Consider the following 53427-nt stretch of genomic DNA (forward strand, 5'->3'; position numbering starts at 1 on the left):
ACCGGAACGCCCGGAACCGGGAAGACCACGGCGACAGACCTCGTCGCCGACGACCTCGACCTCGACGTAATCCATCTCAACCAACTCGTCAAAGACGAAGGACTCTGGTCCGAACGCGACGAGGACCGCGACACGCTCGTCGTCGACCTCGACGCCGTCCGCGACCACCTCGGCGACTGGGATGGAATCGTCGACAGCCATCTCGCACACCACCTCGACGCCGACCGCGTCGTCGTCCTTCGGTGCCGCCCGGACATCCTCGAATCTCGCCTGCTCGACCGCGACGAACCCGAAGCCAAGGCGCGTGAGAACCGCGAGTCGGAGGCGCTGGACGTAATCCTCGGCGAAGCGGTCGAGTTCCACGGCGAGGACGCCGTCTACGAGATAGATACGACCGACCGCGACCCCGACGCCGTCGCAGACGAGATTGCGGCGGTCGTCGCGGGTGAGCGCGAACCGTCCGCAGGAACCGTCGACTTCATCGACTATCTATGACGCTCGACCAATACCGCGACACCGCAGACAAGCTTCTCGTCCCGTTCGTCTCGGCCGCCGACACCGCCGGACTCTCGCCAAACGGCGTGAGCGTCATCGCCTTCGGCTTCGCTATCGCGGCGGGGGCCGCCTTCGGACTCGCCGACCCGCTTTGGTACGGACTCGGCGCGGTGTTCGTCTTCCTCAACGGCTGGCTCGACCTCGTCGACGGCGCACTCGCCCGCGAACAGGGCGTCTCCTCGAAAGCCGGCGACCTGCTCGACCACGTGCTGGACCGCTACGCCGACATCGTCGTTCTCGTCGGTCTCGCGGCCGGTATCGACTCGTTCGCACTCGGTCTCGCAGCCGTCACGGGCGTTCTCATGACTTCCTATCTCGGCACGCAGATTCAGGCGGTCGGCCTCGGCCGCGCCTACGGTGGACTCGTCGGGCGTGCCGACCGACTGGCGCTCATGGGCATTGCCGGTCTCGCATCCGCCGTCTACACCGACCCACTCGGTGGATTCACGCTCGTCGGCTGGCTGCTCGTGTTCTTCGCAATCGTCGGCCACCTCACCGCTCTCCAGCGATTCTGGGGCGCGTGGAGCGACCTCTCATAGAAAAGACTAATTTTTGACACGGCGGGCGTCGATGTGTGCCTTCCGCCCTCCCATCACCGTCCGATGCAGTGTTCATGTTCGTTCCGTTCGTCGTCCTCGTGGCGACATCGCTCTGGATTTCGCGGAACGCCGCTGCTCGCGGACACAACTTTCTGAACGTCCTCGGGGCGATTACCGCGTTCGTTCCCATCGGGTTGGTTGCCTACCTTCTCCTCTTTGCCAGTAACAATCCGCGACGGCATCCGCCAACGAGAACCGAACGGGGTGCGCTTACGGTTCTCCTCGCAGGTGCCGCGTCGTATCTCGTCGGCGCGACTACGCTCCCACCGGACCCGTACACGCAGGGCATCTGGCTCATCGGCGCGTTCTTCGGGCTGCTTCCCGTCTCGTATCTCGTGGTCTACCGACGCGGCTACCAACTCGTGACGCGCCCGGTGACTCGTCGCGTGAACACTCTTCTCGGACGCGAATGAGCCGAACGCTGGCACACGTTCTTTCGCGGGGCCGGTGGCCGGTGGCGTGCCTTTTATACGCAGCGGGCCGGTACGTGAGGGTATGCCTCAGTGCGAGATGTGCGGCTCCGACCGAGCCTCGTTGAAGACGGTGAAGGTCGAAGGCGCAGAACTGCAGCTATGTGACGACTGCGCCGAGTTCGGCACGGAGGTCCGCACCGAATCGACTTCCAGCGCGAGCACGAAATACTCTACCTCCTCGTCGAGTTCGAAGGCGTCCCGTTCCTCTGGGTCGTCTTCGTCTTCGTCCTCGTCGTCGACGCGCCGACGCCGCGACATGTTCGACGACATGGACGAGATTGCGACCGACTACGACGCCCGAATCCGCGAGGCGCGCGAATCGCGCGGCCAGAGCCGAGAAGAGCTTGCGAAGTCGCTCAACGAGAAGGCGAGTCTCATCCGCAAACTCGAACGCGGCGACATCCTCCCGCCGGACGGCGTCCGGAAGAAGCTCGAACGCAAACTCGACATTACGCTCGTCGAGGGCGCAAGCGACGAGGACTCCGACTGGTCCAGCGATGGGAGCACCACGACGACCCTCGGCGACGTCGTCAAGCGAAAAGACTGACACCGCACGGACGACCACTCGGCGTCCGACTCATCCAACGTTTATCACGATTTTCTACCCGAGAGACGCCGTCTCGTGGCAATCACGGCCCGGAAAACCAATTTATTAGTCTCGCCGGACGCGACTTCGATTGTGTTCATCCTAGTCAATCTCAAGGCGTACCCGTGTGACCCCATCGAAGTAGCGACTGCTGCACGCGATGTCGCCGAAGAATCCGGTGTTCGAATCGCGGTCTCGCCGCAGGCGGCCGATATCTCCCGCGTCGCCGACACCGGCGTCGAAACGTGGGCACAGCACGTCGACCCGAACGGTCACGGCAGTCACACCGGCAGCACCCTCGCCGAAGCGGTCGCAGAGGCCGGTGCCGAGGGGACGCTCATCAACCACTCCGAAAAGCGTCTGAAACTCGCCGACATCGACGGCTCCGTACAGGCCGCAGAGCGCGCCGGACTGGAGACGTGCGTCTGTGCGAACAATCCCGCCCAGATTGGCGCGGTCTCCGCACTCGGCCCGGACTCGGTCGCAGTCGAACCGCCGGAACTCATCGGCGGCGACGTCTCCGTCGCAACCGCTGACCCCGGCATCGTCACCGACGCCGTCGACGCCGCGGCCAACGTTGACGACGCTGTTGACGTGTACTGCGGTGCCGGTATCTCGACCGGTGACGACGTGGTGACTGCTGAAGAACTCGGCGCGTCCGGTATCCTCCTCGCATCCGGTGTCGCCAAGGCGGACGACCCGCGTGCGGCCCTCGAAGACCTCGTCTCCGGGCTGTAAGCGACGGCGAATCAAACCCCGTTTTCGACGTTTTGGCGGCGATTCGAATGATACGCTGACGTCAGCTACGTGTCTACCGACGCGTACCGTCGCCTACGCCTCGTCGCCCGCTTCGTCGTGTTCGTCCGCGTACGCTTCCGCCCCTTCGTCGTCGCCGACGAACGCCGCTTCGATAGCCGCCACCGTCTCCGCGAGTTCTTCGGCGTCCAAGAGGTCCGCGTACTCGTCGCTCACGAGGTCGGGAAGCGCGTACTCGTACTTGCCGCGCCCGGCGTGGCGGATGAGCCCTGCTCGTCGGAGCGAGCGATTGCGACCGTACGCAAGATGCTGGTCGCCGGTCTCGCCCGCTGCGACGTGTGCCGCCAGCGGGTCGGAGATTCCTTGCTCGCGGTAGTGTGCGAGCATCCCGTGGTGTGCGTCTCCGAGCGCATTCACGATAGCCGTCATCCGGTCGACCACGTCGCGTCGGTTTTCGGCACCCGGTGCCGGTTGCAGGTCCGCTGGTTCGAAGTCACCCATCTCGGTCGTCTCTGTCCACGACTCGTCGGGATTAGACTCCGTATTTGCGTCGGACTCTTCCGGCACCTCGTAGCCGTGTGTGGGCCACGGCGGCCCGTCGGGCGCTTCGAGTGATGCCCGAGGGGCGCGCTCGGCGCGCCGCTTCTCGTTCGTGTCAGTGCCAGCGTCGCCAGCGGCGGCTTGCTCGTCCACCGCCTCGGCGTCGGCCTCTCCATACTCTGCGAGCGCCGCCTGTTTCTCCGTGGGTCGGTTGAGATTTCGACCGCCACCGCCGCGGTAGGGCGCTTCGGCCTTCTGGAACATCGCCTGCGCGAACTGGTCGGCCATCCGCGAGAGGTCCTGTGCCTCCTCCAACTCGCGTTCGAGTTGCCGAATCTTCGCCTCTTTCTTGTCTAACTCCTGTCTGAGGTCGGCGATTCGGCTCTCTTGGCGGGCCTTCTCGTCGGATATCTCCTTGAGGTCCGAAACGAGGTCGCCGTCGACGGACTTCAGGTCGGGACGCTCGAAGTCGTCGAGTCCGGGGGTCGCCCCCGCGTCGAACGTCTGTTTCTTGTGGAACTGCACGCGCCGAATCGACTCGGACCAGTCGGTGACGAGAAAGCCCTCACCGTTGCCCATGTCCTCGATGGCATCGGCGTACTCCGAGCCGAGGATTCGACCGACGACTTTCGTGTCGTTCCGCCAAGTGAGCCGATGCCAGACGAGCCAGTCACACTGCGTAATGAAGTCTTTTTTCACGTCGGCGGGTCGCTGCGAGATGCCGACGACGCCGAGGCCGTGTTTCCGGCCTCGCTTCCCGATTTTGATGAGCATCTTGCCCGCTTCGTCCATCCCGCCCTTCTCCGGGATGTACTCGTGGCACTCCTCGATGAGCATCAAGAACGGTTTTTTGAGCTTCTTTTCTTTCGCAAAAAGGTGCTTTGCAACCTCCGTCACCAGTTCGTCAGCGGCCGCGTCGTCGAGGTATCCGGACACGTCGAGGATGATGGGGACGTTCTGTTCGAGCGCGAGCGTCGCGAGTCGCTCGGCGTGTTCCGGACTCACTTGAATGTCACACTCGTCGTCCGCCCCGGCGTGCAGGAGTTCGAACTCCTGTTTGAGTCCGTAGTACTCGCCGTCGGTGTCGACGATGAGTACCGGGAAATTCGACGACAGCAGGTTTTCGATGATAACCGACGCCGTGTTCGACTTGCCCGACCCGGATTTCCCCGTGACGAACCCTCGTCCCGTGAGAATATCGACCACCGGAAGGTCGACAGTCGTTCCCGGGTCTTCCGTGCCCTCTCCCCCTGGACCGTCGCTGATCTCGGCAACCGAGATGGTTTCCGTGTCCGAATCCGTCATCCGATTTGGTGGACTGTCTCGGGGGTCATAGTTCCTCCCCCTCTGCCACAACGAAGATTTATCCGGGATAAGCGTTAGTTCCGGTCGATGACGCACGGGGAAACCGACCACGTCACTATCCTGCACGTGGATGACGACCCGGCGTTCGCCCAACTCGTGGCCATCAATCTCGAACGTCGAATCGAGGGGGCCAACGTTGAGACGTACGAGCGAGGTACTGCGGTGCTCGACCAACTGGCGACCGGCGGCGTCGATTGCATCGTCTCGGACTACCAGATGCCGGAAATGACCGGCGTCGAACTGCTCGAAACGGTTCGCGAGCAGTACGATGTCCCATTCGTGTTGTTCACCGGTCACGGCTCGGAAGAAGTCGCAAGCGACGCGATTTCCGCCGGCGTCACCGACTACGTCCAGAAAAACACGGGTGACGACCAGTGGCTCTTGCTCGCAAATCGCGTCGAGCGGGCGGTCCGTGAGCACCGAGCACTCGCCGCCCGCGAGGAAGCCGACCGACGCTTCTCGACGCTCATCGAAGCGATGCCGGGCGTGGCGTACCGGTCACCGCTCGACCCGGGGTGGCCGATTTCGTTCGTCTCCGAGGGGTGTTTGGAATTGACTGGATACGAGCGTGAGGCACTCGAATCCGGCGACATCTCGTGGGGAGGTGATGTCGTCCATCCGAACGACCGTGGTGGCGGGTGGGACGAGATTGTCGACGCCGTCGAGGCTGGCGAACGGTACAAACGCACCTATCGAATTCAAACACGGACTGGAGAGACGAAGTGGGTCCGCGAGCACGGATTGGGCGTGACGGAGGATGGGGAAGTCGCCGCAGTCGAGGGGTACGTCTACGATGTGACCGAAAAACACCATCGCAGAATGGAGTTACGCGAGAAAGAGTCGCTTCTCGACTCGCTTTTCGAAAGCGTTCCAATCCACCTGTTCGTGAAAGACGAAGCGGCCCGACACGTGCGCGTGAGTTCGGCACTCGTCGACGACCCCGACGCCCTCGTTGGAAAGACCGACCTCGAACTGAGCACGCTCCCCGAATTCGAACACCACAAGCAGGCGTTCGCGGATGATTGTCGGGTGCTCGAAACCAACGAGGCCATCATCGACAAAGAGGAGTACCTTCCGGACCTCGACCGATGGAACCTCACTTCGAAAGTCCCGTGGACCGACGACGACGGGAACGTGGTCGGTATCATCGGGACAACCTTGGACATCACCGAACGAAAACGGCAGGAACAGGAGATAATTCGGCAGAACAAGCGACTCGGTGAGTTCGCGAGTATCGTCTCACACGACCTCAAAGGACCCCTAAACGTCGCACAGGGGAATCTCGAACTCGTCCGCGAGGAGACGGAGACAGAAAACGAGCGACTCGACACGGTTGCGGACGCGCTAGAACGAATCGGTGATATCGTCGACGACGTGCTCTCGATGGCCCGCGGCGGGGCCAACGACCTCGAACGGGATAACGTGGACCTCGAAGAAGCGGTCGTCGAAGCGTGGCGGAGTATCGATGCGACCGAAACCGACGCGACACTGGAGACGCCGGACCGACTTGGAACCATACACTGCGACCGAGTCCGACTCGTCCGATTGCTGGAGAATCTGTTTTGGAATGCTGTCGAACACGGTTCAACTGGCCCGACGATTACCGTCCGACGACTCCAAGATGACGTCGGGTTCGCCGTTATCGACGACGGACCGGGAATCCCCGAAGAATCGCGAGAACACGTGTTCGAGCGAGGCTACAGCACAGACGAGGACGGAACCGGCTACGGACTATCAATCGTCGCGGACATCGCCGAAGCACACGGCTGGAACCCGAGGGTTCGAACTGCCAACGGCGGCGGAGCACGCATCGAAATCGTGACCAGAGACGGTCTTGCACAGGCCGAAACGGCTCAGTCGAACTCGACGAGCGACGACTGACCACGTCGCGTCTGTGACTGCTTCGTCTCCCTTTCTGTCTCCGTTTTCCCGCCACCGTCTGAAGGAGCGTGTTCGTCGGACTCCTTCGAGTCCGGGTCACCGCCACGACTATCCGACTGAGTCGGCTGACTCGACTCCCACCCGTCGAGACTCGACTGGTCGGCGTCCGAAAACGAGAGGTTCGAGACGCGAACGCCGAGCTTTCGTACTCGCGTCTCGCGGAACTCGGCGTCGAGCAGGTCGAGTGCGACGGATTCGACGAGGTCCGGGTCGTCGACGGGCCCGGAGAGTGAGCGTGCGCGGGTGCTGATGTCGAACGGCGGGACGACTACTTTGATGCCGATGGTTCGGTACATCGCGCCGCGCGACTGGGCACGGTCCGCCACGTCGGCCGCGAGAGCACGGACGACCTCTCGTTTGTCGGACGGGTCGGCAGTCGGGTCGGTAAACGCGGATTCGCGGGAGAGACTCTTCGGCCGTCCCGTCGGCGTGACTTCCCTGTCGTCGTAGCCCCGCGCCCGCTCGTGGAGTTCGCGCCCCCGAGACCCGAAGTTGGATTCGAGCACCGATGCATCGGCCGCCGCGAGGTCACCCGCGGTTTCGATACCGAATGACCCGAGTTCACGGGCCGTAACCGGACCGACGCCGTGGACTTCCTCGACCGGGAGCGGTTCGAGAAACGACCGAACGTCGCCGGGGCGGACGACCACCAGGCCGTCCGGTTTGTCGAAATCGGAGGCGATTTTCGCGGTGGACATGTTGGGTGCGACGCCGATAGAGGCCGGAACACCGACCTCGCGGGCGATTCGCTGTTTTACGTATCGGGCGTATCCCTCCGCCAGCGTCCGGTCGTCCGAGGGTGCGAGGTCCCACGCGGTTCGGTCTGTCACATCCAGATATGCCTCGTCGATGCTCACCTCGCGGACCACGTCGGCGCAGTCGTGAAGAATCTCTTTGACCTCCGCGGCGACCGACTTGTAGAACTCGATGTCGACGGTGCGGTAGTAGCCCGCTTCTGCCGGGTCGTCGTCCGGGGCGATATCTTCGAGTCGGGGAAGCCGGTCGAGTGCCGTGGAAATCGGTTGGGCGCTTTCGACGCCGAATTTCCGGGCTTCGTAACTCGCCGTGGCGACAGCCCCGTGGCCCTCGCCCGGTTCGTACCCCATCCCGACGACCACCGGTTCACCAACGAGAGCAGGTTCGCGGAGGCGCTCACAGGAGGCGTAAAAACAGTCCATGTCCACGTGGAGGACGATTCTGTCGGGACGCTCGTCGGTCGTCGTACCCGGCAGTGTTTCCTCCGCCATTATCGGGCGTACGTGAGCGACGTACCTGAAGCTTCAGATAGCGGGGTGAAAGTAAATTCAGATAGCACGGTGAAAGTAGAGTAGACGTACGACTGGTGAACAGATGTTCGGTGAGTGAACGTATAGCAAGTAAATCGCAGGAGGGACGGAGAGTCGACTCGTTGTTCGGCGCTTATTTCAGTCGTTCCTGCAGGAACGACGGGTGTGCGGCTTCGACGCCGTTGATAGAGAGGATTCCATCGGAGATGACGTCACCGAGGGAGTCGCCGTCGACGGCGCGAACCTCGGCCATCAGCATGTGGTCTCCAGAGGAGGTGTACAGCGCTTCGACAGCGTCGAGTTCCTTCAATGTCCGTGTTGCTTCGACGTATCGTTCGCTCGCAACGTCGATGCCGACCATCGCAATCGACTGTCCTGCGAGTTTCTTCGGGTCGATATCGGCGGAGTATCCGATGATGACACCGTCGTCTTCGAGTTTGCGGATGTATTTCCGGACCGTCGGCTTCGACACGCCCGCCCGCTCGGCAATCTCAGCGTACGACGCCTTCGCGTCTTCCTCCAAGACTGCCAAGATGCGTCCCTCCGTGGACGTGGTTTCCATGCCCGTTGGTTTTACTACGGGAGAAAAATATCTTGCGAATCAGAAAACGGTTCTCTTTCACGTCGAACCTGGTAGTAAACCAAGTCAAAAAACGGTTGCCGACGAATCGGCTGTCGGCGTTATTTGTGCTTGTCGAGGAAGTTGTCGAAGGAGCGCTCCCACTCGTAGGAGTCGTCGAAGTACCGCTCTGCGAGCGGTTCTTCGGGCATCTCGCCGATGCGCTTTTTCTCCTGCTGGTAGGACGGACGGTCTTCGTCGACGTAGTACCGGCCGGTGAGGACGGTACCCTCGTGCAGTGCGTTCTCCGTCTCGAACATCATCTCGGAGGCTTCCGAGCGGTTCGTCTTGTCGAACTCGTAGTCGTCAGAGTCGTTGATGTCGATGTACGGGACGTACTGGCGTGCGTCCTTGTTCCACGTCGGACACTGCGTCAGGAAGTCGACGTGGGAGAAGCCGTCGTGCTGGATGGCTTCGACGATGATGTCCTTCGCCTGGTTCGGGTTGACTGCGGCCGTACGGGCGACGTACGACGCACCCGCGTTCAGGGACATCGAGAGCGGTCGAAGCGGCGTCTTGGCCGAACCGTGCGGCTGAGTCTTCGACTTGTGGCCCATCGGCGACGTCGGGGACGTCTGTCCCTTCGTGAGGCCGAAAATCTCGTTGTTGAACACGATGTACGTGATGTCGTGGTTCTCACGAGCGGTGTGCATGAAGTGGTTGCCACCGATACCGTAGCCGTCACCGTCACCGCCAGCAGCGACCACGGTCAGACCGGGGTTCGCCAGCTTTGCGGCGCGGGCGATAGGCAGCGAACGACCGTGGATGGTGTGGAAGCCGTAGCTGTTGAAGTAGCTGTTGAGCTTCCCGGAACATCCGATACCGGTCGTGACCATCATCTCTTCGGGCGAGAGGCCGAGTTCGGCCGCCGCACCCTTCAGAGCCTTCAGGACACCGAAGTCACCACAGCCAGGACACCACGTCGGCTGGGGTTCGAGTCCAGGGGTGAACTCGTTTTGGTCCTCTTCCGTTTCTTCACCGATTGCGCTGAATGCACTCATGATTTATTCACCCACCTTGGGGACGAACTTCGTGCGGTTGTCTGGGAGCTCCTCGCCTTCGAGGAGCGCCGTCTCGAAGCCCTCGACGATGTCGGCGGGCTCGAACGGGTTGCCGTTGTACTTGAGGAGACTCGACATCTTGTCGCCGTAACCGCCGAGTTCCTTCTGGATGAGACCGCGGAACTGCGCGGAGGCCGTCATCTCGACGACGAGCGCTTCCTCGACGCTGTCGAGGAATTCCGAGACCTGCTGTTTCGGGAACGGCATCATTTCGGAGACGCCGAAGACTTTCACCGAGTGGCCGTTCTCGTTGAGAACGTCGGCGGCCTCTTCGACGGTACCCTGCTGGCTACCGAAGGTTATGAGACCGATTTCGGCGTCTTCGTCGCCGTAGACCGTGTTGAACTCGTTGTCGTCGTTGAGTTCGGCACGGATGGAGTCGACCTTCTGCATGCGGCGATTCATCTGGGCGACGCGGTTCTCGGGAGATTCCGAGATGTGACCCGCGGGCATGTGTTCGTTACCCGTGGCGAGGTAGCGACCGCCCTTCTGTCCGGGCAGCGAGCGCGGCGAGACACCGTTTTCGGTGTCGTGCTGGAAGCGCTGGTACTTGCCGGCGTCGTCGTGCGGTGCCTCTTCGAGTTCCGCTTCCGTCAGGACCGAGCCGAGGTCGGCGTTCGGTTCCTCGTCGAAGACCGAAGCCGGGACGTTCGATAGTTCGCCGCCGAGCTTCTGGTCGTAGAGGACGATAGACGGAATCTGGTACTCGTAGGCGAGCTTGAACGCCTTGCGCGTCTGGTAGTACGCCTCGGCTGCGTTGCCGGGGGCGAAGACGACACGGTGGGAGTCACCCTGCGACGTGTACAGGACGTGTTCAAGGTCGGACTGCTCGGGCTTGGTTGGCATCCCGGTCGACGGACCGGCACGCATGGCCTCGACGAGAACGAGCGGCGTCTCGGTGATTTCTGCGAGACCGAGCGGCTCGGACATAAGCGAGAAGCCACCACCGGACGAACCGGACATGGCCTTTGCACCGGCGTGCGAGGCACCGATTGCCAGCGCAGCGGCGGCGATTTCGTCCTCCACCTGCTCGGAGATACCGCCGAGTTCGGGGAGGTTCTGGGTCATGATAGTGAAGACTTCCGTCCACGGAGTCATCGGGTAACCCGCGATGAAGCGGCAGCCTTCGTCGATGGCACCGTACGCGATTGCGTCGGAACCGGAGAGAAGAACCTGCTCTTCGTCGTGTTCGCCGGTCGGCGCCTGAATGTCCGGCGCTTCGACGTCGAACTCCTCTTGGACCATCTCGTACGCGTCGTCGAAGACGGTGAGGTTGGGTTCGAGAATCTTGTCCGGCATCGCATCCGACATCAGACTCTTGATGACGTCGGGTTCGATGTCTGCGATGGCGCACGTGACGGCGACACCGGCGGTGTTGCGCATGACCTCACGACCGTGTTCGCGGGCGATGGTGCGCAGGTCGATATCGTAGACGTGCCAGTCGTTCTCTTCGACGCGCTCGTCGAAGTCCTCAATCTCGGAGGCGTCGAGAAGACCAGAGTCGTAGACGATGACACCACCCTCGACGAGTTCGTCGAGGTTCTCCGAGAGCGGCTTGATTTCCTCGTTGCCGTAGTAGGCACCCTCGCTCGGGTTGCGTGCGAAGGAGTCACCGAGGGCGAGGAGGAAGTTGTACCCGTCACCACGCGATTTGACGGGGTCGGCACTCACACGAACTTCCGTGTACGTGTGACCACCGCGGATGCGCGACGGGTAGTGGCGATGCGTGAAAACGTGTAGCCCCGCTCGCATCAGGGCTTTAGCGAAGTTCTGGCTGGTCGAGGCGATACCGTCCCCGGAACCCCCTGCGATACGCCAGATAAGTTCGTGGTCAGTCATATTTTGAGCTCACGGCCCCGCTGGGGCGCTATCTGAAAAGTTGGGGTGGGTTTGATTAAAGACTTTGCTATGGATTAACAAGAAAAGATAATGAAGGACTTAATATTGTTAAATTGGGCATGTTACCCATAACCAAAAATGGACGAACGGATAGTCAGAATCAGTGTATACGGTGAACGATAACTCGGGATAGAGTGATTTACTCGTTGTCGGGACTCGATGGATGATACGGCGTGTCGTACTCACCGACCTGTCCGTCGAGGCGGTCGGGGTTGATACGACCCGACAGGAGCATGAAGTCGAGGATTGTGGCGTACAGCATCGCCTCGACGACCGGTACACCGCGTGGGGGTAACACCGGGTCGTGGCGGCCGACAACCTGAATCTCCTTTTCCTCGCCCGTTTCCCAGTCGACGGTCCGCTGTTTCTTCGGAATCGAGGTTGGCGCGTGGAGCGTCATCTCGCCGTAGATGGGTTGGCCGGTGGTGATACCACCCTGAATGCCGCCGTGTTTGTTGCCGACGGGGCGCGGGTCGTCGTTCTCGTCGAACTCCCAGTCTTCGTTGCGGTCCGAGCCGGTCCACTCACGGGCCTCGCGGCCGAGACCGAATTCGAACGCTGTCGCCGCCGGGACGGCCATCATCGCCTGTCCGAGTCGGGCGGAGAACGAGTCGAACCGGGGTGCGCCCAGTCCGCGAGGGACGCCCTGCGCCTCGAAGTAGATTGACCCGCCGATTGAGTCGCCTTCCGTCTGGTACTGTTCGATGACCTCCATCATCTTCTCGGCCGTCTCGGGATGGGCGCAGCGAACGTCGTTTTCCTCCGAGTGTTCGAGCATCTCCTCGAACGTGACCGGCGGCGCTTCCACGTCGCCGATCTGGTTCACGTGCGCCTTGACCTCGATATCGTACTCGCTCTGTTCGAGGACCTGCTTCGCCACGGCACCCGCGGCGACCCAGTTCACAGTCTCGCGCGCGGACGAGCGCCCGCCACCGCCCCAGTTACGCGTCCCGAACTTCGCCGAGTAAGTGAAGTCGCCGTGCGAGGGCCGCGGGGCCGTCACGTAGGGTTCGTATTTGCCGGAACGGGCGTCCTTGTTCTGTACGACCATTCCGATGGGCGTGCCCGTCGTGTAGCCGTCTAGCGTCCCCGAGTTGATGACCACGGCGTCCGGTTCGCCGCGACTCGTGGTAATCATCGACTGGCCCGGCTTTCGTCGGTCCAGTTCCGCCTGTACGTCGTCGACGGAGAGTTCCACGCCCGCGGGGCACCCCGAGATGGTGACGCCCATGGCGTCGCCGTGACTCTCGCCGTAGGTGGTCACCCGAAAGAGGCGACCGAATTCATTTCCGTTCATTACCCGACCCTCGGGGGGCCGCGCATTTAGTGTTTGTAGAAAGGTGCAATCGTAGGCGGGATTTCGCCTCGCGGAGGTTCATAACCGATGGCGTCGAACGAACGGTATGGGGTCGACAACCCGCGGAAGTCTCCGTAGTCGCCTCGAAGCGACGTTCTGGGAGCGACACGCCAACCCGTGGAGCGGCGGGACGCGAATCCTCGTGTATCCGGTGTTGATGTACGCCATCTACAAGCGAAACCGCCGACTCTTCGCGGCGACCGTGGCGTTCATCGCGGTCAACCCTGTGTTGTTTCCGCGACCCGAGCGCACAGACAACTACCTGAGTCGCATCGTTCTCGCCGAGCGCGAGTGGTTGGACGAGGGAAACGGAACGATGAGTCTCGACTACCCGAACGTTCTCAACGTCCTCAACATCCCAGTTACCGTCTACGCGTTCGCCTCAGCGATTCGCCGTAAGCCGGTCGGAACCGTGCTCGGAACACTCGGTGTGATGGTGCTCAAACTCTGGTGGACCGACGCAATCGTGAAGGAGACGGGCGTGACCGGACGCGGACCCGACGAGGAACCGAACTCAGCGGAGTGAATCGAGCGTCGCCGTGGCGAACGGAACCAGCATCTCGTCGGGGTGCAGGCCGCCGTGCATGGCGACGAGACCGAGTTCGGCTTCCTCCTCGTCGCCGAACCAGACGCCGAGGTCTTGGTGGACGACGACGAGGTCGCCGAGTCGGCGCTCGAAGGTCGCAGAGGGATTCGGGCCGAAGAGGTCGGAGTCTAACACCTCCTGTTTCCGGAACACCCTCGCATCGAGTTCCGCTGTGAGCGTGTCGTGCACCTCGTCGATTCGCTCCGGTTCGAGGTGCAGGTGGACGTTTCGCGGACTGCCAGCGAACCGAATCGGCGTCCCGTCGGTCAGGGTCTTCAGGTCCGAAACGAGGTCGAACGGGGGTGCCGAGAGATCGACGTTTCGGTCCGGGTCGGTGTCGATGAGACCGTGGTCCGCGGTGATGCAGACGAGCGTTTCTCCGTCGTCGTCGGTTGTCTCCGCGAGCATGTCGATGGCCCCGGAGACACGGGCGAACGTCTCGTCCGCCGTCTCTCGATAGGCGTCGGAATCGACGCCTTCGGCGTGCCCGATGGCGTCGGTCTGCGGGAGGTACGCGAAGATGTACGACGGGTCCGTCGCACCCTCGGCAGCCTCCGCAAAGGCGTCGAGAAACGTCGAGAGGTCTTCGGGGTCGTAGGTGTGCGGAACCGTGGACTCGGAGGGGAACGGCGTCACGTGGTGCGTTTCGACGCCCGCCGCCGAGAGTTCCGGATAAATGGACTCTGCGTTGGCCACGTCCTCGAAGTCGATTCGTTCTGGTTCCGACCCGTCCTTCCGGATGAACGGAAGCGCCTCGAACATCTCGTCCGCATCAGGGTCGTAGACGTTCCACCCGATGACGCCGTGCTCTGCGGGGAGGGTCGCGGAGTGGAACGTGTTCAACGCGGCGGCCGTCTCCGACGGGTAGACGGACGTGAGCGGCGTCACCGTTCCGGCACGCTCGAACCGGCGTAAGAAGGGGACTCGCTCGCGCTCGCCGTCCCACTGGGCGAGGCCAAACCCATCGACGAGAAAGACGACGACGCGAGATACGTCACCGTACCCGTCGGTGGCCGCGTCGGGGAGTCGTGGCCCGATGTCGGCTCCAAGCAAGTCGGCGATAGTACCCGGAACCCGGGAGAAACACCAGTCCTCATACGCGGGGAGGAGGTAGTCCCCATCTTGCTGGCGCTTCCGCAGTGCCGACAGGTCGGATAACTGCATGGCACAGTCACCGGACGGCGGTAGGAAAAATATTCTGCTCGGTTGGGTTTTCTTCAGGTCTGGTTCGGCTCAGTTCTCGAGTACGTCGACGCCGAGGTCGCGCATCGTCTCGAAGAAGTTCGGGAACGACACGTCGACGTGTTCCGACCCGGCGATGGTTGTCTCGCCTTTGGCGACGAGGGCCGCAATGGTAAGCGACATCACGATACGGTGGTCACCACGGCCATCAACTGCCGCGCCGACGAGGTCCGTCTCGCCGCCGTGAATCGTGAGACGGTCCTGTTGTTCGGTGACATTCGCGCCCATCTTGGCGAGTTCTTCGGCCATCGCGGTCACGCGGTCGGTCTCCTTGTAGCGGACGTGTTCGCAGTTCTCGATGACCGTGTCGCCGTCGGCGATAGCACCGAGTACCGCGATAGTCGGCAGCAGGTCGGGCGTATCGCCCACGTCGACTGTCGTTCCCGTGAGGTCGGCCGGCGAGACAGTAAGTTCGCCTGCGTCTTCGTCCCACTCGACTTCGGCACCCATGTCGCGGACGATGTCCACGATGGCGCTGTCACCCTGTGCCGACGGGCGCGCGCCTTCGATGGTGACCGATGTACCCTCCGCGCCCGCGACTGCGCCGGCGGCGAGGAGATACGAGATAGACGAGAAGTCGCCGGGGACGCTGTACTCGCCGTCGACCGGGTGGTACGATTGCCCGCCGGGGACCGAAAAGCCGTCCTCGGTTCGCGTGGCTTCGACGCCGAAGTCGGAGAGCAGTTCGAGCGTGATATCGACGTACGGCGAGGATTTGAGTTCCGTCGTGAGGTCGATGTCGATTCCCACGTCGGTGACTGCGCCGGCCATGAGAAGCGCCGTGATGAACTGCGACGACACGTCGCCGGGGATTTCGACCGTGCCGCCGGTCATCCCGTCGCCGACGACGAGCGGTGCTTGTCCGTTTCGTCGCGTGCTCTCCGCGCGGCCGTCGAGGTCGAAAACGGCGGTGAGAAGCGGACCGTGGGGGCGCGACCGAAGCGACTCGTCGCCGGTAAGGACGGTCAGGTCGGCTCCGAGGGCGGCACAACCGGTGACGAGGCGCATTGTCGTTCCCGAGTTCGCGCAGTCGATCACGTCGTCCGGCGTTCCGGGGCGGCCGTCGAATCCGACGACATCGACCGTCTGGCCGTCGCGGTCGACGGTTCCGCCGAACGCTCGAACTGCGCGCATGGTGGCTTTCGTGTCGGCGCTGACGAGTGCGTCGCGGACGACGGCCTCGTCGCTGTAGCCTGCTGCGAGGATGGCTCTGTGTGTGTAACTCTTCGACGGCGGCGCTCGGATTCGGCCGCTGACCCGAGACGGGGAAACGTGGGCGTCCATATCGGGGGGTTGTCTGGGTGCGGTATCAGCGTACCGGACGCGGCGACGCTCTCCCCGGCTTGCAGTGCTGTCTATCTTTCTTCGAGGAGAGAATCCCGCCGTTTACGGCGGGAGTGAATCCGACAACTCCTACCCAATCCACCGTCGATGGCAGACCGGATATTCCACGCTAATCCACACTCTTGAGTAAGTTTGTCTACATAGGCTATGTCTGGCGATTCAGGTCACTCGTACCTACGTTGGTTCCATCCAGAACCACCGACAGGTCTGCGATGGCCTTGACTCGCTCGGAGACTCCGCCTCGAAAATCTGGAACGTTATCAGACTGCGTCTGATAGCCCGTGAGACGTAGTCTCACGACGTCGCACGATGGACAGCCGACCGCATCTGGAATGCAACCGGCGAAATCCCAGACGAGGGCGTGCTGAAATCGTATATGAAGAACCAGTCGTGCTGGAAAGACTTGAACGCACAATCTAGTCAGAAAGTCATCGAAGAACTTTCCGACGCTTTCCAGTCATGGTTCGACCTGCGACACAAGTTTGACGAGGCGAATCCGCCCGGCTACCGCAAACACGGCGACACTCGACCGCGTTCCACGGTCACGTTCAAAGAAGACGGATTCAAACACGACCCTGAGAACAACCGCGTTCGACTCAGCAAGGGGAAGAATCTCAAGGAGTACTGGTCGGACTTCCTGCTCTGCGAGTATCAGACTCGCCCGGACGTTGACCTCTCAGAGGTTGAGTCGGTACAGAACGTTCGCGCCGTCTGGAACGGCGACGAGTGGGAACTGCACTTCGTCTGCAAAGTCAGACTCGAAACCACCGATTCCGCAGGTGACGAAGTAGCAGGAATCGACCTCGGTATCAAGAACATCGCCACGGTCGCATTCCCCAATGAATATGTTCTCTACCCCGGCAACTCGCTCAGAGAAGACAAACACTACTTCAAACGTGCTGAATACGACACGGAGGGTGAGAACGGACCGTCCGAGAGGTCGATGTGGGCACGTCGGAAACTCGCTGACCGAGAGACGCACTTCTACCACACACTGACGAACGCCATCATCACAGAGTGTGTCGAACGCGGTGTTGGCACGCTCGCGGTGAGTTGGCCCGAAGACGTGCGCGAATCTGATTGGGGCAAGACCGGCAACAAGAAACTCCACACATGGGCCTTCGACCGCATCTACCAGTACCTCGAATATAAAGGAGAGATACGTGGCATCGAGGTACTGAAAGAGAACGAGTGGGATACGTCGAAAACCTGCTCGAAGTGTGGTGATGACACGAAGTCGAACCGTGTCGAACGTGGCCTGTACGTCTGCTCGTCGTGCGGGTTAGTCGGGAATGCGGATTGCAACGGGGCGGAGAATATGCGTCAGAAGATAACTCCAAGTCCTCATGGAGAGGATAGGAGTAACGGCTGTGTGGCACAGCCATCGACATACTTGTTCGACCGCGAGAGCGGGACGTTTCGCACGAGAGAACAGGTCGTGTCGTAGACCGGCAAATATCCTACCTGCGGTACGGGAAGCCCCGTCGTTTACGACGGGGAGGATGTCACCGTTGCTTGGAGCGGCGGTTGCTGCTTGTTGCTTACGGCGTCGTTTCCGCTCGCCACTCGGAGCGTCAGTTTCCGCTCGCCACTCGGAGCGTCAGTTTCCGCTCGCCACTCGGAGTGTCAGTTTCCGCTCGCCGCGTGGGTTAGCAGCGGCCCCGCAGCAACCCGTTCTCGAAGTAGTAGTCGAATCCCATTCCCGACGTGTTAGAATTACAACCCTGCCTTTCCCTGTAGACGACGATACTATGGTATGCTCGTCAAAGGCATCGCCCAGTCCGACGTGGTGACAGTCGGTATCGAAGCCACACTCGAAGACGTTGCTCGAACGATGCGTGACGAACGTGTCGGCAGCGTCGTCGTGGTCGATGGGAAGGGCGTCGTCTCCGGCCTGTTGACCGACCGCGACCTCGTCGTCTACGGTATCGCTGGCGACCGTGCCGTGTCCGACCTCGTTGCCAACGATATCTTCTCGACGAACGTATTCTGTGTCGACCCCGAAGACGAGGTTGCCGACGTCGTCGACCGGATGCACGACGAAGGAGTTCGCCGCGTCCCCGTCGTCTCCGATGGTTCTCTCGTCGGAATCGTCACACTCGACGACCTGCTGTGTCACCTGTCGGCGCAAATCGAATCGCTTGCGGACGTGGTTCGCGGTGAGTTCCCAGAGTGATTCCGGGGGGCGATACGCGCCCGTCACACCCATCTCGTGGCGTGCCCCGGCGGCAAATCCACGGAGTGTCACCCCGCCCGAGGTGTCGCTCTGTGGAGCCGATACCGGAAACCGCCGCCCGCGACGCAAGGGCTTTACTACCAACCGGGCGAAGCCCGGATTATGGAACCCGATTTCTCACCACTGGACGAGTTCCTCGGCGACGACTTCGACGGCTACCTCATTTCTGCCGACGGAACTGACTCCAACCAGTTGTACCTCTCTGGGTTCGATGCCCCCGACCCGTACACGACGCTCTACACGCCCGATGGAATTCACCTTCTCGTCTCGGGACTGGAGTACGGCCGCGCGAAAAAGGAAAGTCGCGCCGACACCGTCTCCCGACTCTCAGACTACAACTACCGAGAGAAGTACACCGAGCACGGCCCTGTCGTCGGAAAGGCGAAAGCCATTGCCGGATTCTTGGCGGACCACGATATCGAGGCGGTCGCTACCCCCGCGGACTTCCCGCTCGCAACCGGCGACGCGCTCCGCGAGGAGGGCCTCTCGGTCGAAGCGGAAACCGAGAACGTGCTGTCCAACATCCGCGCGGTGAAGACCAGCGAGGAAGTCGACCACATCCGCGACGCGCAGGAAGCAAACGAGGCCGCGATGCGGGCCGCAGAAGACCTCATCCGCGCCGCCGACGTGGCCGACAACGGAGTCCTCCACTACGAGGGCGAACCGCTGACGAGCGAGCGCGTCAAAGAGGAAATCGAGATTACGCTCCTCCGCCACGGCTGTGCACTGGACGAGACAATCGTTGCCTGCGGTGCCGACGCAGCCGACCCGCACGACCGCGGCAGCGGCCCGCTCCACGCCGACGAGGCCATCATTATCGACATCTTCCCGCGCGACAAGGAGACGAAGTACAACGGCGACATGACCCGAACCTTCGTCAAGGGAGAACCGACGCCGGAGATTCGCGAGTGGTTCGACCTCACCGAAGCGGCGTTCCACGCCGCTCTTGACGCTATCGAAGCGGGAGCAACCGGAAAAGACGTTCACGACGCCGTCTGCGACGTGTACGAGAACGCTGGCGAAAACACGCTTCGCGCCGACCCCTCCGCCGAAACCGGCTTCATTCACAGTACGGGCCACGGCGTCGGCCTCGACGTGCACGAACTCCCGTCTCTGAGCCAAGCCGGTGAGGAACTGAAACCCGGCCACGTCATCACCATCGAACCGGGCCTGTACGACCCGGATATTGGCGGCGTCAGAATCGAAGACCTCGTGGTCGTCACGGAAGACGGCTACGAGAACCTGACCGACTACCCGGTCGAACTCGTCGTCGAATAGGCACCGACAGTACCTACCGAGTCCAGTTTTTGCCGGTAGACAATTGGACGGGTTTCGAGCACAGAATTAGCTGTCGAGCGCGTTGTCGCCGGTGGCACCACTCGTTCCCGGTGCGTCAGTCCAACCGGAATTGGCTTCGCGCCACTGTTGCAACAAGTCCTCCAATGCGTCGGCGGTCTCGGGGGTGAGGACGCCGGCAGCCTGCCGGACAACTGTGCCATCCTCGATGAAGAGTGCATAGATGTTACCTTCACCGAGGAGACCGAGTCGGCGCTGGAGAGCGGTCTTGTTGACGCGGGTGACCAGCGCGTTGTCGTGCGGACGACTCCGGGCAGCACCCGGCGACATGCCGCCTCCACCGGGAAGCGAGGGCATCATGCCGCTTCGACTGCCGAGGACCAGCAGTTCGTAGTACTCGAAATGACCGTAGGTCTCACACAGCTCCTTTGCGAACCCTCGCCACGACCCGACCAGCGACTGCTGACGACGGTCGAAACTGATGAGTACGAGCGTCTGGTCCCCTTCGAGGTCGTCGGGAAGGACGACCTTCTGACCACTCGTATCTCGAGACGGGAGGCGAGGGAACTCCATGGATTAGGCGAACCCCCATTGGTAGTTAAGTCTAATTGCCGATTCGAAAATATATCGCGCCATCAAGAATGTATCCACAGCGGTGATGACGCGGAAACACATTGCCAGTTAATTGGCGTTCATACAGCATAAATCTCCGGGACTGAGTCTCAGCCCCGATAATTAGGTTAGTGTTCGTAGCCGGTGTCGAACAGTTGGGCCGACGTCGGACCCGGTTCGCTCCCTTCGACGACCGCGTACGACGAGAGGTCGTCGATGCCCGCCTCGGACAGGATTTCCTCGTCGTAGTAGCTGTTCCCCGTACACGAGGTCGGGTCGCGCGAGAACAGTTCGACGAGCGCGTCGCACATAATCTGCGGCGTCCGCCAGTCTTCGGGCGTTCCCATGCCGAAGTGGCGAGTCGCCTCGGATTCGATGGCCGCCACGGGCCAAAGGGCGTTCACGCCGATGTCGTCGGCGGCGAGTTCCTGTGCGAGCGACTGCGCGATGAACGTCATCCCGTATTTCGACAGTGCATAGGCGACTTTTCCGGGTGCGGGTTCCGCCGGTAGCGGCGGTGAGAACGTGACGACGTGCGCGTGGTCGCTCTCGCGGAGATGCGGAAGCGCGGCGTGAGTGGTCGCGTAGGAACCGCGGGCGTTCACGTCCATGAGGAGGTCGAAGCGCTTCGGCGGCGTGTTCTCGAAGTTCGCGATGTGAATCGCGCCGGCGTTGTTGACGACGAAGTCGATGCCGCCGAAGGCGTCGACCGTCTCGTCGATGGCGGTCTGTATGGAGTCGTCGTCGCGCACGTCGAGTTGACACCAGATAGACGAGCCACCGCGATTTCGGATTTCCTCCGTCGTCTCTACGATGGTCCCGGGTAGGTCCTCGCGCTCCTCGACAGTCTTCCCGGTCGAAACTACGTTGGCACCGCGGTCCGCCAGTTCGAGTGCAATCTGCTTGCCGATACCGCGACTCGTTCCGGTGATGAAGGCCGTCCGGCCCTCGAAATCCACATCATCGAATACCATAGAGACACATTGTCAATCGGCCACTTGACGTTTCGTACACCGACACTCCGTTCAACACGGTTTGTGGGGTTGCGGTGAATGGCTCGGCACGGACGAGGCCATCGGCGACTCAGTTTGGGGAAGCCAACCCATCGAGCGGGAGGTTTCCGTCGCCGCTGGCGCGGACTGTCTTACCACCGAACCCGGGGCGAGATGCCTGCACGGTGAACCGACAGTACAGCGACGAGGGAATCGACTTCGCCGACGGCGCGAACACGACCGGGACGAAAATCGTCCCTTGAGTCTGGACGTTCTTGAGTTCGACTACGGTCTGTTTGACGGTACTCCCGAGGTCGTAGTACGCTGAGAAACCGTCCCACTGCCCGGGTGGCTCGACACGGGCTTCGTAGCTCGCTGCTGCCTCGTACGACGACGGTGGCTCGAACCGAAAGCGGAACCAATCGGGGTGGTACCCCTCGTAGGGGTCGCTTGCGGCGAGCCCGCCGATGGTCGAGTTGAACCGTAGCGACAGCGTCGGAAAGTGGTCCTCGGGCCGAGTCACCCGTTTTACCTCTACAGCCGCGTACCCGATTCCGTCCTTGTCCCCCTCTCGCCGCGGATAGCGCCAGCGAATCTCGGGATTCTGTCCGTCTTGGACTGTCGTCTCGGCCCCGACGTGTTCGGGTCCAGTCCCGGGAATCCGTCCGCTACATCCTGCAAGGCTACCGACGACCGCCGACCCGAGTCCTGCGAGGACGTTCCTTCGAGTTCGACGTTCGCCGTCGGAGTCTGACGTGGAGGGCATCTAAGCTCGTGCGCTTGTGGACTGTCTGTCAACAAAGTAACCCCCGATTCGGATATTCCGCATCGCCCGCTCTCGCCATACCCGCCAGCACCGATTCTCTTTTTGCCAGTCACCGTCCACTCCGTACCGATGGACCTGCTCATCGTCGGCGCGGGCGCAATGGGTCGTTGGTTCGGCCGGACGGTCGACGCCGACCTCGCGTTCGCCGATGCGGACCCCGAAAGAGCGACGGCTGCAGCCGACGACCTCGGCGGTCGCGCCGTCCCGCTGGACGGCGACGAGCAATTCGACGTGGTGTGTCTCGCGGTCCCGATGCGACTCGCCGCCGAAGCCGTCGACGCAAACGCGCACCGCGCCACAGACGTGATGTGCGACGTAACCGGCTCGATGGCCGCCCCAGTAGCGGCCATGCGTGAACACTTCGACGGTCACGAACGCCTCAGTCTTCACCCGCTTTTCGCGCCGCAAAACGGTCCCGGAAACGTCGCCGCGGTCGTCGACGAGTCTGGACCGCTTACCGACGCGATTCTCGCGGACCTCGATTCGGCCGGGAACCACGTCTTCGAGACGACCCCGGAAGAACACGACAGGGCGATGGAGACAGTTCAGGCCGCCACCCACGCCGCCGTCCTCTCGTTTGGCCTCGCCGCCGACAACGTTCGTGACGAATTCGCCACGCCGGTTTCGGCCGCGTTAGACGAACTCGTCGCGTCGGTGTCGGGTGGCACGCCACGCGTGTATGCCGACATTCAGTCTTCGTTCGGCGACGGGACTGACCGCGTTGCCGACGCCGCCCGCGCCCTCGCAATGGCGGACCCCGAAACGTTCGCCGACCTCTACCGGACTGTCGCTCGCAGCGACACCAGCAAAGACGGGAACGAACACGAGACCGACAAGCACGACCCTGTCGAGTGACGAATGATGGGTGAGACTACCGCCGAGTGGCGAATCGAATCCCGATTTCCACCTCGAAAATCCCACCACTCCACAGTTCACTGATGATAGATAGAGACGCCGTCCGCGACAACGCGAAGTACCTCAGAAACGTTCGCCCCATCGACCCCGACGAGATAGCCGACTACATCGAAGGCGCACCGCACCCTGCGGTGGTGAAACAGACGCTCCGCGAGGAGGCCTCCGACCTCGGTCTCTTCGAGCGCGACGACGGGACGTTCGTCCCCGTGAGCGACGACCCCGTTCCCTTCCAAAACTGGTCGCCGACGGCCTTCCCTGACGATTACTCGTTCGCCCTCGAAGACATGCTCATCGAGCGCTATGGGGCGAACTGGCACGTCGGCGACTCGGGCGACCGACTTCGGCAGCGCGTCCGGCAACTGAAAGAGGACTACTACCGAGGGAACCCCGTCGAGTACGACGAAGACGCCGCTCTCGGCTACGCTATCTACCATCTTCCCGACTATTACGCCGCCGTGGGCTACGTCCTCTCCGACCTCGCGGAGCGTAACCTGCTCTCGCGTACCCTTCGCATCCTCGATGTCGGTGCCGGAACCGGCGGGCCCGCCCTCGGTCTCCACGACTACCTCCCGGACGACTCGGTTGTCGACTATCACGCGCTCGAACCGAGCGCCTCCGCCGACGTGCTCGAACGAATGCTCGGCGAGGCCCGCCGAAACTTCCGGACGACCGTCCACCGCGAGACGGCCGAGGCGTTCGACCCCGAGGGCGAGTACGATATCGTGCTCTTCGGGAGCGTCCTGAGCGAACTGGACGACCCCGCCGCAGTCGTTCGGAAATACCTCGACGCTCTCGCAGACGACGGGGCCATTGTCGCAATCGCTCCCGCCGACCGAAACACGAGCATCGGTCTCCGAGAAATCGAACGCGAGGTGGCTCCGGCAAACGGCGATGTGACGGTCTACTCGCCGACGCTTCGGCTCTGGGACGGCTACGCGCCATCGGACCGCGGGTGGTCATTCGACGTGAAGTCCGACCTCGACGTGCCGGGGTTCCAGCGCCGACTCGACGAGGGCCGCGACAGCGACGAAGACGAAGGGACGTTCATCAACGTCGACGTGCAGTACTCCTATAGCATTCTCCGAACCGACGGGGAACGCCGTCTCGACGTTCGCGGGAACCCGTCGCGGTTCGCCAAGATGGCCGAGATGGAGCGACACGTCACGAACCGCATCGACCTCCTCGCGGTGAAACTGAGCCACGACCTCTCGGAGGGGAACAATCAGGTGTTCAAAATCGGCGACGGCAGCGAGGGAGTCGACCACTACGCCGTCCGAACGCACCCGACAGTGCTGAACGCCGACGTGGCGGATGCCGACTACGGCGACGTGCTTGTGTTCGAAAATATCCTCGCGCTCTGGAACGACGACGAGGAGGCCTACAACCTCGTCGTCGACGACGAGACCCTCGTCGACCGCGTCGCCTGATTCAAACGCCAAACGCACCGCCCAGTTTTACTACGGGTCTCGCGCGACGGATGGCTTTTTGCGGGTTCCGTTCTCAGTCGAGACCATGAGCGAATCGAGCATCCTCCTCACTAACGACGACGGCATCGAGAGCGTGGGCTTCCGCGCACTCTACGACGCCCTCTCGGAGTTCGCCGACGTAACCGCCGTCGCACCCGAGACGGACCAGAGCGCGGTCGGTCGGAAGATGTCGACCGACGCAATTGTCTCCGAGCACGAACTCGGCTACGCCTTACAGGGAACGCCCGCAGACTGTACGGTCGCCGGGTTAGAAGCACTCTGCCCTGACGTGGACATGGTCGTCTCCGGTATCAATAAAGGAGCCAACATCGGGGCGTACGTCCTCGGCCGGTCGGGAACCGTCAGCGCCGCCGTCGAAGCGGCGTTTTTCGACGTGCCAGCCATTGCCCTCTCGCTGTACGTTCCCGGTGGCGGCGACCGCGCGTGGCACGAGAAGGCGACTGAGCCGGAGGACTTCCGCGAGGCGACCGCGGCGGCGACATACCTCGCCAAACATGCCAAATCCGCGGGCGTCTTCGGGCAGTGCGACTACCTGAACGTCAACGCGCCGATGCCCGACCCGGACGGTGAGCCTGCGGACATGCAGGTGACGTACCCCTCAGAGCTGTACGACATGACCGCCGAGTACAACAACGGAACCGTCAAACTCCACGACGCCGTCTGGGAGCGAATGCAGACTGGCAACATTCCAGACCCCGATGGGACCGACCGCCGGGCCGTCGTCGAAGGACGTATCTCTGTTTCGCCGTTGACTGCTCCACACACGACACATCGACACGAGGCGCTCGATGCGCTCGCAGAGACGTACATGGACTGAGAGAGCGCCAAAACCAGCGTTTTTGCCGTCTCCTAGGCACTTCGACTATCGACTAGCACTTTGTACGCGGTGGCGACGATACCAGCGAACATAGCGAACGCGCCGGCGGCAGACACGATGAGACCGATAAACGACACCAATCCGAGCAGATGGCCACCGAATGCGACTCCACCGAGAGCGAAGACCACCCACCCACCGAAGATGACCAAAAAGAGGCCGACGACACTGTCTTCGGTGGCGTAACGGAGGGCATCTCTAGCCGATAAACCAGACATGATTGACATAAACCGAGGGATGAAATTAACCATTTCGGTGACAACAACCCGAGGAGCAAAACATTGAACTATAGACCATATGACAATCGGCGTATGTCAGAAGCCGACGCTATCGAGCAGGTGGACGAACCGGGAACCGTCTCCTCGCTCGCGTCCGACCTCCGCGCGCTCGGTGTCGAAGCCGGCGACACCCTCACCGTCCACTCCTCCCTGCGGTCGCTCGGCTGGGTGTCTGGCGGCCCGCAGGCGGTCGTCGATGCGCTCCAAGAGGTTCTGACGGAATCGGGAACGCTCGTCATGCCGACGCACTCGACGCAGTACTCCGACCCTTCGGTCTGGCAGGAACCTCCAGTTCCGGACCACTGGGTCGAGATAATCGACGACTCGCGGCCGCCGTTCCGGCCTGAAGTGACGCCGACCCGGGGTATGGGTGCAATTCCGGAGTGCTTCCGTAACTATCCCGAAGCCGTCCGAAGCGAACACCCGCTGTACTCGTTTGCTGCGTGGGGCGCAGACGCCGACGAAATCGTTGCCGACCACAGTCTCGATAACGGCCTCGGAAACGAATCGCCACTCGCACGGGTCTACGACCGCGACGGCGACGTCCTCCTTCTCGGCGTCGGCCACGACAGTAACACCTCACTCCACCTCGCGGAGTACCGCGCCGACTTCGAAAAAGAGCGGAAGCAGGGAACTGCGCCGCTCCTCCGAGACGGCGAACGCGTCGTCTTCGAGTACGAAGACATCAGAATCGACAGCGACGATTTCGAGGAACTCGGGTCTGACTTCGAGTCGGAAGTCGGGGTTACTGCGGGGCAGGTCGCCGCCGCGACGGCCAAACTCGTGGACCAACCGACGCTCGTCGACTTCGCGGTCGACTGGTTCGAAGAGAACCGCTGAGTCTCTGCGCTTGGAGCGAACATAACTAAGCATCTCGTCAGTGTATTGAATACTAACATGAGCACCGAACGCACGCACACGAAGACAACGTCGGTCGAGGGGTCACGAGTCGACGCTTCGAAGATGCAGTTCGAAACGTCGGGTGGAAACCAGTTCGACATCGGTGGCGACGGCACGCCGGGAGAGTACATGCTCGGGTCGATTGCCGGTTGCTACAACGTCGTCGGTCATCTGGTCGCCGAGGAGATGGGATTCGAACTGGCCGACCTCACCATCTCGGTCGCCGGCGACGTCGACCCGCGAGTCTACAAGGGCGATAACACAGACGCTCGCGCGGGCTACCAAGAAATCCGGGTCGTTCTCGACATAGACGCCGATGTGAACGACCAGACGGTTGCAGAATGGGTCGAGAGGGTCGAAGAACGCTGTCCCGTCTGCGACAATATCTTCGAATCGACGCCCTCGATTACCGCAGTAAGCAACCGCGAGTCCTAACGGCAGGAGCACCGAAAAATAACGAATCTACTGACTCGAACTGACGACGATTCAGACGAGCGACGCGTCTAACGTAATCTCCGGACCGGCCAGCGCCTTCGAGACGGGGCAGTTCTCCTTCGCCCGCTGGGCGAGTGTCGAGAACGTTTCGTCGTCGATGTCGGGAATGTCAGCCTCCAGCGTCAGTTCGACTTGTGGAATCTCGAATCCACCACCGCTGGCTGGTTTGAGGTGTACATCCGCCACCGTGTGGAGGCTGTTCGGAGTGAACCCCTCGTCTTCGAGGAACGCCGTCAGTTGCATCGAAAAACAGCCGGAGTGGGCTGCGCCGATGAGTTCTTCGGGGTTCGACCCCACCTCGTCTTCGAATCGCGTCGGGAACGTAAACGTCCCCTCGACAGCACCGCTTTCGGTCTTAAAGTCACCACTGCCGCTTTTTCCACCTGTCCACGTCGTTTCCGCTTGTTCTGTTGGCATTCCAACAATAGCTTCGACCTCCACCAGTAAGGAGATACCGGCGGTGGGGTGCGACTATTCTGTTACCCGGAATTTTCGCGGAATGTGACGCAACGCTCACCACGCTGGCAGGGTGCGTGCCGAATCGAAGCCAAAATAGGAGGGTGGCCGCGTATCCGGGGCGATTTATGGATACTCAGTCGTCAGCGGTCATCTGTTCTTCGAGGTGCTCGGCCATCCGTTCGAATTCGTCTTCGAACGTGTCCATGTCGTAGTCCATCCCGTGAATGATGGCACTGTAGCGCGCGGTCCAACTCGAGAGGAAGGCAATCTCTTTGAGCTCCTCCTCGGTCGCGCCGTGCATCTTGGCCGCTTCTTTGTGGAAGTGCTGGCAGTACGGGCACTTGATGTTCGCCGCGATTGCAAGCCCGATTAGTTCCTTGTACTTCGGCGGAATCGCGGTCTCTTCGAACGCGTGGCGTTTGAAGTTCGGCCACTCGTTGACGAGGTCTTCGTCGTTCAGTTCCCAGAATCCGGGGACAAACCCGAGTGTCTCTTCGATATCTTTCCGTATTTCGTCAATGTCTCCTCCCTCAGATTTCGTTGCCATTGTCTGTGTCTCCTGGTGGTTCCAGCGGGTACGACTCAAGCACTTCATTCGAAATTCGATGCGGGACCGCTCCCGCCAGAACCAACTGGTTGTTCACTGGCTACCGCATTAAATATTGTTAATAATTATTATATTTGTTAACTAATTGTTTTGGAGCATGTCCGATAATCGGGAGTACGGACCCGTTTCGTCGCCCACACGTCGACGAACGTATCGGCGCGTTCGATGTGGCCCCGTCCGAAAAGGAACTGGGGGTTAGAACACACCGAAAACGAAGCCGACGCCCATTACGACGAGAACGGTAGCCGAGAACGCAGGAAGATACGGTGTGTACTGCTTGACTTTCTCCTCGTAGTGCTGGTAGCCTGCAATCAGGAGCATCGTCAGTCCGACGATGCCGACAACGACAGTAATCGCGTACGCACCCATCAGTTCGAGACAGTAGTTCGACCCGGCACAGAGTGCGATAATCTCGAACTCCTCTTCGTGTGCGAATCCGAGGACGAACGCGAACCACGCGATGCCGAAGAGACCGCGGTCGGCGGCCGAATCAAGCCCGTCGTGCGAGTGTGAGTGTCCGCCGAGGAACGGAATAAATCGCTTGATTCGGGACCGCAGCCTGTCGTCATCTTGACCGTAGGTATGTTCGTGGTCGGAGTCGTGGCAGTGGTCGGAGTCGTGGCAGTGGTCGGAGTCGTAGCTGTGGTCGGTGTCGTGGCTGTGGAGTCGACCGTGCTCGAGTAAATTGATACGGCTGAGTTTGTTCGAGTGGCTGTGGTCGTGGTCGTGAGAACCGTGGGGGTGGCCGTGCCCGGTCCCATGGCCCTCCCCATGGCTTCCGTGGGAATGGCCGTGAGTGTACTCTCGGATACCGAGCGCGATGAGCAACACACCGGCAACCAGACTAACCGGGCCGCCGATTTGGACGCCGCCCACTATCGTAATCGGCTCGTTGACCTGTGTGAGGTCGAAGTACTCCTTCGCATAGAAGAACACCCCCACCATCGCGATGCTGCTGACGAGGTGGCCGACGCCGAGGATGAAACTCGCCGCGAACCCGTACACCCACTTGTTCGCCTGGTCGAGGGCGTACGACGCCGCGACCGGCCAGCCGTGACCCGGTTCGATGCCGTGGATTGCCCCGAGTACCACTGCCCCAGCCAGCAACCCGAATGTATCACCTGAGAACACGGTTCTAGGCTAGCCTTGGAAAACACGGACTTTAGCGGTTGTTAATACCGAATTGGGTGAATCGTCATAACAGGACGACCGTGGTAAGGGGGTATCTTGTAACTGCACGAGTCAGTTCTGAGTGATGCGGACGAGTTTCAACATACCCGACGAGGTGGTCGAAGAGTTCGACCGGGTCTGGCAGGACGAAGGAATCGAAAACCGCTCGCGTGCCGTTCGAGAGGCGATGTTGGAGTTCATCGAATCCCACTCCCGACTCGAAGATACGACCGGCGAGGTCGTTGCGCTCGTCGGCTTCGACTACCGCCACCACGACGTGATACAAGAACTCCACAGCACGCAACACGAGTATCAGGATATCATTCTCAACACCAGCCACACCCATCAGGGCGAGTGGTGTCTCGAATCGCTGTTCTGTCGCGGTCCCGCCGAACGCGTGCGCGAGTTGACGTACCAACTCCGGGATTTCGACGCGGTCCGTCGGGTGAAGGTGATGGTCATTCGGGATAGTGTGTCGTAGGCCGATTGCGAGTCACTTACGAGGGCGAGATATAGGGGGTTCAACTCGAACTTGAGAGTTCTTCGCGGAGTTCACCGAGTATGTCCGGTTCGAGTCCAGCGATGACTCCCCCGCTGACGGCGAAAGCGACGAGTGTCCCGACAAGGAGGACGGCCAGTCCAACCTCCTGCCACAGAGTCAACAGGCTGGGCGCGGCGCTGTTGATTCCGATGTGGACGGCACCTTGTGGTAGCCAATCGACTCAAACGCACCCGCACTGGCAAGATACACCAGAACCGCCCACGGGGACCCCCCGAGAAGTCCTGCGATACCGCCTGCGAATCTCGCAGAATAACACTTCGATAGTGGCGCGAGAACCGATTACCACTCACCCCGGCGTGGGCGCGCCTGGCCCAGTTGGCTTCTCTTTGTGGTCGGGGTCGCCGCGGTTGAGGATTGCATCGCGGATACGGTCGAATACCGATTTGTCGGTGCGAACAATGGGAGTGGACATATCTCACACCTATGTTAGAGTTTGACACACTTGGGCCTGGCGGGGACTACTACCGTTCGAGATGCGCACTCTCTATTCAGCACCACTTTGACAAACTGTCACTGATTAAAAATTCACTCAGAACCGTTATTTTCGTAGACGGCCGAACCGAGCTTTCGAGGTTTCAGTGGCTCGTTGCGGCCGTGAAATTGTTCTCAAGGGGGACGTTTCAGAGAGTCGAAGTCAGCCTAGCGCAGGAAGGATAACGAACCCGACGATGTCATTGAGCAGGTGCATTACTATCGGCGCGACGAGCGTCCGTCGCCAGAGGTAGACACCCGTGACGACCACGGACCACGCGCCAATCTGGAGCGTTGTTCCGACTCCCCACAGTGGGATGTGAATTGCAGTGAAAACAGCGAGTGGGATTCCGGCGGCGAGCCACACGTTGCCCGTGAGTTCGAGAAGGCGCTCGATAGGATAGCCGCGGAAGAGAACCTCTTCGACGATACCGGCGGTGATTGCCGAGGCGAGGACGACTGGAAGTGGTTGCGAAAGCAGGGCTTGGCCGCTGTTGGCATCGTAGAGACCGACCGCTGAAAGGAGCGGTTGGGAGAGCATGAACACCATGACACCGACGACGAATCCGACGACGCCAACCCCGATATCAGCCAGTGTTGGCCGCGCGACTCCGATTGACGCGAGCGACTCTCGTTCCCAGTACAAGACGAGAGCGACCAAGACACCGAGAGTCAACCACAGATGCCCGACCCAGAACGGGATTTCAGCCAGTCCCGAAAATTCAGCAGTCAAAGGGAACAAAAGGAACTCTCCGACCAGCATCGGGCCAGCGAGTGCGACGAACAGGCCGAAGAGCGTGGGAACGTTAGCGCCGAGGAATTCGGCGAGACTCTGACGCGACTCGGATGCCGTTTCGGTCATCGAATCACCACCGTTCGAGAACCGTACTTCGACCCGGTAGTAAGCGAGGGCTGAACGATTCGTACGGTGTCTTGGTTGTCTCTGTTGATGCCCCTACGCAGGGTTGAGACGCTGTGGTCCCTCTTCATATCGCTCAGGAGACATTACAGATGCATTATTTTTGTCCATCGGTACCTCCCATCTATCAGTGACTTCCCCATCACAGCTGAACGAATTGTAAACCACCAGCAGGAATCGAGCAGAGTCAGCTATTCGTTGGCTTCCGCCGCATCGCGTCGAAGATGCGCTTCGATGAGAGTGTTCACACCCCGACGAAGTCGCTCTGACATGGCCTGAGAGCCAATACCGAACTCCTGACTCAACTGACTGAGAGAAACACCTCTCGGGACTTGGAAATATCCCATCTCGCAGGCACTCTCTAGGGCGTCGTACTGGTCGTCGGTCAGAGTCTCCATCGCGGGGCACTGGAAGTCAACTTCGTCAGGCGGACTCGTTTCTGAATAGAGAGTGGCCAACTGGACGGAAACGTCCGTTTCACGGCACTCTGCGATGAATTCGGAGAGGGAGTCTCGGCTCGGGCTTCGGACACGGAGTCGCCAGTTTGAGTCTCCTGCTGGACTCGTTGCTTCGAGAATTTGGATGCCTTTTGTCGCGAGGAGTTCCGAGATAAGCGTCTGAGTAGCCCCTGCTGTGATGTTGTAGACGCGGACATCGGAGAAGTCGGCTACGCGCTCGCAGGTGTCGATAGACGGGTCTGATTGGACCTCCGCTTCGAATTCATCGAAGTCACAACCGCGGACGACGATTCCCGCTTGCTCAGATGTTCCCTGATACTGAATCCTGATTTCTGCCTCTGGAAGCGCTTGTAAAGCCTTCTCTGTTAAGATGGCACCCGGGCCAGAGACACGGAGTTCAGCGATGACTGATGCCATGATCCATTTACCATGTTAGCATAGCTCATTGCCGATGATAAGTGAGGGCTTTGCAGGCGAGACTCGCCATAACTCGTCTCAGTGCCACTTGTTTTCTTGTTCTCCCGTGGGACATTTCATCTTGACAGGGACCCAATCAACCAGTATGTCCTCCGAGCGCTTCCCGAGTATCGACGTTACAGGTGACCAACAGCCGAAGGATGTCCCCTTCCGACTCGGTATTGAGAAGGTGCGCGATTTTTCATCTGACGAACCCGCTCGGATTCGAGTGTCGTTCGAGAACCGTGCTTCGACGGAACAGATAGTCGGATTTGGGGCGATTCAACCGTTCACCAACATCTGGTGTGAAGGTGAGTTCCCGATTGTCCTCGTTCCGAGCGATACCGGGATTCAGAAGTACGCCTTCGGAACCGACGAACAGATTATTCCCGACCGCCCGGTCGAGGGTTGTTGGCAGACGAATCTCGTTCGATTCAGCTGTAACGACGTGCTCCGATTTCGGCCCCTCGATGTGGGCGAGACCATGCAGACGGAGTACACCGTACTGCAGTATCCAGAACGAGAGATACTGGAGGCAACGACAGACAAGTGGTTCGGCCCTGTCGCTGAGAGTGATGTCTGTCTCCCCGCAGGAAAGTACCGTTTTGTGGACTCCTTCTTGCCGAGGTTCAGAACGGATACGACGTGGGACGAGTTCGATTGGGGGTTCACGCTCACGATTGAAGAATAGCGAGCGCGACCGCACCTCTCTCAGCCGAGGAGAATATCTGTGAACTCGTCGCTCCCAGACCTGTGTCGCCGTGGCGTATCCGATGTCCCACCACGATGCAACCGAGATTCGAATCGTTCCGCCGTGCGGTGTATGCAGAGAACTACTCGCGGACTACAACGAAGATATGCGCGTTATCGTCCCTGTCGAAGGTGAAAACCGGGTTGCAAGCGCTATCGACCTTCTTCCGACTCGGACGTGATGAGTACCTGCTCGGGGGCCAAGTGAAAGTAACGTACAACGACGCCGAGTACCTCGCCGAGCGACACGGGATCGACGGACAGCGTGAGCGATTGGAGCAGGTCAACACCGTTCTCGAGTCGCTTGCCACGGGCGACCGCTAGTCTGAGGGAGTCATAGAACTCTAGGACGAGCTTTCCCGAAGATACCCGTCTCCCCATTCGTCCATCGCTTCGATTACGGACTCTAGCGAGGCCCCCTGTTCGGTCAGGGAGTACTCGACGCGGAATGGCTTCTCGCTCACGATTGCGCGATTCACGAGCCCGTTTTCCTCTAGGTCCTCCAGACTATTCGAGAGGACGGTGCTGGAGATGGTGTCGATCTCCGCTTTGAGGGCGTTGAATCCGAGCGGGCCGTGTGCGAGCAATCGATGGATGATGACGGGATGCCATTTCTTCCCGATGAGATGAGCCGAACACGTCACGGTACACCAGTCATCGTCGGCACACCACGACGCAACACACGCTTGCTCGGTCGCGTTCCCCATTTCTGTTGGCGGTAACGGATGTAAAGCTATTATTATTGCGCTACTAAGTCGCTTAGCAACAGTTGATACTGCATACTGGGTAGGTTAGGGATGTGCACCACATCAGTACGGCCTTCGCTTACGCTTATTCACTGTCTTGCTCACTGACCTCTATGGAAGACACATATGGTGCCCGCGTCGGGTCGGTTCGTCAGTCGACTCTGGATTGGGCTCTCACAGGCCTTCGTCTCGTTCTCGCCGCACTCGTTGCGAAACCGGCTCTGAGCAAGTTCATCACCCACGGGACTTCTGTTGCCTTCTTCGATGCAATCGGAATGCCCGCTCCGACACTGATGGTCATCGTTGCGGGGTTCATCGAAGTGGGAGCGGTCGTGCTACTCCTCGCCGGAGTCGGAGAGCGACTCGCGGCCTTCTCGCTCATCCCGGTGATGCTCGTTGCCGTACTGTACGTTGGGCCGGATTGGAAGAACCTCAGCGTTCTGGTCGGTTCTCTGGTACTCTTACTATTGGAGAGGGGTTCTGGTTCCCGCTCGTGGCCAGCACAGCGGCTACTCGGTTAGTCGGCCTCGTGACCGAACACAGACTGAAAGCGGGATTCGTACCGCGACCACGCCGAAGTTGCGGTTGCAACCCTCGTCCTGCATCTCGTCTACGGCAGCGTGCTCGGCTGGGTGCTGGACCGAAATACGTCGTCGATGGCGGAGAGACACAACAGCTGACTGACGAGGTGATGGTTAGGCTCCGCTAACTTGGTCAGGGAGCCCTTGTCCTAGCTTTACAGCGGGATCACCCAAAGGAGAGGTATGACGTCAGTCGAAATCGAATACTGCGTTCCCTGCGGACTGCTTGACACAGCGGTAGAAACCCAGACCCGACTCCTGGACGAATTCGGCCAGAAGCTGGATGGAGTGACACTCTCTCCTGGCCACGGCGGTGTGTTCATCGTGACTGCCGACGGTGAGACGATTTGGGATAAAGACGCCCACGGCGCTGCCCTCGACTTGGACCTCATCGTCGAGGCAATCAACGACAGGCTCCCGGCAGAAGCCTAACTACTTCCCAAACACCATACCCGAACTCTATCAAGCAGCGGGCTGTCGGTACTCGTAGACGGTACCCGAAACGCAGGCATTGCGGAGAACGATCTTCCCACTGGTCGCAATCGCCGCTATGAGTTCACAACACGGCAGCAAACGGGAATACAAACGACCAAACCCCGCATGGACGGATTCACCACATCGATGTCAGATAGCGTCGTGACTCGGGTTACAACCCTCGTCGACGAGTATCTACTAATCTGGGTGCTTCTTTCGGTCGGCGTTGGGCTTCTCACCCCGTCACTCGCATTTCTCACGCCGCTGTCGACGCCGATTCTGGCGGTCATGATCGGAGCGGTCTCACTAACACTTGCGCCCGAGCGGTTCCGCCAACTCCGTGGCCGGACCGTACTCACGATTCTCGTCGTGCAGACTGGGATGCCCTTGCTCGCGTTTGCCATCGCCCGGACGCTTGGCCTCTCTCCAGCGCTCACTGCTGGATTTGTGGTATTGGGTGCGGTGACACCAGAACTCGTTACGCCGACAATGACCGAACTCAGCGGGGGTGATACAGCCCTCGCAACGGTCGTTCTTGTCGTGGTCGGCCTCGGAACGCTCGTCCTCGTCCCTGGAGTCGTGACCGTACTTCTGGGCGCGTCGGTCCCGGTCGATCCGCTGGTAATCGTCGAACAGTTGCTGCTCGCGGTGGTCATCCCGATGACCCTCGCGGTCGGAGCCCGGTACCGGTGGCCTGGTCGAATCGGACAGTACGATGATATCTATCCGTCTGTGTCGGGAGTCATGGTGATTCTCATCATCGGAATCGTCGCTGCGGCCAACGCGTCGACCGTTCGCGATGGCGGTGCTGTGCTACTTCTCGTTGTGGTCGGTGCGGTCGTCCTCAACAGTACCGGCTATGCCGTCGGTTGGCTCGTCGGTCGGAACTTCACTCGGAGGGAGCGTATCGCCGCGACACTGTCGATTGGAATGCGTGACTTCGCCGTCGCCGCTGCACTCCTCGTCGGAGCGGGCTTCCCGACGGCAGCGACACTCCCCGCAGTCGTCTTTGGAATCGTCGAGATGACGACGAGTGCAGGGCTCGCAAAGTGGTTCAGCCAATCGCCCTGAACGTTATACGAGATTCTCCTGTTCGTCCGCCCATTCGAGAAGGGGGTCGAGCTTCTCCCGGAGTTCGTCACCCGTTTCGGTGAGTTCGTACTCGACGCGAGGCGGAATCTCCGCGTACTGCTCTCGAGAGAGGTACCCAGCCTCGACGAGGTCATCGAGGCGGGCCGACAGCGTCGAACTGCTCACCTCGCCGAAGGTATCTTCTATTTCGCCATATCTGGCTGGCCCGATTGCACCAACGACGCAGATTACCTGCATGGCGTAGCGGCGACTCAACAGGTCCATCACTCCACCCAATGGACAGTAGCAGGTTATATCAGAATTCTCCACAGTTGGGTCGTCAGGTAACGAGTCTGGTGTCTCTGGCATAGCTTTCATTCACCGAACTTAGTCCAATACTTCGGACTTGACAGTATAAACACTCTCATCTTCAAAGTAATAGCACACTATGAGTCAGAACGACTCGACAAGAGACGTTGTGTGTACCCTAACCGAAGAACAAGAGAAGGAACGGAGCAAGGAGGTCCGCTCGCGTCTCAGCGCCAACTATGTCGGATTTGAGGAGTCCGCGGATGGCTTGAACGTTCGGTTCGACGGGACTGACGAGTCGCTACTGGCGGTCGCTCAGTTCACGTCGTCCGAATTGAAATGTTGTGCGTTCGCCGACTACGAGATCTCGGTATCGCCGCCATACGAGGAGACGGTTCTGACTCTCACCGGCCCCGAAGGGACGCGACAGCTCTTCCGCGATGGTCTGATCGACCATCTGGAGTCGGAGACACCGTAGACGCCATCTAGTGCGGAAAAACGATGTTAGCCCGGGAGCAGTCAGTCACCGACCGGTAATCTAGAGCCTGAGACCTATTTCAGCTACCTGCTCTCTCGCTGTTCGGCCTTGTTCATCTCGATAAGCAACCGGAAAATCGCCTTCACGAGGTTCGAATCGACCTCGAAGTGCGCCGCGTTCTTCTCGGCGCGCTCCATCACGCGCTCTTCTTGTGATTCGTCGGTCGTGGGCAGTCCTTTCTCGTCTTTGACCTGCGCAACCGTATCTGCAACGTAGGTTCTGCGGGCGATGAGTTCGACGATTCCGCGGTCGATATCCTCGATTTCCTCGCGGAGTTCGTCGAGGGACATCTCCTGAACCGATTCGGCCGTGTCTGTGGTGTCGTCTGTCATAGAATTCGTGCTCCGTCAGTTCGTGTGGTGGTCAGTCTTGTCTCGCCGTCGCGGGCGTCCCATAGCGTCTGGACGCGTTCGAGGTCCGTGCGGTCGCCGACCGCGACGACGCTCGGGCCGGTTCCGGAAAGCGAGACGCCGTCGGCGATGGGCATCGCTTCGACGGCGGGGTCGGTCGGGAAGTCCAGTGCGGCGGAGAAGGCGAGTCCGTTGACGGTCATCGCCTCGGCGTACCGGCCGTCGAGGGCGAGGTCGGCGACGAGGGTCGCCATCGGCGCGACGTTCTCACATCGGCTTGCATCGGCGTCGGCGCTGTATGCGCGCTCGGGTGGTGTCCAGACGAGCACGTCCCAATCGAGTTCGTCGCGGGTGACTAATTCGTCTTCGGTATTGTCGGTGACGACGACGCCGCCGAGCATCGATGCGGCCGCGTCGTCGAACGCGCCGGTGACGGTGACGCCGACCTCGCGGGCGGCGCGGACGCCGAGTCGACACGCGTCGATGCGGGAGATGTCGTCGTCCGGGTCGGGACCGACCGAGCGGCCGAGTGCGGAGAGCGTCGCCAACACGGTGGCGTTGGCGGCGGCGCTGGAACTCTTGAGTCCGGCGGCCATCGGAACCTCGCTTTCGGTCTCGACAGTCCCGCCTTCGCCGTCTCCGAACTCCTCGACGACGAGGTCGACACAGCGCTCGATGAGTCGCGTGTCTGCGTCGGGAGCCTCCGCGATGGTGCCGCGGACTCCGTCGGAGTCGTTCAGTTCGACCGACGCGGTGGTCTCGGCGTCGATAGCAAACGCGGAGCCGGTGCCCGTCGCGAGGGCGTTCAAGACGGTTCCCGCCCCGGGGGCGGTGGCTCGGCCGTGCATACTTGCCGGAGGTTGGCACGCAGTGTTATGTGTGGCGGTCCATGCCGTTTTCGCCCGCATTGTTGCGTTCGCGATATCCCGCGGGATTGCGAGACGCGATGTTTTTCCCGTCCCCGCGGCTACGGTGGCGTATGAGCGCCCGAAACGACGTTGCTCCGAGCACCCTCGGCGTCGAACTCCACGACTTCGGCGTCGAAGTGGAGTACATCGACAACCGAACGACGGTCTATCGGGGCGTCCCCCAGACCGTCACGGGCACGCTATCGACCGGCCCCGGAAAGGAAGTGCACGTCCTCGTCACCGACCCGACCGAGACGGAAGGCGTGATGATGTACGTCAACGACCTGAAGACCCACGACGAAGTGCTCGAATCCAGCGGCGTCGGCCGTGTCATCCTCGCCGAAGAGGAAGAAGAAGAGTTGTTCCCCGGCGTCGTCGTGCGGCGGCTCCCCGGCCACCGATTCGAGGTGGAGGCCGACCCCGACGTCGCTCGCGGGCGCGTGTTCGTCTTCGTCGAGGACGACTGGGGCGAAGACTCCTACGAGTTCGTCTCCGAGTGATGCTCCGAAAGCGCTGGGAGCCACTGGAAAAGCGGACGATTGGAAGCGCGCCAGAAGCCTACGGCTACTACGAACTCGGCGACGAAGACGGTGACCTCGTCGGACGCGGCGTCGGCGTTCTCCGCGACGAGCTAAAGGAGGCGCTCGCCTACGGTGACGGCGAACAGGTCCGGTGGGAGCGAGCGACGTCACTCGAACACGCAGAGCGTATCGCAGCCGAGCACGACCCGACGTAGTAGTCACTCACACCGAGACTTCTCCTCCCTGCCGCCGATTACCGATTTCGCCGACCACTACTGCAGTTTTTGCCGACCACTACTGCAAGTACGACGGGCTATCAGTATCGCAGTTCTCTTCGTGCGCCTTTGCGTCTTGCTCGACGTCGAACAGCATCCCACACTCATCACAGCGGTACCACGTCGCACCATCCTTCTCCGTCGTGGCAACCATGTGTGATTGTACCGCACGAATCCAGAAAATGATTACTCCAGGAGAATGCTCAAGGGCAGAGCCGCCGAAGCGACAGCCATGTCCGAAAACGGGGTGACGCTCGTCGTCCGCGCCGCCGAGAAACGCGACGCGGGACGCGGCATCGCCCGCCTCCCCGAAGCGGCGCGCCGAGAACTCGGCGTGTTGAGTGGCGAAACGGTCGTCATCGAGGGGCCGCGCGAAACGGTCGCAAAGATGTGGCCCGCTCGTCCCGGCGCAGAAGCTGGCGAAATGCTCGTCGACGCCGACACGCGGGCGAACGCCGGCGTGAAAATCGGAGACAGCGTCCGCGTCCGGAAGATAGACGTAGAAGACGCGCGGGCGGTGACGCTGACCGGTCCCGGCGCGTTCGAGCGAACCAGCGTCGACCGGGAAACCATCGAGGAAGTGGTCAAATCGGAGATTCGGAATCGACCGCTCCAGTCCGGCGACCGCGTCCGCGTCGAACGACTCGCTGGTGCTGGCCTCGTCGTCAGCAAAACCCAACCGGACGGCGTGGTTCGAGTTACCGACTCGACGCGAGTGACTGTGACCGCAGAAAGCTCGAAAGGGGCGAGCGAGGCCGTCCGCGACGCCGTCAAGAGCGTGACCGGTACTGACGACGGCGATTCCGAGCGCGGCCGGGCGACCGGCGTTACCTACGAGGATATCGGCGGTCTCGACGACGAACTCGATTTGGTCCGGGAGATGATTGAACTCCCGCTGTCGGAACCGGAGGTGTTCGCCCATCTCGGCATCGAACCGCCGAAGGGCGTCCTCCTGCACGGCCCGCCGGGGACTGGGAAGACGCTCATCGCGAAGGCCGTCGCCAACGAGGTCAACGCCACGTTTACCACCATCTCCGGACCCGAAGTGCTCTCGAAATATAAGGGCGAATCCGAGGAGAAACTCCGTGAGGTGTTCCAGTCGGCCCGCGAGGATGCGCCGAGCATCATCTTCTTCGACGAAATCGACTCCATCGCCGCAAAGCGCGACGACGGTGGCGACCTCGAAAACCGCGTCGTCGGTCAACTCCTCTCGCTGATGGACGGTCTCGACGCCCGCGGCGACGTAGTCGTCATCGGCGCGACGAACCGCGCCGACAACCTCGACCCCGCGCTCCGCCGCGGCGGCCGCTTCGACCGCGAAATCGAAATCGGCGTCCCGAACGAAACCGGCCGTCGAGAAATTCTCGACGTACACACCCGGCAGATGCCGCTCGCGGATGACGTGGATATCGAGCGTCTCGCCTCCAGAACCCACGGATTCGTCGGTGCCGACCTCGAATCGCTGGCGAAAGAAGCGGCCATGACCGCGCTTCGTCGGGTTCGACGGGAGGGCGAAAGCGTGTCCGTCACCGACATGACGGTGACCCGCGCCGACTTCGAGACGGCGATGGCGTCGGTCGAACCCTCGGCGATGCGCGAGTACGTCGCCGAGCAACCGACCAAAGGGTTCGAGGCCGTCGGCGGTCTCGACGACGTGAAACAGACGCTCGAACGGGCGGTGACGTGGCCCTTGACCTACGCGCCACTCTTCGAGGCGGCCGCAACTGACCCGCCGACTGGCGTCCTCCTGCACGGCCCGCCGGGGACCGGGAAGACGCTTCTCGCCCGCGCTATCGCGGCCGAAAGTGGCGTCAACTTCATCCACGTCGCCGGACCCGAACTCCTCGACCGATACGTCGGCGAGTCCGAAAAATCCGTCCGCGAGGTCTTCGAGCGCGCCCGACAGGCCGCACCGAGCATCCTCTTTTTCGACGAAATCGACGCCATCGCGACCAACCGCGACAGCGTCGGGTCGGACTCCGGCGTCACGGAACGCGTCGTCTCGCAACTCCTGACCGAGATGGACAACGCCGCCGACAATCCGAACCTCGTCGTCCTCGCGGCGACGAACCGGCGCGACACCATCGACCCGGCGCTTCTCCGCCCCGGAAGGTTGGAGACTCACGTCGAAGTCCCCGCCCCGGACATCGAAGCCCGCCGCGCGATTCTCGACGTACACATCCGGAACAAGCCGCTCAGTTCCGACGTCGACCTGAACGACGTGGCGGCTCACATGGACGGCTACACCGGCGCGGATGTCGCAGCCGTGTGCCGCGAGGCCGCGCTCAGGGCGATTCAGGATGTCGCCAACGCCTACGAGGGAACCACCGCGAACGACCACACCGACGAGATTCGAATCACCCGCGAGCACTTCGACGCGGCGCTCGACTCCGTCTCGCCGACGCTCGTCTGAGAGCTGAGAGTAGCGGAACTCGGTACAATCTGTGTCCCATGTTCACTCGCAACAGAGGTGTGTCGTGAACGTGGTGTTTCGACGGGAGAGACACGAACCCGCCGATTCGTCGGAAGTCGAATCGGTAATAGCTCGACTCAGATTCGTCAGCGAAGTCGCGCCCGGTAGTAACTCGACTCGGGATTCGAGTACGTCACGTCGGCAACGTCGAGACCCGCATCGGCGGCGACTTCTCGGAGTCGCTCCGGCGAGACTAAGAGGAAGTCGAGGTCCGGCCCCCGCAAGTCGCCGTATTCGACGTGGAACTGTCGGCGCGCGAGTCCGGGTCGTGAGTCGGGTCTGTAGCCGAAGAACTGTTCAGGGTCAATTCGATTCGGGTCGTACGAGTCGACGACGAGTTCACCCGTCGAAGTAGTGAGTTCGTCGAAGGATGCGAGCAGGTCCGCAAGCCCGTCGAGCGACCCCGCGAGTCCGATTTGTGTTCCGATTGCGAGTATCGTCTCGAACCGCCCGGATTCGACCGCCGGGTCGAACATATCGCCGACGAAGGCTATCTCGACGCCTCGTTCTCGGGCCGTGCGAACCGCGTTCGGACTCACGTCGAAGGCGACGACATCGCCGCGTTCCTGCACGGCGAGCGCGTGCTGACCCGCGCCGCAACCGACATCTAACACGGGCGTCCGAAGCGAGTCGAGAAACTCCCACTTCGACTCGGGCCACTCCTCGGACGGGACGAGATAGTGCTCGTAGATGTAGGCATCGCCAACCTCCGCGCCGTCGCGGTAGACGCAGGGCGCGCGCAGGCACCCGCGAAATCTATCGAGCATCGCCAGTCCGAGTGCGTCGTCGGGCATGACGAATGAGCAGTTGCCCGCATGTCAGTTAAATTTAATGAGTTGTATGGTAGCGATGAACAAATTAATCGAGTCGCTCCAAGTCGCCGTGGAGTTCTCGATTCATCACGTCCGCAACGAACAGTCGGATGCGTTTGTGGAGTTCTTCTTCGGTGTCGTACGTCTCGACTCTGAGGTCCCAACGCGCCCGCGCCGCCCGAATCATCTCGCTCGTGACTGTCGCCTCGTGGACGAAGGCGATTCGGTCGCCGTGGGTCTCCGAGAGGCGTTCGAGGACCGACCCGGCCTCTTCGCCGACGCCGAAGTTGTGGCCGAGGAAGGGGAGAACGAACACGGTGGCGTTGCTCGCCTCCGCAAAGGCGATGCTCTGTGTCGCGGCGTCGACCTCGTCGGTATCGACGTCGACATCGACCGCAAGGAACGCATTCACACCGGGGTCAGCCCGGAGCGTCCCCTGTACACGACGAAGCAGGGCGAGCGCGTCGTCGATGTCGTCGCGCGCCGAAAACAGTCGCCGAATCGGGCCGGGGAGGTCCGCGATGTCGATGTCAGCTAGTTCCCGCTCCGAGAGGATGTAGTTCAGGTTAAACGACTTGTAGGGACCCATCACGTAGACGAGAAACCGGTCGTAGGTGGTCTTCCCGAGGGCCGCTCGAATATCGTCGCGTGTGATGGTGTCGCACATACACCACCGTACTGACCGGACCCATATATAAAAAACGGCCTTTTCAGCGATATTCGACTCAAGAACTGTTAAGCCGATACGGACCATCTATCGAACTGAGATGGCGACGAACAACCCGGCGAACTCGGACGGACTTCCCGAAGACCCCGCCGAGTTACTGCCGCCGACGAGCGTCCTCACGCTGGACGAGTATCTCGACATGCAGGCGGCCATCGGCGACCGAACGCGATTTACCCTCCTGTACCGGTTGGTCCACTTCGGCGAGCGAAGCCCGAAAGAACTGGAGGAGGCGCTCGACGTTCGGGCAAACACGCTTCATTACCACCTTCAAAAACTCGTGGACGCGGGTCTGGTCGAGAAGCGGAAACAAACGCGCGCCGACAAGGATGGCCTGTTCGCGTACTACCGCGCCACGTCCCTTGGCGAGGATATCCTCGAATACGGCGTCGAGGAACTCATTCGGCGCGAGCGCGACTACCGCGACGCCTATGCGTCGGGACAGAAATAGAATAGGGAAATACGAACCAGCAGTCGTTGGGTTGCCACGGCACCTGCCGCAGACGCCGCCTATTTGTTATTCCATAACACACCGAAAGGTGATGTCCAATCTCCTCCCCGACGAAGCACAGGAAACACTCGTTTCGACCTGCCGAACCGCCGTCGGCGACAGTCTTCGGTCGATTACGTACTTCAATCGCTTCGACTACGTGCAGGTCTATCTCCGCGACGACCTCGAACAGGAAGCCGACCTGAACTCCTTTATCGGCAACGAGTGGCACGACTTCAAGATGACCCAAGACGCCTATCGGGGGTCTGAACTCGGCGACTACCAGTACACGATTCGCGTGTTCGAAAACGGCTATCTCGTCCGCATCACCATCGAGGACTTCGGCGTGTTCGTCACGACCGACGGCATCTCCATGCAGGACTTCGAGGCGCTTGCCAGCGCGACGACCGAGATTCTCGAAGACTGGGCTATCGCGGAGTAGGCGGCATTCGTGGCGGACGGCGACGTCGAATCAGTCCCAAAACGACTGCGTCCGGGCGTACTCGCGCTCGCGTTCGAGGATGTCGCGGTAGAAGTCTGCGTCGTCGTCGCGGAGTTTGTTGATAATTCGGGCCGCGTTGTGCGGGCCGACCCCGCGGGCCGCGAGCGCGACGACGGCTTTGTTCCCGTGGGCCTGCACCAGACTCGCAGAGCGGTAGGCCCGCTTCGTCAGGCGCTCCTGTTCGTCGTCTTTTTCCGGGGCTCGAACCGCTTTCACCGCTTCTTCGTCCCACGGGTTGAGGGCGGCGACGCGGGTCGCGCCGCAGTTCGGACACGTCGGCGGGTCGCGCACGCGTTTGACCTTCGTCTTCCGCGTCCACTCCTTGCAGTGGAGACACGCGAGGAGCACCCGGTCGTTCTGAATCCGCTCTCGAATCGTCTCGATGACGCTGGCGTCGGCGTTTTCGGGGACGAGCAAGTCGGTTCCCGAACTCCGGCCGCCGGTACCGATGGGTGTCGGTTCGCGGGCGACGACGAGTTCGACGTCGCCGTCGTGGATGCGCCGTAGCAGGTCGACCGCCTCCTCGACGGCGAGGTCCGTGTGGAACACTTCTCTGATTGCTTCGTCGAAGATGGGGGTGTCTTCGAGCGCCGCGAGAAGTCTGTCGCCGCCGAAGCGGCCCTTTCCCTGATAGCGCTTGAGCGCCCCGAACTTCGCGGCGACCTGCGCGAGCGTGAACTTCAGCGAGTCCGAGCGCTTCAGCGCGAGTTCGAGCAGCGCTTCGACGTGTTTCGGGTCCGTCTCCCGAAGCACCTCGGCGAACGTCGTCGGGCTGACGTTCCCCGGCACGTCGAACTCGACCCGATACGGGTCGACTTCCATCCCGACCGACGAGCCGGTGCGCTGGCCGATGAGTGCCGACAGAAGCCTCCCGAGCGTTTCGTTCACCCGGTGGCCGTAACAGGAGTTGAGCGTCACCTTCCGTGGCGACCCTTCGAGGACGAGTCTGTCGGCGGTCGGAATCGACGCGTCAGCCTCGGCCTGTCGCTCGATGGGACCCAAGGCCGTCGAGACGGTTCCCTCGTCGGTCGGGTACCGCATGACGACATCGCGGGCGACGTGCTCGCGGTCTGCACCCGAGTTGAATTGGGGTGCCGCTACATCGCGGAGTTCGCCCACCTCGCCAGCCACGGGCGCGGGAACAGGAATCTCCGAGCCGACCCACGACGGCACCTCGCCGCCGGGGTCTTCGATGGGCGAGACGTTCACCCGCGCCGCTTCGTCGTCTACATCGTTGACGCGCCACATCTCGCCGCGCTGGATGAACGTCGCTCCCGGCGAGGCGAAGTTGAGGACGAATTTTTCGTCGAGGGTGCCGATTTGCCGACGCGAAGACATGTCGTGTACGTCGTAAGTCTCCTCGTCGGGTATCATCGAGAGATTGGCGTAGAAGTACTGCCACGTGCCGCCCGACTTTTCGAGGCGGTCCTTCTCCTCGTCCAGCCAGAGGAGCCGATTACCGGAGAGTTCGCGGACGACGGCGCGGAAGTCGTCTTCCGACAGGTTTCGGAAAGGGTACGCCCGCGTGACGATTTCGTAGGCCCGCCGGGCCGAGACGTCGCCGTAGTCCATGACGATGCCCACAATTTGGTTCGCTACGGTATCGAGGCTGCCGTGGTGGACGCGCGCGGGTTCGACCTCGCCTGATTCGGCCCGACGGGCGATAGCGAGTGCTTCGAGCGTGTCGTCCGGGTGGTCCGTGACGATGGTTCCCCGAGAGACGACACCCAACCGGTGTCCGGCGCGGCCAACGCGCTGGAGGAGTCTGGCGACCTCGCGCGGACTATTGTACTGAACGACGTGGTCGACCCGGCCCACGTCGATGCCGAGTTCCATCGACGACGTACAGATGAGCGCGTCCAACTCACCGGCTTTGAATCGGTCTTCCACGTCGATTCGCACGTCCTTCGAGAGCGACCCGTGGTGGACTTCGATAGGGTCGTCGAGCGCCTTGAACCGAGAGCCGAGCGCTTCCGCAGTCTGGCGGGTGTTGACGAAGACGAGCACCGACTGGTGGTCGCGGACGATGTCGCGTATCGTCCGGACGTGACTCGCGATTTCGGGGTCGGTGGCGAGTTTCCCCGCCAATCGCTCGTCCTCGTTCGTCACGTCGGGTCGAACCACGTCGAATTCGACGCGGTTGTCCACGTCGACTTCGATGATTTCGAAGTCGCGGTCACCAGTCAGGAACTTCCCGACTTCCGCCGGTGACCCGACGGTCGCCGACAGACCGATTCGCTGGAACGACCCCGCGAGTTCTCGAAGACGCTCTAACCCGATGGTCAACTGCGCGCCGCGCTTGGCCGACGCGAGTTCGTGGACCTCGTCGACGACGACGTGTTCTACGTCCGAAAGCGCCTTTCTGAGCTTCTTTCCGGTCAACATCGCCTGCAACGTCTCGGGCGTCGTCACCAACACGTCCGGCGGGTCGTTGGCCTGCTTCTGTCGTTGGTACTGCGTGGTGTCGCCGTGGCGAACGTCGATGTCGATGTCGAGTTGTTCGCCCCACCAATCGAGGCGCTGGCGCATGTCGCGGTTCAGCGCCCGAAGCGGGGTAATGTAGAGTGTGGAGATTCCGAATCGGTCCTCCGCGTCGGCGATGGCCGAAAAGACCGGCAGCATCGCCGTCTCCGTCTTTCCGGTCCCGGTCGGCGCGATGATGAGACCGTTCTTTCCAGCGGCGAGCGGCGGAATCGCACGACGCTGTGGCTCGGTCGGCGTCGTGAATCCGCGCTCCGAGAGGGCATTTCGGACGGGTTGCGAGAGCCTCGTAAAGGCGTCCATTCCGGCGGCCTCGCCGTCTGGCATCGACCGAGGTTACGCTTCGAGGCGATTAAGCGCACCGCTCGGGGTGGTCATCTCCGGCGGATTCATGTTTCGTGTGCGTCAAGTTCGGTCGTGTCCCCGAATCGTCATCGCAATCGTCGCGACGGCTGTGGTGGCTGCTGTGATTCCCGCCGCAGTGAACGGACTCTGGTATCCCGGCGACGACAGTGTAGCGACAGAGTGGGGCCCGCTCGTCCATTTCGTCGTCGGGAGCGCAGTCCGATACGTCGTGATGAATTCGTGGGAGCTCGTTTCGGTGGTCGCCTGATGTGGGTGCCACTCACCGAGGTTGGTGTGACACTGTGACCCCGGAACGAACGTTCTGGCTGTTGCAGGCGGGGTTCACGCTCGGGAATGTACTCCTCATGTTCGGTGCCGACGACGGCGACGCCGAACTGTGGCAACTCGTCTTCACCGCGGCGCTTCTGGCCGTGACGCTCGTATCAGTCGTGTACGCGATTCGAGAACGAGAATCGGGTGTTCCCGAACACTTCCGCGAAGGGTCGGGATGGCAACAAATCACACGCATTGGGAGTACTGCAGTGTTCGTCCTCGGCGTCCTCGTATTCGTCTTCGGGTAGTCCGCTCGTTGGCCCTCAGACGTTCCGGTAGTCACCCAACCGCGTTCCATCTAACAGGTACGCCTCACCACCGACCAGCCCGTCCGGGAGGAACGGCGACAGAAAGCCTTGCCCGGGGACGTTGACCCACGTTCCGCCGGAGGTGTTGTTGAACACCGGAAACACTACCAACTGAGGGTCGTTCCACTCCAATTCCGCCACGTCGACCCCGTAGTGGTCGGCGAACACGTCCGGAACGAGCGACCCGCGGAGCCAGACGCGCTCTTTTCGCGCGCCGCCGACTTCGTCTTCGAGTCTGACCGCCGGGTGTTCGTGGGCCGAACAGACCACGTCGGCGGCGAGCACCTCCCGTGAGGGCCACGTGTGGCCGTGGCAGAATCCCACGTCGCCGAGTCGGACGCCGGAACGGGCGGTCACCTCGACGCGGTCATCGAAGAAGTCCGCGAGGCCGCCGTCGTGATTGCCGGGGACGAGCGTCATCTCGGCGCAGTCGGTCACGGCGTCGACGAGGTCACGCAGCTCTTCGGCTTCGTCGCCTTTCGGGTCGCCGATGCGGTGGCCGAGGTCGCCGAGGACGACCAGACGGTCGGCTCCGGTTCGGTCGAGAAGCGACAGCAGTCGCTCGCGGCGGACGGCGGCGTTCGACGGGAGTTCGACCCCCCGTTCGTACCGCAGTCCGGACTCGATACCGGCGTGGTAGTCGGCGACGACGAGTGAACGCTCGGGGAACCCGCGGCGCGTTGTTCGGGCGACAGCGGCGGGATGGCCGGGAATCGGTTCGACGAGCGGCTCGGACACGACTTAGATAGCTTTCAGCACGCCGTCCTGCGGTTCGTAGCACCGACCGCCGAGAAGCGCCTCCTGAATGGCGTCTTCGACCGCATCGGGGTCCGCGCCGTACTCGTCGACGACGGCAGCGAGCACGTCGTCGTGGTCCGCGCCGTCGCCGTCGTCGAGGTCTTCCATCGTTTCGACGACGACCGATTCGAGGTCGATGTCTTCGGCGGCGGTGTCGTCGGCTTCCGTGTCCGCCGCTGCGGTGTCGGCTTCGTCCGCATCGTCGTCAACGGTATCCGAGACAGGTTCCGGTTCCGGCTCTGGTTCCGGCTCCGATTTTGGTTCAGACTCAGGCTCGGCCTCCAGTTCTGGCTCTGATTCCGACTCGGTCGCCTCAGCGTCCGCTTCGTCGGCCGAAACCGGCTCTGCTTCGAGTTGCTCGGAGAGTTCGTCTGCGTCGGGCACGTCGATGTCAGCCTCGCCAGCGGGGTCGACATCAGCGCCGGACGTGAACTCCGTGCCGAACTCGGATTCGATTTCGGCGCGTTCGTCGTCGTCGAGTTCGTACATCCCGTCGGGGTCGGTCGACTCAGCCGTGGAATCGTCCGACTCGGTGGCCGAAGACTCCGCTTCTGCCGAGGGTTCTTCGGATTCGGTCGAGTCGATATCGCCGAAGTCATCCTCGAAGTCACCGAGTTCGTCGTCGGCTGTACCGAGCGGTTCACTCTCGCTCAGGTCGTCCTCGAAGTCACCGAGGGTACCGGTCGACTCGGTTGCAGGTTCGGATGTTGGCTCCGGTTCTGGCTCTGCTTCCGTCTCCGGTTCTGGCTCTGGTTCCGGCTCTGGTTCCGTCTCCGGTTCCGGCTCTGGTTCCGGCTCGGAATCCAGTTCTAACTCCGGATTGGGTTCCGGTTCCAGTTCGGTTTCCGATTCAGGTTCGGATTCCGACGCTGCTTCCGGTTCCGTCTCGGTTGCAGCCGTCACAGACTCGGGCTCCGCCGTCTGCGACTCGGCTGCAACGTCGTTGTCGAGCACGTCTGTCGTTTCGGCAGTTGCCTCAGCTGTTGCCTCGGCAGTGACTGGCTCGGTGTCCGGTTCTGCTTCGCCCGCGTCACCAGACTCGGCGGATTCAGCAGTTTCTGCGTCAGCCTCGGTGGAAGCGATGTTGACGTTGTCGACCGGTTCGAGGTCGAGTTCCGGAAGCGAACCGAGTACCGCGTCGCCACCCTCGTCCGGTGACGTCGAAAGCGGTTCGACCTGGTCGCGCTCGTTCGCAACGAGTTCGAGCGCCTGCACGGCGAGTTCGCGAAGGGCTTCGAGGTACGTTCGGGTCGTTCCGTAGTGGTCGATTGCGCGCGGAATGCCAGCGGCGAGCGTCGGGTCGACGCCGCGGGCTTCGAGGGCGCGGGTCAGGTCGTCGCCACGGTAGGACATCGACAGCGCCTCGTCGAACACCGCGATTCGGTGAAGCGTCGCCTCGGCGGCCGAGACAATCCAGCGGTCGCGCACGTCGGCGTCGACGGTGTTGATGCTCTCGGGGCGAACCGACGTGTAGACCACGTCGGCGTCGTCAGGTTCGTAGGTCCGAGCCTTCCCGGCGAGTGAGACGAACGCCGGAGGCGTCGTCCCGTCGAGGAACGCCATCGGTTCGGGTTGGTACTGCCCGGCGTAGGTGACGAACGCGCCCGTCGGGTCGGCGATGCGCCCGCGGAGTACCTCGTCGTTGACGTGCTCGACTTCGGTGAGGACGCCCGCGACGAACGTCCGGTTCAGGCGCGCACCTGTCGGCGTGACCACGTAGTTCGGCGCGCGTTCCTCGTCGCTTTCGGAGTAGGACATCGAGGCGTCGTCGAACTCGGCGGCGAACGCGCGGTAAGCGACTTCGCGGGTGCCGACGACCGGCGAGGAACTCATGCGCGCACCTCCGTGAGGAGGGCCGCAGCACGTTCGGCCGGGTCGTCGTCGCTCTCCTCGAACTCGTCGGCTTCGAGGTTCGCGCCGTACTCGTCGACCGAGAGATTGCCGCGGACGCGGTACTCGCGGCCGACGAGTTTCGATGCGATTTCGTCGGCGACGACTTCCTTGTCCATCGCCTCGCGGGCGGCCTCCATCGCGTCGGCCATCGTCCCACCGTAGATTGCTTCGGTGATATCGCGGTCGAGAATAGCCGTCAGCGTGCCGGTTCCGTCGTCGAGAATCGCTTTTACTCGCATGTCGTCTTCACCGTCGACTTCGCCGTGCTGTCGGCACTGGCCGTTTTGAACGACGCGACTGCAGTCGGGACAGCGTTCGATGAGTCCGGAGCCGTCGCGTACTTCGAGGACGTTCCCGAGCACTTCCACGTCGAACATCCCGCCCGCGTCGACCGCCTCTCCGATTTTCAGTCGGGGCGCGGAGTCGGTCACGGAGACTGGTTCGTCGAGAACTTCGAGCGTCGTGAACTCCGAGAGGTTCACCTGCGGGACGCCGCGGAACTCACGGACGTACACGTCCGAAAGGCGCAGACTCGCGCCTTCTGTCACGTCCGGACGAGGTTGCCAGTCGGTGAAGGGGAGCCGACCGGTTTCGTCGGCGACGACGCCGGAGAGGATAGTCGTCTCGCCGTTTCGGCCGTCGATGGTCCGCGATTCGACTTCGAGAACGTGAACTTCGACGGTACGGCCGCGGTCACCGGCGGTGAGGTCGATAAGGTCTTCCTCGCCGCCGATTCGGTCGTCGTAGGGCGTCTCGACCGGCTCGGATTCGACGCCGACAGTCGACGATGCGCCGATGTTGAGTTCCGGTTTGCCGTCCCACTCGCGGACGCCGGCGTTTCCGATAGTCACGGAGTCGCCGGGTTCGAAGCCGAAGTCCTGCCACGCCGTGTAGGAAATGACGCCGGACTCGTCTGCGAGTTCACCTTCGTGGATAGTCTGCGCATCGCCCTGGTAGACGATAGACCGCGTGCCGACGGTGAGGACGCGGACCGTCACCGAGACGTTGCCGTCGTCAGGGTCGATATCGGCGATTTGCTTCGAGGACGGCGGGGCATCACTCCCCGAGGAGCCGCCGCCGTGTTTTCGGCGGACGCTCTGTTTAGCTTCGTCCAGCGGGACGCTGTACTGCAGGAGGTTCTGCAGGTCGGATTTGACCTCCTCTTTGTCGATACCGAGGGCGGAGGCAAGCTCCTCGGCATGCTGATCGATTTCCATCGGTGGGGCATTCGCCCCCATCGAATAAAAAGGATTGCCGGGGAGGGTACGGAAGGGTTGCCGGAGAGGGTGTGAAAGGGCTGACGTGGTGGGTACGGAAGGGCTGACGTGGTGGGTGTGACAGAGCAGACGTGGAGAGAGAACTGGTGTGCGGGCGAATCACTAAGTGTTCGCGTGTCCGTTGGAGGCGTATGACAAACGACGAGACACCAGATGCGGATGCGGACGAAGGTGACGAGGTGTCCTTCTCCGTGACTATCGAAGACAGCTGGACGACTATCGTGATGGAAGGCGACAAAGACACCGCAGTCGTCGTCCGCTCGGCGTCCGGCGAGCGAATCTACCTCCCGCCAGAGGACTTTGCCACCGAACAGTCGAGCGACAGCGCCTCCCAGCGCTCGGACAGTCCCTACCAGACAGCGTACGACTCGCCGTACCAGTCGGTCCAGACCGACGACTCGCCGTATCAGTCCGCGCGCGGGACGATGCCTCGCGAAGGGATGGTCCCGACCAGAGGCGGCTATCGGATTCGACACCCCGAACCCGTGACCGATGTTCGACTACTTCGGTGAGTCCTGTCCAATCTATCCCTCTCTATAAGCCCTGTCAGTCCGTTTCTTCGATGATTTCGTGGTAGAACGCCACCGTCTCGTCGACGACTTGGTCCCACGTGTACGGTTCGTACTCCGGTTCACCGTCGAGTGAGAGACCGTATTCGATACCGTCAGCGATAGAGCGCGAGTCCGGTTCGACTTCGATAACGCAGTCCTCCGGAAGCACCTCCGCTGCGCCGCTTTCGGTTGCGACGACGCGCGTCCCCGCTGAGAGGGCTTCGACGATTGTGATGCCGAAGGGTTCGGAGAGCGACGGCGAGACGAACAGGTCCGCGGAGGCGTAGTAGTCGCCGAGTTCTTCCTCGGGCACGTAGCCGACCCACTCGATTTGGTCCTCGACGTCGAGCAGTTCCGCGAATCGCTTGAGTTGCGCGGTGAGGTGGCCCGACCCGCCCATGACGAGCGTCACGTCCTCGCGGTCGAGTTTCTCCAGCGCGTAGACGAGATGCGAGATTCCCTTCTGGTCGGTGTGCCGACCGACGAAAAAGAGCATCTTGCCCTCGATTCCGAGTTCGTCCTTGAGGTCGCGGCCCGTCGTCTCACACTCCGAAAAGCCGTTGTAGATGACTCGGCAGTCGCCGCCGTACTCCGCTTTGACCGTCTCTGCGAGCAGTTCACTCACCGCGAGGAGATGGTCACAGCGTTCGGCGATGCGGCGCTCGGTCTCGACTTCCCGCTGCGGCGGGTCGATATTGCGGTCTGACGACAGCGAGTGGAACGTCGTTACCCACTCGACGTCCTTGTTGTTCGACTTCGCGCGCGACCCCGGGCCGTAGCCGAACCAGTCGTGCGTGTGGACGATATCGGCGTCTGCGGCGCGCTCGGCGAACGTCGAGCCGAGTCGCCCGATTCGCGTGATGATGTCCCCTTCGCCCGTCGGGACACCGATGATGCCCTCACGGTCCGGGGCATACTCCGCCGGCAAGACGAGTTCGATATCGACGTCGTCACGCGCTTCGAGTCGCTCGAACAACTCGCCGACGTGTGTGTCGAGGCCGCCGCTGACGTTCGGCGGAAACCCCCACCCCAGCATGAGGACTCTGGCAGTCATTGATGGCACAATGTACCACAGATGCCTATTTAACTCCTGTCCGGAGATATTGCGACGGCCCACCGAAAGGCGTTTTCACGGGCCGACCGACTCCCGAGTATGCACGTCCACGTCAACGCCGCTATGAGTGTCGACGGCAAACTCTCCTCGCGCCGCCGAGAGCAAATCAAAATCAGCGGCGACGACGACTTCGCCCGCGTGGACGAGATTCGAGCGGATGCAGATGCCGTGCTTGTCGGCGTCGGCACCGTTCTCGCCGACGACCCACACCTGACGCTTGACGACTCCGCTCTCGTCTCGGCCCGGGCGTCACGGGGCGAGACCGACCATCCGGCACGAGTCGTTGCGGATTCGCGGGCACGAACCCCGACCGACGCCCGAACCCTCGACGACGAGGCGACGACCTACGTCCTCGTCTCGGAGACTGCGCCGGAAGCACGCCGCGCCGACCTCGAAGCGTCTGGCGCGGAAGTCGTCGTCGCGGGCGAAGAACGAGTGTCGTTTCTCGCCGCCCTCGAGGCGCTCGAAGCGCACGGCATCGAACAACTGATGGTCGAAGGCGGCGGCGAAGTCATCTTCTCGCTGTTTTCGGACGGTCTCGTGGACGAACTCTCACTGTACGTCGGGTCGATGGTTATCGG

The 53427-nt window shown here is 61.7% G+C and carries 61 protein-coding genes and 1 pseudogene (2 of these 62 running past the window's edge); 31 read left to right on the plus strand and 31 right to left on the minus strand.

The genetic code is table 11. The features are described from left to right. The 5 genes from HFX_RS06640 to tpiA all read left to right on the plus strand — a co-directional run. A protein-coding gene (locus HFX_RS06640) for an adenylate kinase family protein (protein ID WP_004057168.1) crosses the window boundary here: on the plus strand, positions 1-495 show its 3' portion. 15 nt of this gene lie to the left of the window's left edge; 495 of the gene's 510 nt are visible here — the last part of the coding sequence; the start codon falls outside the window, past its left edge; it ends in the stop codon at positions 493-495. Then, positions 492-1094: a CDP-alcohol phosphatidyltransferase family protein gene (locus tag HFX_RS06645; protein ID WP_004057166.1), complete on the plus strand. Its 603-nt coding sequence runs from the start codon at positions 492-494 to the stop codon at positions 1092-1094. The genes HFX_RS06640 and HFX_RS06645 overlap by 4 nt, the downstream gene beginning before the upstream one ends. A 35-nt stretch (positions 1095-1129) precedes the next feature. Further along, positions 1130-1567, plus strand: a complete 438-nt coding sequence (locus HFX_RS06650) for a hypothetical protein (protein ID WP_049917409.1) — start codon at positions 1130-1132, stop codon at positions 1565-1567. A gap of 82 nt (positions 1568-1649) precedes the next feature. Then, positions 1650-2174: a multiprotein bridging factor aMBF1 gene (locus tag HFX_RS19100; protein ID WP_014732281.1), complete on the plus strand. Its 525-nt coding sequence runs from the start codon at positions 1650-1652 to the stop codon at positions 2172-2174. Between the two features lie 132 nt (positions 2175-2306). Further along, positions 2307-2951: a triose-phosphate isomerase gene (tpiA, locus tag HFX_RS06665; protein ID WP_004057158.1), complete on the plus strand. Its 645-nt coding sequence runs from the start codon at positions 2307-2309 to the stop codon at positions 2949-2951. A gap of 93 nt (positions 2952-3044) precedes the next feature. On the opposite strand, the gene HFX_RS06670 is transcribed toward tpiA, so the two are convergent. After that, a complete protein-coding gene (locus tag HFX_RS06670) occupies positions 3045-4814 on the minus strand; it encodes a helicase HerA domain-containing protein (protein ID WP_004057157.1) in 1770 nt (589 codons plus the stop codon). 87 nt (positions 4815-4901) lie between these two features. Between HFX_RS06670 and HFX_RS06675 the strand changes: the two genes are divergently transcribed. After that, entirely contained in the window at positions 4902-6755 is a 1854-nt protein-coding gene (locus tag HFX_RS06675) for a hybrid sensor histidine kinase/response regulator (RefSeq protein ID WP_004057155.1), read from the plus strand. Here HFX_RS06675 and dinB read toward each other — a convergent pair. The 5 genes from dinB to aroC form a co-directional block, all read right to left on the minus strand. Next, positions 6728-8062, minus strand: coding sequence for a DNA polymerase IV (dinB, locus tag HFX_RS06680; protein ID WP_004057153.1), 1335 nt, complete (start codon positions 8060-8062; stop codon positions 6728-6730). The two genes, HFX_RS06675 and dinB, sit on opposite strands and share 28 nt — an antisense overlap. A 172-nt stretch (positions 8063-8234) precedes the next feature. Next, on the minus strand, positions 8235-8663 hold the full coding sequence (lrpA1, locus tag HFX_RS06685; RefSeq protein WP_004057150.1) for an HTH-type transcriptional regulator LrpA1: 429 nt from the start codon (positions 8661-8663) through the stop codon (positions 8235-8237). A gap of 119 nt (positions 8664-8782) precedes the next feature. Continuing rightward, the gene (locus tag HFX_RS06690; RefSeq protein WP_004057148.1) at positions 8783-9721 is read right to left on the minus strand and encodes a thiamine pyrophosphate-dependent enzyme; all 939 of its coding nucleotides are present in this window, start codon (positions 9719-9721) and stop codon (positions 8783-8785) included. Between the two features lie 3 nt (positions 9722-9724). Continuing rightward, positions 9725-11620 carry a 2-oxoacid:acceptor oxidoreductase subunit alpha gene (locus tag HFX_RS06695; RefSeq protein WP_004057146.1) on the minus strand — a complete coding sequence of 632 codons (1896 nt, stop codon included), beginning with the start codon at positions 11618-11620 and terminating at the stop codon, positions 9725-9727. Positions 11621-11819: 199 nt separating this feature from the next. Continuing rightward, positions 11820-12977, minus strand: coding sequence for a chorismate synthase (gene aroC / locus HFX_RS06700; protein ID WP_004057144.1), 1158 nt, complete (start codon positions 12975-12977; stop codon positions 11820-11822). 106 nt (positions 12978-13083) lie between these two features. On the opposite strand from aroC, the gene HFX_RS06705 reads away from it, so the two are divergent. Further along, positions 13084-13563, plus strand: a complete 480-nt coding sequence (locus HFX_RS06705; RefSeq protein ID WP_004057142.1) for a DUF6653 family protein — start codon at positions 13084-13086, stop codon at positions 13561-13563. On the opposite strand, the gene HFX_RS06710 is transcribed toward HFX_RS06705, so the two are convergent. Then, complete coding sequence (locus HFX_RS06710) at positions 13552-14787, minus strand: alkaline phosphatase family protein (protein ID WP_004057140.1); 1236 nt, start codon at positions 14785-14787, stop codon at positions 13552-13554. The two genes, HFX_RS06705 and HFX_RS06710, sit on opposite strands and share 12 nt — an antisense overlap. A 69-nt stretch (positions 14788-14856) precedes the next feature. Then, on the minus strand, positions 14857-16149 hold the full coding sequence (gene aroA, locus HFX_RS06715; protein WP_004057138.1) for a 3-phosphoshikimate 1-carboxyvinyltransferase: 1293 nt from the start codon (positions 16147-16149) through the stop codon (positions 14857-14859). 211 nt (positions 16150-16360) lie between these two features. Here aroA and HFX_RS06720 point away from each other — a divergent pair. The 3 genes and pseudogenes from HFX_RS06720 (at position 16361) to HFX_RS06730 (ending at position 19723) form a co-directional block, all read left to right on the plus strand. Then, a pseudogene (locus HFX_RS06720) lies at positions 16361-17656 on the plus strand (RNA-guided endonuclease InsQ/TnpB family protein). 309 nt (positions 17657-17965) lie between these two features. After that, on the plus strand, positions 17966-18385 hold the full coding sequence (locus HFX_RS06725) for a CBS domain-containing protein (RefSeq protein ID WP_004057134.1): 420 nt from the start codon (positions 17966-17968) through the stop codon (positions 18383-18385). A 162-nt stretch (positions 18386-18547) separates the two neighbouring features. Further along, positions 18548-19723 carry a M24 family metallopeptidase gene (locus HFX_RS06730; protein ID WP_004057133.1) on the plus strand — a complete coding sequence of 392 codons (1176 nt, stop codon included), beginning with the start codon at positions 18548-18550 and terminating at the stop codon, positions 19721-19723. 66 nt (positions 19724-19789) lie between these two features. Here HFX_RS06730 and HFX_RS06735 read toward each other — a convergent pair whose 3' ends face one another. The 3 genes from HFX_RS06735 to HFX_RS06745 form a co-directional block, all read right to left on the minus strand. Continuing rightward, a complete protein-coding gene (locus HFX_RS06735; protein WP_004057131.1) occupies positions 19790-20314 on the minus strand; it encodes a hypothetical protein in 525 nt (174 codons plus the stop codon). Between the two features lie 167 nt (positions 20315-20481). Beyond that, on the minus strand, positions 20482-21327 hold the full coding sequence (locus HFX_RS06740; protein WP_004057129.1) for an SDR family oxidoreductase: 846 nt from the start codon (positions 21325-21327) through the stop codon (positions 20482-20484). Positions 21328-21436: 109 nt separating this feature from the next. After that, positions 21437-22111 (minus strand): hypothetical protein, encoded by a 675-nt coding sequence (locus HFX_RS06745; protein ID WP_004057125.1) that lies wholly within the window; start codon positions 22109-22111, stop codon positions 21437-21439. Between the two features lie 129 nt (positions 22112-22240). Here HFX_RS06745 and HFX_RS06750 point away from each other — a divergent pair, with 129 nt between their 5' ends. The 3 genes from HFX_RS06750 to surE all read left to right on the plus strand — a co-directional run bounded on the left by HFX_RS06750 (position 22241) and on the right by surE (position 25390). After that, entirely contained in the window at positions 22241-23026 is a 786-nt protein-coding gene (locus HFX_RS06750) for a prephenate dehydrogenase/arogenate dehydrogenase family protein (protein ID WP_004057123.1), read from the plus strand. A gap of 83 nt (positions 23027-23109) precedes the next feature. Further along, positions 23110-24513, plus strand: a complete 1404-nt coding sequence (locus HFX_RS06755) for a small ribosomal subunit Rsm22 family protein (protein ID WP_004057121.1) — start codon at positions 23110-23112, stop codon at positions 24511-24513. An 85-nt stretch (positions 24514-24598) separates the two neighbouring features. Then, entirely contained in the window at positions 24599-25390 is a 792-nt protein-coding gene (surE, locus tag HFX_RS06760) for a 5'/3'-nucleotidase SurE (protein WP_004057119.1), read from the plus strand. A gap of 32 nt (positions 25391-25422) precedes the next feature. Here surE and HFX_RS06765 read toward each other — a convergent pair whose 3' ends face one another. Continuing rightward, positions 25423-25665, minus strand: coding sequence for a hypothetical protein (locus HFX_RS06765; RefSeq protein WP_004057117.1), 243 nt, complete (start codon positions 25663-25665; stop codon positions 25423-25425). Positions 25666-25758: 93 nt separating this feature from the next. Between HFX_RS06765 and HFX_RS06770 the strand changes: the two genes are divergently transcribed. Beyond that, the gene (locus tag HFX_RS06770) at positions 25759-26565 is read left to right on the plus strand and encodes an aminoglycoside N(3)-acetyltransferase (RefSeq protein ID WP_004057116.1); all 807 of its coding nucleotides are present in this window, start codon (positions 25759-25761) and stop codon (positions 26563-26565) included. 57 nt (positions 26566-26622) lie between these two features. Then, complete coding sequence (locus HFX_RS06775) at positions 26623-27060, plus strand: OsmC family protein (protein WP_004057115.1); 438 nt, start codon at positions 26623-26625, stop codon at positions 27058-27060. 51 nt (positions 27061-27111) lie between these two features. Here HFX_RS06775 and HFX_RS06780 read toward each other — a convergent pair whose 3' ends face one another. The 3 genes from HFX_RS06780 to HFX_RS06790 form a co-directional block, all read right to left on the minus strand. Next, on the minus strand, positions 27112-27537 hold the full coding sequence (locus tag HFX_RS06780; RefSeq protein ID WP_004057114.1) for an OsmC family peroxiredoxin: 426 nt from the start codon (positions 27535-27537) through the stop codon (positions 27112-27114). Between the two features lie 175 nt (positions 27538-27712). Continuing rightward, positions 27713-28126 (minus strand): carboxymuconolactone decarboxylase family protein, encoded by a 414-nt coding sequence (locus tag HFX_RS06785; RefSeq protein WP_014732287.1) that lies wholly within the window; start codon positions 28124-28126, stop codon positions 27713-27715. Between the two features lie 255 nt (positions 28127-28381). After that, positions 28382-29317: a sulfite exporter TauE/SafE family protein gene (locus tag HFX_RS06790; protein WP_014732288.1), complete on the minus strand. Its 936-nt coding sequence runs from the start codon at positions 29315-29317 to the stop codon at positions 28382-28384. Positions 29318-29441: 124 nt separating this feature from the next. Between HFX_RS06790 and HFX_RS06795 the strand changes: the two genes are divergently transcribed. After that, positions 29442-29837: a CopG family ribbon-helix-helix protein gene (locus HFX_RS06795; protein ID WP_004057111.1), complete on the plus strand. Its 396-nt coding sequence runs from the start codon at positions 29442-29444 to the stop codon at positions 29835-29837. A gap of 40 nt (positions 29838-29877) precedes the next feature. Here HFX_RS06795 and HFX_RS19635 read toward each other — a convergent pair whose 3' ends face one another. From HFX_RS19635 to HFX_RS06805, 4 genes are all read right to left on the minus strand, one after another. Continuing rightward, positions 29878-30018, minus strand: a complete 141-nt coding sequence (locus HFX_RS19635) for a hypothetical protein (protein ID WP_155844682.1) — start codon at positions 30016-30018, stop codon at positions 29878-29880. A gap of 186 nt (positions 30019-30204) precedes the next feature. Next, positions 30205-30330: a hypothetical protein gene (locus HFX_RS20470; protein ID WP_269321954.1), complete on the minus strand. Its 126-nt coding sequence runs from the start codon at positions 30328-30330 to the stop codon at positions 30205-30207. A 222-nt stretch (positions 30331-30552) separates the two neighbouring features. Further along, a complete protein-coding gene (locus HFX_RS06800; protein ID WP_004057110.1) occupies positions 30553-31251 on the minus strand; it encodes a CPBP family intramembrane glutamic endopeptidase in 699 nt (232 codons plus the stop codon). A 248-nt stretch (positions 31252-31499) separates the two neighbouring features. Further along, entirely contained in the window at positions 31500-32183 is a 684-nt protein-coding gene (locus HFX_RS06805; RefSeq protein ID WP_004057107.1) for a helix-turn-helix domain-containing protein, read from the minus strand. Between the two features lie 145 nt (positions 32184-32328). On the opposite strand from HFX_RS06805, the gene HFX_RS06810 reads away from it, so the two are divergent. Then, positions 32329-32913, plus strand: coding sequence for a hypothetical protein (locus HFX_RS06810; protein WP_004057105.1), 585 nt, complete (start codon positions 32329-32331; stop codon positions 32911-32913). A gap of 95 nt (positions 32914-33008) precedes the next feature. Further along, positions 33009-33296 (plus strand): hypothetical protein, encoded by a 288-nt coding sequence (locus HFX_RS19640; protein WP_049917408.1) that lies wholly within the window; start codon positions 33009-33011, stop codon positions 33294-33296. Positions 33297-33316: 20 nt separating this feature from the next. Here HFX_RS19640 and HFX_RS06815 read toward each other — a convergent pair whose 3' ends face one another. Beyond that, positions 33317-33679: a winged helix-turn-helix transcriptional regulator gene (locus HFX_RS06815; RefSeq protein WP_004057101.1), complete on the minus strand. Its 363-nt coding sequence runs from the start codon at positions 33677-33679 to the stop codon at positions 33317-33319. Positions 33680-33831: 152 nt separating this feature from the next. Here HFX_RS06815 and HFX_RS06820 point away from each other — a divergent pair, with 152 nt between their 5' ends. The 3 genes from HFX_RS06820 (at position 33832) to HFX_RS06830 (ending at position 35844) form a co-directional block, all read left to right on the plus strand. Further along, positions 33832-34239, plus strand: a complete 408-nt coding sequence (locus tag HFX_RS06820) for a DoxX family protein (protein ID WP_004057099.1) — start codon at positions 33832-33834, stop codon at positions 34237-34239. Between the two features lie 243 nt (positions 34240-34482). Beyond that, positions 34483-34731, plus strand: coding sequence for a SelT/SelW/SelH family protein (locus tag HFX_RS06825; RefSeq protein WP_004057097.1), 249 nt, complete (start codon positions 34483-34485; stop codon positions 34729-34731). Between the two features lie 189 nt (positions 34732-34920). Next, on the plus strand, positions 34921-35844 hold the full coding sequence (locus HFX_RS06830) for a bile acid:sodium symporter family protein (protein ID WP_231512895.1): 924 nt from the start codon (positions 34921-34923) through the stop codon (positions 35842-35844). Positions 35845-35847: 3 nt separating this feature from the next. On the opposite strand, the gene HFX_RS06835 is transcribed toward HFX_RS06830, so the two are convergent. After that, complete coding sequence (locus HFX_RS06835; RefSeq protein WP_004057093.1) at positions 35848-36129, minus strand: winged helix-turn-helix transcriptional regulator; 282 nt, start codon at positions 36127-36129, stop codon at positions 35848-35850. Positions 36130-36292: 163 nt separating this feature from the next. Here HFX_RS06835 and HFX_RS06840 point away from each other — a divergent pair, with 163 nt between their 5' ends. Further along, complete coding sequence (locus HFX_RS06840; RefSeq protein WP_004057091.1) at positions 36293-36631, plus strand: hypothetical protein; 339 nt, start codon at positions 36293-36295, stop codon at positions 36629-36631. An 83-nt stretch (positions 36632-36714) separates the two neighbouring features. Here the strand turns inward: HFX_RS06840 and HFX_RS06845 are convergent, their stop codons facing one another. Both HFX_RS06845 and HFX_RS06850 read right to left on the minus strand, forming a co-directional pair. After that, the gene (locus HFX_RS06845; RefSeq protein ID WP_004057087.1) at positions 36715-37023 is read right to left on the minus strand and encodes a chorismate mutase; all 309 of its coding nucleotides are present in this window, start codon (positions 37021-37023) and stop codon (positions 36715-36717) included. Next, positions 37020-37889, minus strand: coding sequence for a shikimate kinase (locus tag HFX_RS06850; protein WP_004057085.1), 870 nt, complete (start codon positions 37887-37889; stop codon positions 37020-37022). The genes HFX_RS06845 and HFX_RS06850 overlap by 4 nt, the downstream gene beginning before the upstream one ends. 131 nt (positions 37890-38020) lie before the next feature. On the opposite strand from HFX_RS06850, the gene HFX_RS06855 reads away from it, so the two are divergent. Both HFX_RS06855 and HFX_RS06860 read left to right on the plus strand, forming a co-directional pair. Beyond that, the gene (locus tag HFX_RS06855; RefSeq protein WP_004057083.1) at positions 38021-38449 is read left to right on the plus strand and encodes a DUF5796 family protein; all 429 of its coding nucleotides are present in this window, start codon (positions 38021-38023) and stop codon (positions 38447-38449) included. Continuing rightward, complete coding sequence (locus tag HFX_RS06860) at positions 38449-38685, plus strand: DUF7508 domain-containing protein (protein ID WP_004057081.1); 237 nt, start codon at positions 38449-38451, stop codon at positions 38683-38685. Before HFX_RS06855 ends, HFX_RS06860 begins: the two co-directional genes overlap by 1 nt. Before the next feature lie 79 nt (positions 38686-38764). Here the strand turns inward: HFX_RS06860 and HFX_RS20475 are convergent, their stop codons facing one another. Beyond that, the gene (locus HFX_RS20475) at positions 38765-38899 is read right to left on the minus strand and encodes a DUF7128 family protein (protein ID WP_004057079.1); all 135 of its coding nucleotides are present in this window, start codon (positions 38897-38899) and stop codon (positions 38765-38767) included. A gap of 78 nt (positions 38900-38977) precedes the next feature. On the opposite strand from HFX_RS20475, the gene HFX_RS06870 reads away from it, so the two are divergent. Next, positions 38978-41158 carry a CDC48 family AAA ATPase gene (locus HFX_RS06870; RefSeq protein ID WP_014732291.1) on the plus strand — a complete coding sequence of 727 codons (2181 nt, stop codon included), beginning with the start codon at positions 38978-38980 and terminating at the stop codon, positions 41156-41158. Between the two features lie 146 nt (positions 41159-41304). Here the strand turns inward: HFX_RS06870 and HFX_RS06875 are convergent, their stop codons facing one another. Both HFX_RS06875 and HFX_RS06880 read right to left on the minus strand, forming a co-directional pair. Beyond that, on the minus strand, positions 41305-42012 hold the full coding sequence (locus tag HFX_RS06875) for a methyltransferase domain-containing protein (RefSeq protein ID WP_004057073.1): 708 nt from the start codon (positions 42010-42012) through the stop codon (positions 41305-41307). A gap of 64 nt (positions 42013-42076) precedes the next feature. Further along, the gene (locus HFX_RS06880; protein WP_004057071.1) at positions 42077-42697 is read right to left on the minus strand and encodes a DUF7509 family protein; all 621 of its coding nucleotides are present in this window, start codon (positions 42695-42697) and stop codon (positions 42077-42079) included. A 100-nt stretch (positions 42698-42797) separates the two neighbouring features. Between HFX_RS06880 and HFX_RS06885 the strand changes: the two genes are divergently transcribed. Together HFX_RS06885 and HFX_RS06890 are read left to right on the plus strand one after the other, a co-directional pair. Further along, positions 42798-43205, plus strand: coding sequence for an ArsR/SmtB family transcription factor (locus tag HFX_RS06885; RefSeq protein WP_004057069.1), 408 nt, complete (start codon positions 42798-42800; stop codon positions 43203-43205). Between the two features lie 91 nt (positions 43206-43296). After that, complete coding sequence (locus tag HFX_RS06890; protein ID WP_004057067.1) at positions 43297-43686, plus strand: DUF7522 family protein; 390 nt, start codon at positions 43297-43299, stop codon at positions 43684-43686. A gap of 30 nt (positions 43687-43716) precedes the next feature. Here HFX_RS06890 and HFX_RS06895 read toward each other — a convergent pair whose 3' ends face one another. After that, a complete protein-coding gene (locus tag HFX_RS06895; protein ID WP_004057065.1) occupies positions 43717-46554 on the minus strand; it encodes a DEAD/DEAH box helicase in 2838 nt (945 codons plus the stop codon). A gap of 73 nt (positions 46555-46627) precedes the next feature. Here HFX_RS06895 and HFX_RS06900 point away from each other — a divergent pair, with 73 nt between their 5' ends. Further along, the gene (locus tag HFX_RS06900) at positions 46628-46840 is read left to right on the plus strand and encodes a hypothetical protein (protein ID WP_137685666.1); all 213 of its coding nucleotides are present in this window, start codon (positions 46628-46630) and stop codon (positions 46838-46840) included. 34 nt (positions 46841-46874) lie between these two features. Next, entirely contained in the window at positions 46875-47153 is a 279-nt protein-coding gene (locus tag HFX_RS06905) for a hypothetical protein (RefSeq protein ID WP_004057062.1), read from the plus strand. 15 nt (positions 47154-47168) lie between these two features. On the opposite strand, the gene HFX_RS06910 is transcribed toward HFX_RS06905, so the two are convergent. Genes HFX_RS06910 through HFX_RS06920 form a run of 3 tightly spaced genes read right to left on the minus strand, consistent with a single transcriptional unit; the run spans position 47169 to position 51121 of the window. After that, positions 47169-47951, minus strand: a complete 783-nt coding sequence (locus tag HFX_RS06910; protein WP_004057060.1) for a metallophosphoesterase — start codon at positions 47949-47951, stop codon at positions 47169-47171. Between the two features lie 3 nt (positions 47952-47954). After that, complete coding sequence (locus HFX_RS06915; RefSeq protein ID WP_004057058.1) at positions 47955-49844, minus strand: RPA family protein; 1890 nt, start codon at positions 49842-49844, stop codon at positions 47955-47957. After that, a complete protein-coding gene (locus HFX_RS06920) occupies positions 49841-51121 on the minus strand; it encodes a Single-stranded DNA binding protein (RefSeq protein WP_004057055.1) in 1281 nt (426 codons plus the stop codon). The genes HFX_RS06915 and HFX_RS06920 overlap by 4 nt, the downstream gene beginning before the upstream one ends. A gap of 191 nt (positions 51122-51312) precedes the next feature. Here HFX_RS06920 and HFX_RS06925 point away from each other — a divergent pair, with 191 nt between their 5' ends. After that, positions 51313-51693, plus strand: coding sequence for a DUF7510 family protein (locus tag HFX_RS06925; RefSeq protein WP_004057053.1), 381 nt, complete (start codon positions 51313-51315; stop codon positions 51691-51693). 34 nt (positions 51694-51727) lie between these two features. On the opposite strand, the gene HFX_RS06930 is transcribed toward HFX_RS06925, so the two are convergent. Beyond that, entirely contained in the window at positions 51728-52768 is a 1041-nt protein-coding gene (locus tag HFX_RS06930) for a glycosyltransferase family 4 protein (protein ID WP_004057051.1), read from the minus strand. 117 nt (positions 52769-52885) lie between these two features. On the opposite strand from HFX_RS06930, the gene HFX_RS06935 reads away from it, so the two are divergent. Further along, a protein-coding gene (locus tag HFX_RS06935) for a 2,5-diamino-6-(ribosylamino)-4(3H)-pyrimidinone 5'-phosphate reductase (protein WP_004057049.1) crosses the window boundary here: on the plus strand, positions 52886-53427 show its 5' portion. Its footprint extends 118 nt past the window's final position; 542 of the gene's 660 nt are visible here — the first part of the coding sequence; it begins with the start codon at positions 52886-52888; its stop codon lies beyond the right edge, outside the window.

Source organism: Haloferax mediterranei ATCC 33500 (assembly GCF_000306765.2).
GTDB lineage: Archaea > Halobacteriota > Halobacteria > Halobacteriales > Haloferacaceae > Haloferax > Haloferax mediterranei.

Excerpts from the sequence above, each read along its gene's own strand:
- HFX_RS06645 (WP_004057166.1), top strand. The coding sequence starts at position 492 with ATGACGCTCGACCAATACCGCGACACCGCAGACAAGCTTCTCGTCCCG.
- HFX_RS19100 (WP_014732281.1), top strand. The coding sequence starts at position 1,650 with ATGCCTCAGTGCGAGATGTGCGGCTCCGACCGAGCCTCGTTGAAGACG.
- HFX_RS06670 (WP_004057157.1), bottom strand. The coding sequence starts at position 4,814 with ATGACGGATTCGGACACGGAAACCATCTCGGTTGCCGAGATCAGCGAC.
- HFX_RS06675 (WP_004057155.1), top strand. The coding sequence starts at position 4,902 with ATGACGCACGGGGAAACCGACCACGTCACTATCCTGCACGTGGATGAC.
- dinB (WP_004057153.1), bottom strand. The coding sequence starts at position 8,062 with ATGGCGGAGGAAACACTGCCGGGTACGACGACCGACGAGCGTCCCGAC.
- lrpA1 (WP_004057150.1), bottom strand. The coding sequence starts at position 8,663 with ATGGAAACCACGTCCACGGAGGGACGCATCTTGGCAGTCTTGGAGGAA.
- HFX_RS06690 (WP_004057148.1), bottom strand. The coding sequence starts at position 9,721 with ATGAGTGCATTCAGCGCAATCGGTGAAGAAACGGAAGAGGACCAAAAC.
- HFX_RS06695 (WP_004057146.1), bottom strand. The coding sequence starts at position 11,620 with ATGACTGACCACGAACTTATCTGGCGTATCGCAGGGGGTTCCGGGGAC.
- aroC (WP_004057144.1), bottom strand. The coding sequence starts at position 12,977 with ATGAACGGAAATGAATTCGGTCGCCTCTTTCGGGTGACCACCTACGGC.
- HFX_RS06705 (WP_004057142.1), top strand. The coding sequence starts at position 13,084 with ATGGGGTCGACAACCCGCGGAAGTCTCCGTAGTCGCCTCGAAGCGACG.
- HFX_RS06710 (WP_004057140.1), bottom strand. The coding sequence starts at position 14,787 with ATGCAGTTATCCGACCTGTCGGCACTGCGGAAGCGCCAGCAAGATGGG.
- aroA (WP_004057138.1), bottom strand. The coding sequence starts at position 16,149 with ATGGACGCCCACGTTTCCCCGTCTCGGGTCAGCGGCCGAATCCGAGCG.
- HFX_RS06725 (WP_004057134.1), top strand. The coding sequence starts at position 17,966 with ATGCTCGTCAAAGGCATCGCCCAGTCCGACGTGGTGACAGTCGGTATC.
- HFX_RS06730 (WP_004057133.1), top strand. The coding sequence starts at position 18,548 with ATGGAACCCGATTTCTCACCACTGGACGAGTTCCTCGGCGACGACTTC.
- HFX_RS06735 (WP_004057131.1), bottom strand. The coding sequence starts at position 20,314 with ATGGAGTTCCCTCGCCTCCCGTCTCGAGATACGAGTGGTCAGAAGGTC.
- HFX_RS06740 (WP_004057129.1), bottom strand. The coding sequence starts at position 21,327 with ATGGTATTCGATGATGTGGATTTCGAGGGCCGGACGGCCTTCATCACC.
- HFX_RS06745 (WP_004057125.1), bottom strand. The coding sequence starts at position 22,111 with ATGCCCTCCACGTCAGACTCCGACGGCGAACGTCGAACTCGAAGGAAC.
- HFX_RS06750 (WP_004057123.1), top strand. The coding sequence starts at position 22,241 with ATGGACCTGCTCATCGTCGGCGCGGGCGCAATGGGTCGTTGGTTCGGC.
- HFX_RS06755 (WP_004057121.1), top strand. The coding sequence starts at position 23,110 with ATGATAGATAGAGACGCCGTCCGCGACAACGCGAAGTACCTCAGAAAC.
- surE (WP_004057119.1), top strand. The coding sequence starts at position 24,599 with ATGAGCGAATCGAGCATCCTCCTCACTAACGACGACGGCATCGAGAGC.
- HFX_RS06765 (WP_004057117.1), bottom strand. The coding sequence starts at position 25,665 with ATGTCTGGTTTATCGGCTAGAGATGCCCTCCGTTACGCCACCGAAGAC.
- HFX_RS06770 (WP_004057116.1), top strand. The coding sequence starts at position 25,759 with ATGTCAGAAGCCGACGCTATCGAGCAGGTGGACGAACCGGGAACCGTC.
- HFX_RS06775 (WP_004057115.1), top strand. The coding sequence starts at position 26,623 with ATGAGCACCGAACGCACGCACACGAAGACAACGTCGGTCGAGGGGTCA.
- HFX_RS06780 (WP_004057114.1), bottom strand. The coding sequence starts at position 27,537 with ATGCCAACAGAACAAGCGGAAACGACGTGGACAGGTGGAAAAAGCGGC.
- HFX_RS06785 (WP_014732287.1), bottom strand. The coding sequence starts at position 28,126 with ATGGCAACGAAATCTGAGGGAGGAGACATTGACGAAATACGGAAAGAT.
- HFX_RS06795 (WP_004057111.1), top strand. The coding sequence starts at position 29,442 with ATGCGGACGAGTTTCAACATACCCGACGAGGTGGTCGAAGAGTTCGAC.
- HFX_RS20470 (WP_269321954.1), bottom strand. The coding sequence starts at position 30,330 with ATGTCCACTCCCATTGTTCGCACCGACAAATCGGTATTCGACCGTATC.
- HFX_RS06800 (WP_004057110.1), bottom strand. The coding sequence starts at position 31,251 with ATGACCGAAACGGCATCCGAGTCGCGTCAGAGTCTCGCCGAATTCCTC.
- HFX_RS06805 (WP_004057107.1), bottom strand. The coding sequence starts at position 32,183 with ATGGCATCAGTCATCGCTGAACTCCGTGTCTCTGGCCCGGGTGCCATC.
- HFX_RS06810 (WP_004057105.1), top strand. The coding sequence starts at position 32,329 with ATGTCCTCCGAGCGCTTCCCGAGTATCGACGTTACAGGTGACCAACAG.
- HFX_RS19640 (WP_049917408.1), top strand. The coding sequence starts at position 33,009 with ATGCAACCGAGATTCGAATCGTTCCGCCGTGCGGTGTATGCAGAGAAC.
- HFX_RS06815 (WP_004057101.1), bottom strand. The coding sequence starts at position 33,679 with ATGGGGAACGCGACCGAGCAAGCGTGTGTTGCGTCGTGGTGTGCCGAC.
- HFX_RS06820 (WP_004057099.1), top strand. The coding sequence starts at position 33,832 with ATGGAAGACACATATGGTGCCCGCGTCGGGTCGGTTCGTCAGTCGACT.
- HFX_RS06825 (WP_004057097.1), top strand. The coding sequence starts at position 34,483 with ATGACGTCAGTCGAAATCGAATACTGCGTTCCCTGCGGACTGCTTGAC.
- HFX_RS06830 (WP_231512895.1), top strand. The coding sequence starts at position 34,921 with ATGTCAGATAGCGTCGTGACTCGGGTTACAACCCTCGTCGACGAGTAT.
- HFX_RS06835 (WP_004057093.1), bottom strand. The coding sequence starts at position 36,129 with ATGGACCTGTTGAGTCGCCGCTACGCCATGCAGGTAATCTGCGTCGTT.
- HFX_RS06840 (WP_004057091.1), top strand. The coding sequence starts at position 36,293 with ATGAGTCAGAACGACTCGACAAGAGACGTTGTGTGTACCCTAACCGAA.
- HFX_RS06845 (WP_004057087.1), bottom strand. The coding sequence starts at position 37,023 with ATGACAGACGACACCACAGACACGGCCGAATCGGTTCAGGAGATGTCC.
- HFX_RS06850 (WP_004057085.1), bottom strand. The coding sequence starts at position 37,889 with ATGCACGGCCGAGCCACCGCCCCCGGGGCGGGAACCGTCTTGAACGCC.
- HFX_RS06855 (WP_004057083.1), top strand. The coding sequence starts at position 38,021 with ATGAGCGCCCGAAACGACGTTGCTCCGAGCACCCTCGGCGTCGAACTC.
- HFX_RS06860 (WP_004057081.1), top strand. The coding sequence starts at position 38,449 with ATGCTCCGAAAGCGCTGGGAGCCACTGGAAAAGCGGACGATTGGAAGC.
- HFX_RS20475 (WP_004057079.1), bottom strand. The coding sequence starts at position 38,899 with ATGGTTGCCACGACGGAGAAGGATGGTGCGACGTGGTACCGCTGTGAT.
- HFX_RS06870 (WP_014732291.1), top strand. The coding sequence starts at position 38,978 with ATGTCCGAAAACGGGGTGACGCTCGTCGTCCGCGCCGCCGAGAAACGC.
- HFX_RS06875 (WP_004057073.1), bottom strand. The coding sequence starts at position 42,012 with ATGCCCGACGACGCACTCGGACTGGCGATGCTCGATAGATTTCGCGGG.
- HFX_RS06880 (WP_004057071.1), bottom strand. The coding sequence starts at position 42,697 with ATGTGCGACACCATCACACGCGACGATATTCGAGCGGCCCTCGGGAAG.
- HFX_RS06885 (WP_004057069.1), top strand. The coding sequence starts at position 42,798 with ATGGCGACGAACAACCCGGCGAACTCGGACGGACTTCCCGAAGACCCC.
- HFX_RS06890 (WP_004057067.1), top strand. The coding sequence starts at position 43,297 with ATGTCCAATCTCCTCCCCGACGAAGCACAGGAAACACTCGTTTCGACC.
- HFX_RS06895 (WP_004057065.1), bottom strand. The coding sequence starts at position 46,554 with ATGCCAGACGGCGAGGCCGCCGGAATGGACGCCTTTACGAGGCTCTCG.
- HFX_RS06915 (WP_004057058.1), bottom strand. The coding sequence starts at position 49,844 with ATGAGTTCCTCGCCGGTCGTCGGCACCCGCGAAGTCGCTTACCGCGCG.
- HFX_RS06920 (WP_004057055.1), bottom strand. The coding sequence starts at position 51,121 with ATGGAAATCGATCAGCATGCCGAGGAGCTTGCCTCCGCCCTCGGTATC.
- HFX_RS06925 (WP_004057053.1), top strand. The coding sequence starts at position 51,313 with ATGACAAACGACGAGACACCAGATGCGGATGCGGACGAAGGTGACGAG.
- HFX_RS06930 (WP_004057051.1), bottom strand. The coding sequence starts at position 52,768 with ATGCTGGGGTGGGGGTTTCCGCCGAACGTCAGCGGCGGCCTCGACACA.